Here is a 55,597-nt window from a genome sequence, read left to right on the forward strand (position 1 = left end):
CTTGGCGACGATAGAGACGTGGAACCACCTGACCCCATCCCGAACTCAGAAGTGAAACGCGTCATCGCCGATGGTAGTGTGGGGTTTCCCCATGTGAGAGTAGGACATCGCCAAGCTTTAATTTAAAACCCGAGATTCGACTGAGTCTCGGGTTTTTTTATGCAAAAAATTCTTCAAAGTGGCCGCGACCGCAGGCCTGAAGCAAAACCCAATGCTCGGGCTGTCTTCAGTCGGGGGCTATTGCCACAAAAGATAGTTAGAGTGCCTCTCGCTAATATGCTTACAGGGATGCAATGGCCTCAGCAGCGCGATCAACTTCATCCGGGTCTATCGATGTGGGAATGAGTAAAAGCTCGTCTGTCCCGGCGTCGACAAAGGCTTGTAATCGATCTTTTAACTGTTTGGTCGAGCCGCGAAAACCGCCAGCTTGTGCCATTGCCCGGCGTGAGTCGTCATCGAGCCAGTTAAAATAACGTGTTAAATGCGTTTCTAGTTGGGTGTTGGCGTTGTCGCCAAGAGCAAACCAGAATGCGGTGTTTAACACGGGTTGCGTGGTGCGGCCGGCGGTTTTCCAGGCTTCTCGAATTTGCATGAACGCTTGCTTCGCTTCGTCGACTGAACCTGTCATGCTCATTCCGCAAACGCCGTCGGCCCATTTGGCGGCGCTGGCGATGCCTTTCGGGCCCATGACGCCGGCTAGTATTTGCGGCCCGCCGGGCTGATACGGCACGGGTTCGACCGGTAGTAGCGCGCCGTCGACGACCTTTTCGCCGGACCACACGGAGCGCATCGTAGTCACGAATTCTTCCATCACGGCGATGCGCTTTTGTGACAAGTTGGTGCCTGAAGCCTGATAATCTTCTTCCCGTCCGCCGGTTCCTACACCTACTGTCAGGCGGCCCTCGCTGAAAACATCAATGGTGGCAAGTTGCTTAGCCAGAATCACCGGGTTGTGGGTGGGTAGGACAATAACGGTGGTTTGTAACTGCACCCGTTCGGTTAGTACCGCGCAGGCGCCCAGCGTTGCAATGATTTCCGGGCTAGGGAAGCAGGTCCGTTCGCCCAGGGCTAGGCTGTGGAAGGGGCCTTCATCGATTCTACGGCACCATTGGACGAGTATATCGCGGCTCCAGCCGGGCTCGGTTACCGGCAAGGTCATGCCAATTTTCATCTGCTTACTCCAATAGCGTTTTATTGTGGCCTACTATTGGAATTATTATTGCTTATTGCCTTTCATACAAACGCGGTGGTTTAACGGGTTTGGATAAGCCGGAAAAAGTTTTTATGCGGCTGGTCTCCGGAAAGGAAGTTAAGCCTGTGAGGGTTTCTGCAGTCGTTTGATGGCCAAGTTCCGTACATCACCTGCTTTTACCTTTTCATTGCCGGTAAGCGGAAACTCCTGTTCGGAAAAGAATAGAATCTCGCGAGGTACTTTGAAGCTGGCGAGCCGCTCTTTTAGAAAGGACGTGAGCGCAGCCTCAGACAGGCTTTCCCCTTCAATAGGGACAATGCAGGCTACTATCATTTCGCTTAGTGTGTCATGGGGGACGCCTACGGTTTGCGTGCGTTTCACGCCGGGGAAGGCCGCAATGGCGTTATCGACTTCTTCCGGTGACACATTCGCGCCGCCAGTTTTGATAATGTCGTTGAGGCGCCCTTCCCAGAATAGGTGGCCATCAGCGTCGGTATAGCCACCATCGCCGGTACGATAGAAACCTTCGCTGTCAAAACATTCCTCGGGCGCTTTACCCAAATAGCCTTTCATCAAGGTTGGGCCCTTTATGCAGACTTCACCACGCTCACCTAGCGGAACAATGTCGCCGGTGTGTGGGTCTACGATTTTCATCACGTTGCCCGGCAGCAGTGTGCCAAAGTTTCGGGCGTCGGCATTTGCCGGATCGCCGGCGACAAAGGACGACAAAATACTCATTGTTTCGGTGGTGCCAAATGCGTTTGGCATTTCCCACTCGGTATTGGCCGTAGGGTGCTCGAGTATCAGCTCACCCTTGGTGATTTGCTTTAAGGTACTGAAGTCTGCGTTTAGCCAGTCGGGCAAAGACTGTAGCCGCGCCCATTGATGTGGGCGGCCATTCATCAGGGTCACTCGCTCATTCTTAATTAGGGAGAGAACAGCTTTTTCATCGAACAGGGGTTGGAGAATCAACGCGCCGCCAGTGGACAATGCTGTGCCGATAATTATGGTCATCGGGCCGGACCAGAAGAACCCGTTGCCAGTCCAGCTGCGGCAGGGTTCATCCAGCCCCCACAGCCGAGGCCAACGCCAGAACTGAAGAGTAAAGGCGCGTTGGGAATGCAGTATGGCCTTGGGTAGGTTGGTGGTTCCCGAGGAAAAAAACAAACCACCCGCATCGCAGGGGTGGACTTGGTCAGCCCTCGCGTACACGGTGCTTTCAGCTATGTTTTGGCCTTCGACAATAAATGCGTTCCAGTTGAGACTGCTGGCTATTGTCGCTGGAGAGCTGCCTTCGAGCGCGGTGACACCCTTCAGGCTAACCAGGTGCTTCAGGTAGGGTAACCGCGGGGAGTCGATAGCGCCCGGCGCAGCCGCGTGCAGCGCAGGCTCCAGTTCAGACAGGATGGCACCAAAATCCTTTTTCAGTACTCGATCCTCGTAGAGCAGCACCGAGATCTCTGACATCTTCAGCAAATGCTCTAGCTCTAAGGGTGTTGAAAAGGTGCTGATGACGACGGCGACCCCGCCGGCCATGGCAGTGCCGAATAAGGCGCTGAGATATTCCGGACGATTGGTCATCAGAATACCGACACGGGTGTCTTTGCTGACGCCGCAAGCAATCAGGGATCTCGCTACCGCGACGGATTCCTCCCACAAATCCTGATAGCTCCAGCGTATAACGTGGCCGTTGTGGTGCATGACCACCGCTTCGTTGTCACGATAGCGCTCTGTGACTTCTTTGATATAGCCGGGCAGGGAGAGGGCGCCGAGTCCGGGCTCTTCGCTAAGGGGCGGGGCATGGATGAGGGAGGGGGCTTGGTTCATTATTATTCCACAATAGCACTAGTGGGAGCTTTCCGAAGCGACCGTTGGCCGAAAGCGAGCGGCCCTGCTGGTAGCAGATTTGCCAGCAGGGCTGGCTCCCACAATAAAAACCTCGTTTAGTAAGGCAGCTCTACTTCCGCAGTGGCACTCAAAATCACATCTCCATCCTGTGTTGTCTGTTTCACTTTCACCACAACCACCGGCATGCCATAGGGGGACATTTCAATTTTGTCGATTACTTCGCCGTCGATGTAAGTCACATCCCCTTCGAAGGCCGGCTGGCGGAACTGGGACTTCGAGTGCCAGATATAGCCGTTGTGCCCGGCCCAGTAAGCCACGTAATCGTGGAACCAGGAACTCATCGACGCGCCGTAGCCGTAGGCGCCGCCCATGCCCACATCCTCGGCCTTGTCAGCGTTGATATGACCGCTTGAGGGCCCGTGGAACAGACCATCGCCCTGGCGCGGATCAAATTTGCGTGCTTCGTGATCGTAAGTCATATTTTCGGCAAAGCCGGCGTCTTCCTTGGCCGGGTCATACACGCCTTCGGGCACATTCCAGCGCCAGGTGCCCCAGATATTCTGGCGGTGAGCGCGGCATTCCAATGCGAAAGTGACTACGCTGTGCGGGCCTACGACGCGGCGTGGCAACTTGTCGCCAATGTTTACCTCTTCAAAGTGAGGTGAAACACCTTCGCGGTTGGACATGATCCAATCCAGTCGAAGTTTGTTTACTTCGTCCAGCTCGGACTGTGTCCATTTTTTAGGAACGCGCTGCTCCTTGTCGTACATGCCGCGTTTTTTGGCTTCTTCACGCAGATAGCGAATTGCGGTGGAGCGCTCCTTGGCGATCAAGGCTCCATTCTGATTGCGGTGAACGGTGTCGCCTCGGGCGAATACGGTGGGGCCGGCAAACTTGGTTTCGGCAATGCTGTAACCGTCAAAGCGACGATTTTGAAAGAGCTTGTCGCCGGGACGAACAGGCGAACCGTAGAACCACCATTCCTCGCCGCCAAAAATAAGATGCGAGCCGGGAATTTTTCCGACACAGGCCGGGTGGCAGCCGTGACCGTAGTCCATGGCAACCGTAAAAGATTGCGGTGCGACAATACCACCCCATTTCGACGTGCGGGCGAACTCTTCATCCCAGTGAACCGGATTGGGGTAGTCCATAGCCTGCACCCAGCGACGGATATCGGTGGCGTTGCAGGGGTCCCACAGCTCAGCAAAAATGATGGGCTTCCCAACCCACTTGTCGACATCGCTCATATCCAATTGAACGGTGCTATCTTTTGCTTGTGCAGACATGGTTACATTCCTTCACGTTTAAGGCGTCGCTCATCACCACAATGGCAGTGACGGCCAAGTATGGAAATGATGCTACTCCAGCCCACAAGTGGACTCTCAGCACATTGTGCGATTGCTTGGACATTCTGTGCAAATCGGATGGGTAGGGTGTAGCGACTGGCTCGCCGCCAGTGCAGCCTCTCTCCCGTGGGAGAGAGGCTTTTGACGCATAGTCATAGGGTCGACAGAAACTGCTCGGCAATGCGGTGTTCGTAGCTTTCACTGTCACCGAGTTGCTGGTTGAGCAGGGCCCGTTTCAGGAACAAATGGCAGGGGTGCTCATCGGCCATGCCGATGCCACCGTGCAGTTGCAGACAGTCTTCGGCGGTATTCATGAAGGTTTGGCAGGCCAGTTGTTTGGCTGCCGCCGCTTTTGTCATAGGCTCAGTGTTGTTCAGTGCGTCGAGTAACATGGCCTCGCTCGCTGCGATAGCAGTTTTCATATCGGCGCAGCGGTGTTTCAACGCCTGGAACATGGCCAGTGGTCGACGAAACTGAACCCGCGTATTTAAGTGTTCAACGGTCATGGCGAGCAGGGCAGTGGCGGCGCCGATGGCGTCGGCAGCCAGTGCGTAGTCGCGCAGAGCCAGCAAACGATTTATCTGTTTAACCGCCGCTTCCCCGGTGGCGAGAACGGTCTGTTCTGCCAGAGTGATGCCGCGAATATCTACATCAAACAGCGAGCGGGTTTCATCCCAAGTTTTTCGCGGTTGACGATCTATGCCGGTTTGGCTGAGATCAAGTAGCACGAGGGTTTTCCGGTCCTGAGTCCATACAAGCGCATGGCTAGCGATATCGGCGCAGAGTGCTGCCTGAAGTGTTCCGCTCAGCTTGCCGTCGGTTATCGAAACACCGGATTCTGCCAGTGTTGCGGTAGCCGCGTTACCGCTAATCAGGGTGGAAATCCAGCCAGCCTTGTCATCCAGAGAGCTGTTGCAGACGGCATCAATGGCCAGCATAGTGGTCATTGCCGGCGCGCCGGAGAGGCCTCGTCCCAATTCCAAGTGCACGGCGGTTGCAGCAGCATCGCCCATACCCAGTCCATCGAGCTCTTCCGGGATGCCGACCATAAGCCAGCCGAGTTCAACGCATTGGCTCCAGAACGGGGCAGCGGCACCATAGCCCTCGTGGCCGTCAACAACCTGCCGGACGGAATCGCGCAATTCATTTAATTCAACGCTCATGATTTGCCGCCTTCGTCCAATTGCCAGGTTTTGGGTTCGCGCGGCATACCCAACATACGTTCAGAGAGGATATTGCGCTGCACTTCATTGCTGCCGCCAGCAATAGACCAGTTGTAAGAGTTCATGAAATCCAGCGTCCAGTTGCCGGTTTCCTGGGTGGCACCGCGCATAAATCCGCCGTGGTACTGACCTTCCAGCCCGTTCACTTTGGTACCCAACGCAACCAGCTTGCGCAGCACTTGCGCGTAGTAGAGTTTGACAATGGAGGCATCGCCCACCTGCTCAGTGCCGGTTATGCGTTTCTGTAGATATTGATCGGCAACCGCACAGGCGGCATCTACCTGAGGGATGAGGGCGCCGAGCTCGTGGCGAATAACCGGGTCGCTATCTTTGCCACGCGCCTTCATGGTGTCGGCGAGCAGTCGCAGACCAAACTGCATGCGCTGGGTAAGCTCGACGAGTGTTAGCCCCCGCTCAGAAGCCAGCGTAGCCTGCGCCACAGCCCAGCCGTTACCTTCTTCGCCGACAAGGTCTTCGATCGGCACTTCTACGTCGTCAAAAAAGATTTCGGCGAATTCGTCGTCGCCGGTGATCTGCGAAATCGGCACCACCGAAACCCCGGGAGATTTCATATCCAGCAGCAGATAGGTTAGCCCTGCCTGTGGTGGGCCAGACTTGTCGGTGCGCGCCAGCAGCAAGCAGCGGTCTGCGTATTGGGCCATGGTGGACCAGGTTTTCTGGCCGTTAACAATGTATTTGTCACCACGGCGTTCGGCGCGGGTTTTGAGTGAAGCAAGATCTGACCCTGCATTGGGTTCGGAGAAGCCCTGACACCAGATTTCGCCTTTGAGAATGCCTGGCAGGTATTTTTCTTTCTGGGCTTCACTGCCACATTCGAACAATGTGCAGGCGGCGTGGTAAAGGGCCACAAAGTAGAGAATCAGGCGCGGTGCGTCAGCGCGGGCAATTTCTTCAAAAATGACTTTTTGTTCGGACAGTGAGCGTCCGCCGCCGGACCAGCCTTCGGGCCAGTGGGTGGTGGCGTAACCGGCGTCGACCATTTTGCCAAACCAGTCTTTTTGCAGGGCGACAAAATCTTCTTGCGCGACATTGGTCATGGCCGGGCGCCAGGCGGCAGGTTTGTTGGCTTCAAGCCAGGCGCGAACTTCGGCGCGCAGGGTGTTCAATTCTGCTGTCATAACGTGCTTGCTCGTTTAAAGCCCTCTTCCATCGGGAGAGAGTTTGTGTGAGGGGCGTTTTGGGTGGGAATGAGCTGGTTGGGCTCCCTCACCCCGTCCCTCGCGAATCGTCGCACCGCCCCGCGAGAGAGAGGCCATTCTGCTGTGAATGGCTTAAACGGCGACCTCTATCCAGTCTTCTACCACGCGCACTTCATACCTTGGAACCGGCTGGGTTGCTGGCAGGTTCAGTGCCTCGCCAGTTTCCAGGTCGAATTTCGCGCCGTGCACCGGGCAGGTGATAGCGCAACCGCGCATTTTACCGCCGCTCAGCGGTTTCTTCTGGTGAGAGCACCAATTCGAAACGGCTAGCAGCTTTTTGTCTTTGGTGTGGCATACCAGCACCCAAGTATCATTGATCTTAGCGGCTTTTTTGCTGCCTGGCGGAATTTCATCAGCCTTGCAGAATTGCGTGAAAGTAGTCGACACTGTTGTATACCTCGCAGGAAGTTTACTGCTTTTCTGCAGGAAAGTGAATTCGGGGTGTGAAAACGGGGGAGCCGAGTGGCTCCCCCGAGGGGGCGGGTTAATTTCCGTAGACGTACTTTTCAACTGTCTGTTCAAAGTGGCGCACACGGATTTCCTGATAGTTACCCAGAGTGATGCCGGGTTTGGCACTGGCTTCTACCCCCTGTTGTTGCAGCAATAGGTTTTCGGTGTCCTGATCCAGAATCACACCAAAGCCTTCGTCCATGCCTTCGGCTTCGGTGAACGACTGATGCTCTTCCAGATGCACGCATTCTGCGGGGTCGGGTCGCTCGCCGTCTTTTGGTAGCGGGCGCAGGAAAAAGACCTCGTACAAGCACTTGCGAAGATCGCCGGGCACCGGGCGGAAGCGGTAGATCATCGGTAGGGAAACGCCAGCAAACAGGAACAAGTTGGGGAATACGGTATAGGAAAAGCAGTCCAGCAGTTCCGAGTCTGATATATGGCTCAGGTCTGCGTTGGCGGCTTCCTCAAACATTTTGCGGAACATATTGGCCATGGCTTGGCGGGCGCTTTCGCCTTCGCCGAGCTTGCGCTCGGTGTCGCCCAGGGCGCCACTGTCACCGAGCGTGAACTGGTCGAGAATATCCTGTTCGGTGATTTCCCCCGCAAGGTGAGGGCTGACCACACCCAGTGGTGAAATAAAGCGATCCACATGTTCGCCAAACACATCGTACTGGGAATTGGCGTCAGCGTTAGAGGGCGCAACCTGTGGGTGGGTTTCAATGACGTGGTAGGCCTCCATGAAGGCCTCCATGGTGAGCTTCCAGTTGGCGGGAATCACCTTACTGACATGGCAGTGAATATAGCGGTCTTCGAGCTTCCACGCGTTCAAGTGGCTCATAAACTCGTTGCCAAGGTATTGCTCCATCGGCGGTGCGTTGTGATCCATGTTGATAAACACAAAGCCAGCAAGTACCTGAACTTTGGCTTGAGGTAATTCAAATTCTTCCGCTTTAACATGGGGGAAATCCCAGCCGTTTTGCGCAAACTGAAGGCTGCCGTCCAGATTCCAGGTCCAGCCGTGGAAGGGGCATTTGAACTCGTGGGCACAGCCATCGGTGCCGGAAGCGCGCAACTTGGTGCCCCGGTGCAGGCACGCGTTATAGTAGGCGCGTATTTCGTTTTCTGCGACACGGGTAATCAGGAAGGATTTGCGACCGATGTCGTAAACGTAGTAATCGCCCACATCGGGAATATGCTCTTCGCGGCAGGCAAACTGCCAGGTACGCGTCCAAAGGTTTTCGTATTCTTTTTTCTCGAATTCTGGATCGTAGTAACGGTCGGTCGGAATATCCTCATCGCCAAGGAATTCATAGGATTCGCAACGAACCCACGAAGGTGCAGCGACGGAATCTTTGGCTATGATTTCCTGAGTGCTCGGCGCGTCGGGGCAGCGGGCTTCACCTTTGTCGAGTTTGGCTTGGGCAGTCATTTTCTCTCTCCCATTAGTAAATGCGTTCTTGTAATACGTTGAGTCAAATGGCGTTTTTATGAACCGCGCCGCCTTTGATTATCAGTTTCAGGTTGTCGGCTGGCACCAGCACGGCGGGGTCGTTCAGGGGGTCTCCGTCTACCAGCACCATATCGGCCAGATAGCCCTCCTTGAGTAGCCCCAGCTTTTCCTCACTGCCCATGGTCATCATGGCGCCACCGTTTGCGGTGGCGCAGATCAGGGCTTCCTCGGCGGTATAGCCAAAGTACTGAACGAAGAAGCCGACATCGCGGGCGTTCGTGCCGTTGGGACTCCAGGCAAAGCCGTAATCACCGCCAATGACGTGTTTGATGCCGCGCTGGCGCAGGGCGTTGTGGGTAATTGCCGAGGCCTCAAGCAAGCGGTCGATTCCCATAGCCTTAGCAATATTGGCGCTCATATAGGGTTCGGCTTCATAGAGGAGGGTGTGGAACAGGCTGACGGTCGGCGCTACGTAGACCCGTTCTTTATGCTCTTCGAACAGATCCAGCGTTTCCTCGTCGGAAAATTCGCAGTGGAACAGCACATCCACGCCTGCTTTCAGGCAAATTTGGGCGCCGCCGATGGAGCGTACGTGGGCATTGACCTTGCGGCCATAGGCGTGGGCGGTATCCACCGCCATTTTGACCTCGTCATACGTCATGGGCGTGGAATGCGCCGGAGTATTTGGATAGAACGGATCGCCGGAAACATCCAGTTTGATGTTGTCGCAGCCTGCGCGGCAGGCCAGCCGCACGGCCTTACGCATTTCTTCGGGCCCATCGATTATATGGGAAGGGCCACCCGGTCGTGGATCGTGAGCTTTGCTTTCGTCGCCCATACCACCGGTTACGGAGATTTCCAGAGATCCGGCGCGAATGCGCGGGCCTTTGAGATTGCCGGCGTCAATCTCGTTGCGTACGGCAACACCTAGCCGGAGTTTGGCTTCCGAGGCACCCCAGACGCTGGTAAACCCCTGATCGAGAAGGCGCTCGGCGACGCGAGCAGTAAGCAGGGTATGTTCTTCCGGCGGTGGCGTGATCAGGCTTTCAGTGGCGGTGACATTGTCAAATGACAGGTGGCCGTGACCTTCGGTCATGCCGGGCATTAGAAACATGCCCTTTGCATCGATCAGGTCGCAGCCGTCGGTCGGCAGACTGCCTTCTTTGGCAATTTTCTGTATGCGATCACCGTCAATCAGCATATCCCCAGCGAAAGCCTTGGCGCCCGTGGCATCCCAGATCTTTGCGCCGCGGATCAGTGTCTTGCTCATGGTTCTGTCTCCTGAGGTAGGCCCGAATCCGTGGTTCGGGCATCTTATTCAGCATGGCAATCATTATGCCTATAGGGGGTAAGCCCCTAAATGACCGAGGCAGCATAGGCACTTGCCTGCTTGTGTGGGGTGGCTTACGAGGTGGCGGGGGAGGGATTAGACTGTTTGGGTACTCAGGGAATGGCCAGGTGCTCGGCGTCGAGCGTCGGACCGCGACCGACAACGCAGCAAGGAGAAATCCCACCATGATAAGAGGCATACACCACATCGCGGTTCACGTACACGATATGGACAAAATGATCAGGTTCTACAAAGAGGCCTTTGGTTTCGAAGTGGTTGGCGAGCCCTTCAGCTGGGAAAACAACGAATTTATCGATCGTATCGTTTCCGTCAAAAATTCTGCGGCTCGTGGCGCCATGCTCAAAGCGGGCACCTGTTATATGGAGATGTTCGAGTATCAGAAGCCTGCAGCCAATAATACCAAGGGGCTCGACCCTTACGACAAGGGCTACACCCACTTCTGTGTAGATGCCATCGGTATTGAAGAAGAACTGGTGCGCCTGAAGGGCCTGGGAATGACCTTCCCGGAAGACGGGCCAATTGTTATGGATCACGTGAAAACCCTGTATGGCCGCGACCCCGAGGGCAATCTGATCGAAATTCAAGAAACCATCGACGCCAACTGTGATTTTCCGCTGGATAACCTGCCGCCGGTTGGAAAGAAGTAAGTGATTTCAGAATAGTCAGTGTGGGCGCGAGCCTTGCTCGCGAATGGGCAGTGCAGCCAGAAAAGATTCGCGGGCAGGGCCAGCTCCCACTTCCACAGAAAGCCTCAAGCAAGCTCCTGAGTAACTGAATGTAATGTCAAAGCCTGTTGTCACCCTCAACGACAAATACCTGCAAACCAGCGGGCAAGTGTTCCTCAACGCCAATCAGGCGCTGGTGCGCCTGCCGCTGGATCAGGCCCGCCGCGATGCCGCGCAGGGCCTGAAAACCGCGGGCTATATTTCCGGCTACCGGGGTTCGCCGCTCGGTGTTTACGACTCGGCCTTGTGGAGTGCCCAGAAACTGCTCGATGAACACAATATTGTGTTTAAACCGGGCCTGAACGAAGAACTAGCCATCAGTGCTATTCGTGGAACCCAAGAACTGCATTGGTTCGGAAAATCCGAGTACGAGGGTATTTTCGGACTCTGGTACGGTAAGGGCATCGGTGTGGATCGCGCCTGCGAATCCATGAAGTTGGGGAATTTGGAGGGCGCGGCCGAGAAGGGTGGGTTCCTAATTGTGGCTGGCGATGACCACGGCGGTAAATCCTCCGACAGCGCCCACCAGTCTGAAAATACCTTGATGGCGGCGCTGGTGCCCATTCTCTATCCCGCGACCATTGCTGAAATCATCGAGTTCGGCCTGTTCGGCTGGGCCATGTCGCGTTACAGCGGTTGCTACGTGGGCCTGAAAACCATTACCGATACGCTGGATCTCTCAGCTTGTATTGAGCTGCCGGATGCGCACAAACCCTATATCACGCCGAACGATGTGATTGTGCCGCCGGAAGGACTGAATCTGCGCCCGAATTTGCCTGCGCTGGTGGAAGAGGAATGGCTGGTCAATTACCGCCTGCCCGCCGCCACCGCCTTTGCCCGCGCCAACGGCATTGACCGCGTAGTGATCGACGCTGAACAGCGCAATCTCTCTATCGTGACCGCAGGTAAAGCCTTTCTGGATGTCAGGCAGGCACTGGAAGATCTAGGGCTAACGCAAGAGAAATACCGCGCTATCGGTCTGCGCTTATACAAGCCGGGACTGGTCTGGCCGATGGATGCCCGGGGTTTGAATGACTTTGCCAAGGGCAGTCGCGCAGTGCTGGTGTTTGAGGAAAAACGCCCGGTAATGGAAGAACAGATTGCGCGTGCGCTCTATGATTTGCGTGACAGCGAACGGCCAAAACTGGCCGGCAAACTGGATCTGGAGCGCAAACCCCTGCTGCCGTCGGTTGGTGAACTGAGCGTCTGCCATGCCCGTCATGCGCTAGTGACGCTGCTGCGCCAGTTAAACTTGTCCGACGATGAACTCGAAGCGCGTTACAGTCAGTTTGAAGCGTTGGAAGAAAAGAGCAAAACCGTCGGCGGCCCGATGGTGCGTCCGGCCTATTTCTGCTCCGGTTGCCCCCACAATACCAGCACCAAATTGCCGGAAGGCTCCAAAGCCATGGGAGGTATTGGCTGCCACGGGCTGGCGGCGGTGGTGATGGATCGCGACACCATGCAGTTTATGCCAATGGGGCATGAGGGTTCACCTTGGCTCTCAGTGCATCAGTTCGTTGATACCAAGCACATGTTCCAGAACATGGGCGATGGCACCTATTCCCACTCGGGCATTCTGGGCGTGCGCGCGGCCGTTGCAGCCGGCGCCAATATCACCTTTAAAGTGCTCTACAACGACGCGGTGGCCATGACTGGCGGCCAGCCGGTCGAGCAGCAGATTTCGCCGCTGGACATGGTGAATCAGCTGCTGTCGGAAGGGGTAAACCCCGTTTATCTGGTTAGCGATAACCCCGATCGTTATGCCGGTGATACCTTGCCGGAAAAAGCGCGGCTTGCCCACCGCGATGAACTGGACAGCATCCAGAAAATTCTGCGCGATACCGAGGGTGTAAGCGGCATTGTTTACGAGCAAACCTGCGCTACTGAAAAGCGCCGTCGCCGCAAACGTGGCCTGATGGACGATCCGGACAAACGTTTGTTTATCAACCCGGAAGTCTGTGAAGGCTGCGGTGATTGCTCTGTGCAATCCAACTGTATTTCCATTTTGCCACTGGAAACCGAACTGGGGCGCAAGCGCAAGATTGATCAGTCCACCTGCAACAAGGACTACAGTTGCGTTAAAGGCTTTTGCCCCTCGTTTGTCACTGTGGAAGGGGCCCAAATTGCGGTGCGCTCCAGTGGTGATCCTCAGCGTCTGGAGCAATTAATCAGTTCACTGCCGGCTCCGGCGATGGCGCCGCTAAGTGATGATGGGTATAACCTGCTGGTAGCCGGTATTGGTGGCACCGGCGTGCTTACCATCGGTGCCTTGCTGGGAATGGCGGCCCATCTCGACAACAAGGGCGCAACTATTCTGGATATGACCGGTATGGCGCAAAAGGGCGGGGCGGTCACCAGTCATATCCGCATTGGGCCAGACCCGAAAGGCATCTACACCTCGCGCCTCAGCGAAGGGATGACGGATGTGATTCTGGCCTGCGATATGATTGTCGGCTCCAATGCGCCGGTGCTGAAAACGGTCAAGCCCGGCCAAACCACTGCTGTACTCAATAACGACGTAGCACCTACCGGTGATTTTCAAAGCAACAAAACCCTCGATCTGGGTGAAGCGCGGCTGCGTAACGCGATTATCGAGGCGCTCGACGGCGGTGCAATCTTTGATATCCACGCCAGCAAGCTGGCCACTGACCTGACTGGCGACAGTATCGGCACCAATATGCTGATGCTCGGCTTCGCCATTCAGAAAGGTTTGCTGCCGCTCAGTCTGGAGTCGGTGCAGCAGGCGATACGCCTGAATGGCACATTTGTGGAAGGCAATCTGCGAACTCTCAATCTGGGGCGGCTGGCAGCACATGACCCGCAAGCCTTGGCCGCAGAAATTAATGACAAACCTGAGTTAGTGTCGCTGGATTCGGTCGATGAGGTATTGGCGAACCGTACTGCGTTGCTAAATCGCTATCAGAACGAAACTTACGCCGAGGACTACCGCCGCTTTGTGGAGCGGATAAGAGCGCAAGTAAATGGGATTGCAGGTGGTGAGGAGTTTGCCCGGCAGGTCGCACTCACATTGGCCAAACTGATGACCTACAAAGACGAATACGAAGTGGCGCGCCTGTATAGCGATCCAAAATTTATGGCGCGCATTCGCGAGCAATTCAGCGGTGATTTCAAACTGACGCTGAATCTGGCGCCACCGATACTACCAGGCAGGGACAAGGCTACCGGTCGCCCTAGAAAGCGGGAATTTGGTCCGTGGATCCTGAGCGCACTTCGGTTGTTGGCCAAGATGAAGCGCCTGCGCGGCACGGCGTTCGATATTTTTGGCTATTTCCCGGAGCGCAGAATGGAGCGGCGTTTGATCAGCGATTACCGGGCATTGATTACAGAGACGGTAGGCCAGATTACGGTCGAAACGCTGCCAATAGCCATTGAGCTGGCTGCCGCTGCTCGGGATATTGGCGGCTACGGGCCGGTAAAGGATGCATCGGTCACGCGTTATCTCGAAGTTGTGGGCAATTTGAGAGCGGCTTTGCACAACCCGCCTCAAGCCCAGGCCATTGAGCTGAAAGTCACGCAGCTCTAACGACTGGCAACTTGGAAACGTTACGGCTTCGGGCTAAGATACACTCTTATTAATACCCAACACTGTCGATCAGTGTTATACGTGAAAACATTGCTATTCAATGGGTTAGCCAGTCTTTGAGCTTGCTTGGCGCTGAATAGGGCTGGCAATTACCGCTACGTAAAGTCTTACAATACGCCGCAATTCCGAGCTTGATTCAGTCTAATTAGGAGTTTGTTATGTCATCAGATCCGGTCGTTATTGCGTCTTATGCTCGCACACCCATGGGAGGCTTGCTGGGGGATTTCGCGTCGGTTAAATCCACTGATCTGGGTGCAGCGGCCATCAAAGCAGCGGTTGAGCGCGCTGGAGTTTCCGGTGACGCGGTAGACCGCGTCTACATGGGCTGTGTACTGCCCGCCGGTCTCGGTCAGGCGCCTGCCCGTCAGGCAGCGCTTGCCGCCGGGCTGCCGCGTTCAGCCCAGTCCACCACCGTGAACAAAATGTGTGGTTCAGGTATGCAGGCACTGATTATGGCCTGCGAAAGTCTGATGGCTGGTACGGCGGATGTGATCGTCGGTGGTGGTATGGAGTCGATGACCAATGCACCCTATCTGTTGCCAAAGCACCGTAGCGGAGCGCGAGCCGGTCACGATGTGGTGAAAGACTCCATGTTTCTTGACGGTCTGGAAGATGCTTACGAGCAGGGCACTGCGATGGGGGTCTTTGCCGAAAACAATGTGAAGAAGTTTGGTTTTACCCGCGAAGAGCAAGACGCATACGCCATTGAAAGCTTGAAGCGTGCCAACGACGCCATCGCCAGCGGTGCCTTCGAAGATGAAATTACACCGGTTGAAGTTGCCACGCGCGGCGGCAACATCACCGTGTCGGTAGATGAGCAACCGGGCAAAGCGAAGGTGGAAAAGATTCCCCACCTGAAACCCGCATTCGCTAAAGACGGCACCGTTACGCCCGCCAATTCTTCGTCTATTTCCGATGGTGCTGCTGCGCTGGTATTAACCCGTGAAAGCGTAGCTAAAAAACTGGGGATGAATATCTGCGCCAAAGTATTGGCCACCGGCTGCCATGCTCACGAGCCGGATGACTTCCCCAGCGCACCGGTACCGGCGATGAAGAAAGTGATGGCTAGCGTAGGCTGGTCAGTGGCAGACGTAGACCTGTTTGAGGTGAATGAAGCCTTTGCGGTGGTGGCGATGATCGCTATGAAAGAGCTTGAACTGCCGCACGAAAAAGTGAATGTCAACGGTGGTGCCTGCGCTTTGGGCCACCCGATTGGCGCATCGGGCGCGAGGATTATGGCCACTCTGTTGGCGGCCTTGAAAAACCGTGGCTTGAAGCGCGGTGTGGCCGGGATTTGTCTGGGCGGTGGCGAAGCCACTGCGATGGCTGTGGAACTGGTTTAAGCGTTTTTTGTGCGAGCTTGCCTTGCAAGCGACATCTAACATGGCTGGGAGTTCGCGTGAAAAGCAAACTCCTGCAGGGAATAACAATCGAGGGTATTTATGGAAATCAAAGGAATTGCAGCGATCGTCACTGGTGGTGCCTCCGGTCTGGGTGCGGCCACCGCAGAAATGCTGGCTGCTAACGGCGCAAAAGTTGCGCTGTTCGATATGAACGAAGATGCGGGCAAAGCGCATGCAGAAAAGATTGGCGCCACGTTCATCAAGGTTGATGTGACCAACGACGATAGCGTCAACGCGGCGATCGAACAGGCAGAGCAAGCGCACGGTGTTGCCCGTGTACTGGTGAACTGTGCGGGTATTGCCACCGGCGCCAAAACGGTAGGCAAGGAAAATGCGCCGCACCCTATGGATCAGTTTCGCAAAACCGTTGAAATCAATTTGATTGGCAGCTTTAACGTTTTGAGCAAGTTTTCAGCCCGCTTGGCTGCGGCTGCACCGATTGGCGAAGAGCGGGGTGTCATAATCAATACTGCCAGTGTGGCGGCGTTTGAAGGGCAGGTTGGGCAGGCGGCCTATTCTGCGTCCAAGGGTGGCATTGTCGGTATGACGCTGCCGGTCGCGCGGGATCTGGCGCCGCTCGGTATTCGCGTTATGGGTATTGCGCCCGGAATTTTCTACACCCCGATGATGGCCGGTCTGCCACAAAATGTGCAGGACTCGCTGGGTAAGCAGGTGCCATTCCCCAGTCGTCTCGGGCAGCCGAGCGAGTACGCCCAGCTGGCGCAGAGTATCATCACCAACCCCATGCTTAACGGCGATGTCATTCGTCTGGATGGCGCCATACGTATGCCCCCGCGTTAATCGCGTCAGCTTTTTTATCGGAGAAACACTATGAAGTTGCAAACGCGTATTACGCAAATGTTGGGCATTGAATACCCTATTGTACAGGGTGGCATGATGTGGGTCGGGCGCGCCGAGCTGGCGGCGGCGGTATCCAATGCCGGTGGTCTGGGTATTATTACGGCCTTGACCCAGCCCAGTCCGGATGACCTGCGTAAGGAGATTGCGCGCTGTCGTGAGCTCACGGATAAACCTTTTGGTGTAAACCTCACCATATTGCCGTCGGTAAATCCGCCGCCGTATGCTGAATATCGCAAGGCCATCATAGATAGCGGTATCAAGATTGTTGAAACTGCGGGCCACAATCCGCGGGAACATGTTGAAGACTTCAAGGCTAACGGTATAACCGTGCTGCACAAATGCACCGCTGTGCGTCACGCCCTATCGGCTGAACGCATGGGTGTGGATATCATATCCATAGACGGTTTTGAATGCGCGGGGCATCCCGGTGAAGATGATATTCCCGGACTGATCCTGATTCCGGCTGCGGCCGACAAGGTGAAAATTCCGATGCTGGCCTCGGGCGGTTTTGGTGATGGTCGGGGACTGGTGGCGGCACTGGCGTTGGGTGCCGAAGGAATCAACATGGGCACCCGCTTCTGTGCAACAAAAGAAGCACCGATTCACGACACCATCAAACAGTTGTTGGTGGATCAGGATGAGCGTGATACTAATCTGATCTTTCGCTCGCTGCGCAACACCGGTCGCGTGGCCAAGAACAGCGTGTCGGACAAAGTGGTGGAAATCCTGAAGAACCCGGAGTCCACTTTTCAGGATGTGTCGCATCTGGTTAAAGGTGCCGACGGCCGCGTGGCACTGGAAACTGGAAACCCGGATGCCGGTCTGGTCTGGGCTGGTCAGGTGCAGGGCTTGATCAACGATGTGCCGAGCTGTGAGGAACTGCTGCAGCGCATCGTGAAAGATGCCAGAGACATCATCAACAGTCGCCTGCCAGGCTTCGCCGCTTAAGTACTTAATGCAAGTGCCTAACGTTAGTGATTAGCTCGCCGCACGTAATGAGTGCCTCGCTCTCCTGACAGGCGCGGGAGGTACTCATTGTATTAGTTCAGTACTTCAAGCGTGCGCAATAGAATCACTGGAATCGTTCTTCCGTACTCGGCTTGCGCCGCATGCCAGTATTGCACGATGCGAGGGTTCACATCCGCCATGGCATCCCAATACTGCAGCCGTTCGGCTTCCGTAATTTGCTGTGCTCGAACACGCCGTTTTTCCCGTCTGAATTGAATATCGAACTCGGGATGGGCCCGCATATTGTAGTACCAGGCGGGCATTTTGGGGCCGCCGTTATTGGATGCCAGTATCAGCAGACCTTCGGGGTGGTCATAGCAAGCTACGGGAATGCTTCGTATCTGCCCGGATTTAGCGCCAATCGTATGCATCATGACCATGGGGATGCCCATCAAGTTGCTGCCGATGCGGCCGCCGGTAGCTTGATATATCGATCGGTGTATGCGGGTAACCCATTGCCAGTCTGCCATGCGGTACTCCGTCTAATTGTTGTTGAACAGTTCCAGAAGCCGTTTGTCGACCCAGCTGTCGAGCCGGTAATTGCTCACATAACCGCAGTGGCCGCCATGAGCGGTGGATTCGACCGTGAGATTAGGCGCTTTTGCCAGGTTCGGCAAATCCTCTGCGCCACAGATGGGGTCGTCCTGGGCGGCGATAATGTGGCAGGGGGCCTCCAGATGCGACAGGGCATCACCAATAATGGCGTAGGCCAGCAAATAGGTATTGGCGTCCTTGAAGCTGGTGAAACGCGGTACAAAAAACTGATTCATCTCGCGCAGAGATTTCAGTGTAAGCAGATCTTTCTCGTAACCCAGTTCGGGGAAGTGTTTGAGCTTTGTGCGCAGTGAGCGTTTCCATTTTCGGACAAAATATTTTTCGTATAGCCACCAGCCGCTATCAAGCGCCTCCATAGTATTGACCGGGTTGAGTACCGGGCAGATCGCCGCCACCTGATCTAGCCGAATGGCGTGATCCCGGCAGTTGGCAGCCACCCGCAGCGAAAAATTGCCGCCCAGCGAAAACCCCGCCAGATAATTGCGCTCATGTGGGAAGGTGGTTTGAATCCATTCCACCGCACCGAGTGCATCTGTCAGGCGTGTTGACGTGAACAGCTCTTTGTTCAGATGATGGCTGGGGCCGTGGTCGCGCTGGTTCAGACGAAATACGTTGTAACCGGCTTCAAACAATGCGCCGCCAGAAGACAGCATATAGGTGGATTTAGAGCTACCTTCCCAACCGTGAATCAGTATCACGAGCCCCCGATTCTCGCCGCTTTGCTCGGCATATTCTCCGATCAGTCGGGTGCCATCGCGGCATTCAACCAATACCTCGCGGCTGGCCGCTTCCAATTTTCGGGCGCGATTACCAATGCGCAATCTACGCAGGCGAGTAGAGGCGAGAAGGGATTGAACATGGGCGTTGCGTAACAGGGGTGGGGGCTGAAAATGTGTCATGGGCTCCGGAAACCGATGCAGGGTGCGCTTACCTTAGCCTAATCCAAGCGGAGGATAAACGTGTTCTGTGGGTTGATTTGCAAATAGGCATTACCCAGAATGGGGCGATTTTTTTACTACGATAATTAGCAAGTTGAGGTCGTTATGGGGAAGAGTAAGGCGGGATTGGCAGTATTGTCCGCACTGGTGGCGCTGCCAGGCGCTGCCGGGGCGCAGACACGCAGCACACAGCTGGAAGAGGTGGTGGTTACCGCCCAGAAGCGGGCTGAATCTCTGCAGGACACACCTATATCACTGGCGGCCTTTTCCGGCGACCAGTTGGAGCAGTTCGGCATAGACGATTTGGGCGATATTACAGCCCGCACTCCCAACGTGGATATTACTCCGTTTCCCAATAGCCGCAGCTCGCTGGTGATCTTTATGCGAGGGGTTGGCAATAACGATAGCCAAACCACGCAGGACCCGGCGGTCGGGATCTATTTCGACGGCGTATACGTGGGGCGCAGCATTGGTCTGACCAAGGATGTGGCGGACCTTGAGCGTATTGAGATTTTGCGTGGCCCCCAGGGAACCCTGTACGGTCGCAATACCACTGGTGGGGCGATTAATATGATCAGCGCCAAGCCTGCTGGGGAGTTTGCCTTAAAGGGTGTATTGGCGGCCGGTAACCGAGACTACCAGAAGGCCTTGGTTCAGCTGGACACGCCGACCATTGCCAATCTCAGCGCCAAAATCAGTTACTCCAAGGCAGAAAAGGGGCCCTGGGTTGAAAATGCCAAGGGCGGTAAAGGCTTTGTAGAAGAAGATCGCGAAGCCGGTCGCTTTGTTCTGCGCTGGGATATCAGCGATACGTTTTCTCTGGATTACGCCTACGACATATCGGAAATTGTTGGTCCGCAACCCTATTATCAGGTGTTGCGTATTAATGAAGACCGGGCAGTGACGCCGCAAAATCTGGCTGATGCCATCGCCGGTGGTGCATCGCAAGACACCATTAACAACCTGCAGAATGATCTGCTGGTGGGAACGCTCTTCACGCCGCAGTTTCGAGAGCGCGCCAGCGAAGATCGCCTGAGTAAAGGTGAGTGGGATGTGCCGGTCGAAGATTCAGTGACCGAGGTCAGTGGCCACACATTGACCCTCACTTGGGATTTGCCTTTTGGTACGCTGAAATCGATCAGTGCCTATCGCAAAGTATCCGAAGACGTGATCATGGACTATGGCGCCGGGGTTGAGTGGTTTGATGTCATGGTGGCCATTGATCAGGATCAGACCTCTCAGGAACTGCAGCTGGTCGGCGATATCGGAGAGTCGGTCAACTATGTGGCAGGGCTATACTATTTTGAGGAAAATGGCTTCGAGCATGAGGTAGACACCATCGGTGGCTCGGTCGGTGAAGACAGAACCATCACCTCGGAAAACAAGGCATCGGCGATTTATGGTCAGCTGAGCTGGACGCCAGAATCACAGCGCGACCTGACCTTGACAGTGGGTGCGCGCTACACCGAAGACGATCGCTGCGCAGAAAAGTACAGCATCAATTTCACCAATTCGCCTAATAATACCCAGCAGGCCTGTGACACCTGGAGCAACTTTAACCCGAGCATCACAGCCTCCTACGACATCAATGATCAGGTAAACACCTATGCCAAAGTGGTTACCGGATACAAATCGGGAGGCTACAACGTTCGTTCCACGGAGGCCGGGTTTCAGCCGGCCTTTGATGAAGAGGAAATGATCGCCTATGAAATTGGGGTGAAATCCACCCTGGCAGATAATCGGGTGCGTTTGAACGCAGCGGTGTTCCGCAGTGACTACACAGATATGCAGATCCAGCAGATTCTGGATAATACGGCGGTTTTCCTGACAGACGTTTTTAACGCCGGGGAAGCCGAGATTCAGGGGTTTGAATTTGACCTGACGGCGATCCTGTCGGAAGGCCTCACCTTGAACCTGGGCTACGGTTACACCGATGCAGAATTTGTTGAGGTTATCGACAATAACCCGAATTCGGCGACTTTCCGGCAGGATGTCAGCGACCGCTACATCATGCCCTATGCCCCGGAAAACACTTACAGCTTGGTGCTGGAGTATCAGTTCCCGTATTTCGGTATCGGCAATCTGCGTGCAATCGTGGACTATAACTGGCGCGACGAGCGCTACGGCACTGCCAGTAACGACGATATGGAAGGCTTCTTTCTGGATGATTACGGCCTGTTAGGCGCGCGCCTTAACTGGTCCGAAATTGATCTGGGGGGCTCTGAATTGAGCCTCGCGTTGTGGGGTAAAAACATCACTGACGAAGAGTACCTAGTCCACGATATCAGTCAGGCCTATTTCCACAGCGGCTACTTTGGCGAGTTGGCCAGCTATGGCCTTGATGTCACTCTGCAGTTTTAACGGGGGCGCTAAGCCGCCTGTTCCGTGGTTCCCTTGCATCGAAGATACCGGCGCAAGGGAGCTGCAGGGACATAATGGGATGGGCGCTGCCGTTGAGCAGTGGTTTAGCTTCAGGGGCCGTCGCGAGGTTCGATATTCTCATAGCTCAGATAATCGTTTTTCATTCTCTTAATCTTCCACTCGCCATCAATCTTCTCGTAGTTTTCAAAATACTGAACATTGATGCGGCTGCCCACTTGCTCGCTGTGCCTGAGCAGAATTACCTGTACTAACCAGCGGCCACTGGCGGTAGTGTCAGAGGTAATATCAAGGAGGCCATTGGCGCCGCGGGGCATCTGTTTGACCAAGTCTTCACTGTGCAACACCATGTCGAAAAATGATCTGATAGCTTCGGTGCCACTCAGTTCAATGCCCATGCCGTATTCGAGAAAGGCGTCAGGGGTAAAACAGTTCACCAGCGCATTGACGTCCTTGTCCAGAATGGCGAACCAGTAGCGGTAGCGCAGTTTTTGTATGTCGCTTTCTGCTTCCAGGCGGGCTAGCCGGCGTTCCAGGTCAGTCATAATTCATCCTCTATCGCCAGCTGTTGTGGGCCAGCGTTTGTTATTGTCAGGAGGGATTAGGGCAGATCGAGCCCCGGATCGTCAATTGCAGCGTTGGGGGGCAATCAGATTACTGAGGCTTGGGTTCTGCACAAAGTGCAAAAGCCAAGCCTCGCAAGCAAGTTCCGGGGTTAGCGCTTCACAATGACCGACGAGCCATGCCCAAACAGCCCCTGGTTGGCGGTAATGCCGACCTTCGCGTTGTCCACCTGCCGATCACCGGCCTGCCCACGCAACTGCCAGGTCAGCTCACACACCTGGGCCAGTGCCTGCGCCGGAACGGCTTCGCCAAAGCAGGCCAAGCCGCCAGAGGTATTTACCGGCAGGCGCCCGCCAAGTTTAGTAGCGCCTTCGCGTACCAGTTTAGCGGCCTCACCGCGGGCACAGAACTGGAGGTCTTCGTACCAGTCGAGCTCAAGCGCGGATGACAGGTCATACACTTCGGCAACGCTTACGTCTTCCGGTCCAATGCCAGCCTGTTCATAGGCCTTTATCGGTAGCAGCGCGCGAAAGCGCTGTGCGTCGACACCGGCAGCGGCCGCTGAATCGGTAGCGATATCCGGCATTTCGACGACTTCACTGGCAAAGGTTGGGGTAACGGTCGAAATCGCCGCAACCTTTACCGCATCGCCTTTGCCCATTTTTTTTGCGTAATCCATGCTGCAGACTATCAGAGCAGCGCCGCCGTCCGAGGTGGCACACACATTCAGCAGGCGCAGCGGGTCGGCAACCATGGCTGATTGGGCGACATCGTCCAGCGTGAACTTTTTCTTGTAGCGAGCGTTGGGATTGGTAAAGCCGTGTTCGCTGTTTTTTACTTTCACCAGACCGAAGTCTTCTTCAGTGTCGCCGTACACGTCCATTCGGCGGCGGGCGTACAGCGCAAAGTAAGTGGGGTTTGTGATGCCCAGGTAAAAGCGTACCCAGTCCGGGTCTTCTGGGCGGTAGCCTTTGGCCGGAGCCAAAAAGCCCTTGGGTGTGGTATCGGCACCCACCACCAGCGCCACTTCGCATTCGCCGCTGAGGATTTTAGTGCGCGCAGCTGCCAGTGCCTGTGAGCCGGAAGCACAGGCGGCATAAGAGGTGTTTACTTCTGCACCCTGCCAGCCCAGTGCCTGTGCAAAGGTAGCGCCGGCCACATAGCCGGGGTAGCCGCAACGCATGGTGGCGGCACCGGACACAAAGCCCACGTCTTTCCAGTCAATGCCGGCATCGGCTATGGCTGCGCGAGCCGCGTGTACGCCGTATTCGACAAAATTGTTGCCCCATTTGCCCCAGGGGTGCATACCAACGCCGAGAATGGCGATATCGTTACTCATAATCTTCTTCAGCTCCCTTACGCGACCGGTGTCCACTTCCACGTGACCTTGGTGTCTTCCTCGGTCTCGTGGAGGGTTTCAAGCACCAGTTCAACGTCCATGCCGACTTTCAACTGATCTACATCGACGCCCTTGATCACCTGCCCAAGTACTATCATCTGCTCTTCGGCCAGCTCAACAGCCGCGATGGCGTAGGGCACAAAGGGATCGTCGGCCACAAACGGCTCCGGTGGTTTGTAGCAGGCATTGGTGTAAGACCAGATTTTTCCGGTTCGGCTCAACGGTACTTCGCTGAACTCGCTGCTATCGCAGGACGGATTGCGACAGTACTTCAGCATTTTCGGGAAGTAGTAGGTGCCGCAGCTGTCGCAGCGGCTGCCGAGCAGCTGCGGCTTTTCGGTGTCGAGGGTGTGCCAGCCTTCAATGGCGGCATTGACGGGTTTTGCACTCATTCAGAGGGTCTCCGGCGAGTTTATACCAATAGGCGACAATACTAGCTTTCAGGCCGTGGGAACAACAGCGAATCCGGCCAGATTACTGGCCCAATACGCCGTTTGGGTGACGGCAATTGTCAGCGGAGGTTGACTGGATATGTCAGTGCTTTGAGAGGATTCGCTATTGTTCTGTTCGGGCCAGTGCCTATGATGGTGTTTTGTTTGGCGGCTACCGCCGCCAGCCCCTTGCTGGCAAACGAGGACGAGTAATGAAAGTCGAATTTACGCCGGAACAGGAAGCGCTGCGCACGGAGCTGCGTGCCTACTTCAATGATTTGATGACCCCTGAACTCAAAGTGGAGTGCGACCGAGATATGGGGGAGGGCGGTGGCCCGCTGTGGCGCGAGGCCCTGCTGAAGATGGGGCGCGATGGCTGGATCGGTGTGGGTTGGCCGAAAGAGCTTGGCGGCAAGGGCATGAGCCCTATTGAGCAGTTTATTTTTGTGGAAGAGGTGATGCGTGCGGGTTACCCCTTCCCCTTTCTCACCACGGAATCAGTAGGGCCGCAGTTAGCCGAACACGGCAACGAATGGCAGAAGAAAAACATTGTTCCTAAAATTTTGACAGGCGAGTGCCTCATTGCCATCGGTTATTCGGAGCCGGGCGCTGGTACCGATCTGGCTCGATTGAAAACCACCGCGGTGAAAGACGGCGATGAGTGGTTGATAAACGGCCAGAAAATGTGGACCTCCCTGGCCCATTTCTGCGACTACGTGTGGTTGGCCTGTCGAACGGATCAGGATGCGGAAAAGCCACACAAGGGAATTTCCATGTTCCTGGTGCCGACCTCAGATCCAGGTTGGAGCAGCACCCCGGTGGTGACGCTGGGTGGTGTGCGCACCAACGCAACTTACTACGACAACATCCGCGTAACTGACGACGCGCTGGTGGGTGAACTGAACAAAGGCTGGAAGCTCATTACTGGTCAGCTCAATCGCGAGCGTTTGAGTCTGGTGAATTGTGGCCCAACTCAACAGCTGTTTAACGGTGTCGTGAAATGGGCGCAGGAAACCGAACTGCCCGAAGGCGGTCGACTGATCGACCAGCCCTGGGTCCAAACCAATCTGGCAAAAGTGCGCGCCGGTGTCGAAGCGCTGAAGTTGGTCTGTTACAAACAGGCCTGGGCCATGACCGAGGGAACCTTGGATATGGCTGATGCTTCTGCGGCGAAAGTCTATGGCTCCGAATTTTTTATCGAAGTTTACCGAGCGCTGGGTGAAGTTATGGGGCAGATGTCACTGGTCAGTGAGCACTCGCCTAACGCTCAGCAACACGCATCCCGGGTTGAACGTCTGTATCGCACGGCGTCGATTATCACTTTTGGTGGTGGTACCAACGAAATTCAACGCGACATCATTTCGGCGGCGGGCCTGTGGATGCCGCGCGCAGCACGCTAAGCGAGGACTGACTTATGAATTTTGGATTCAGCGAAGAGCAACGCGACGTACAGAACCTGGCCCGGGAAATCCTGTCTGATCAGGTGTCGCCGGAATCATTGAAAGCCAGCGACGAATATGGAGCTGAGCGATACGATGGCGCGCTGTGGGCGAAATTGGCAGAGGCCGGTCTGCTCGGTGTAGCCCTGCACGAAAGCTATGGCGGCATGGGCTTCGGTTTTACCGAGCTGGCGCTGTTTGTGGAGGAAGTTGGTCGCACTATCGCACCGGCGCCGGTGATTCCGGTGTTGGTCTCGGCCGCTTTGCCGGTGCAGCAGTTTGGCACGGATGAACAGAAGGAGAGACTGCTGCCGGGGGTGGCCAGTGGCAAGACCCTGCTCAGCGCGGCGTTGATGGAGCTCAACAACGAAAATCCGGCGACGCCCTTGCTTACCCATGCACAGGCTGACGGCTCTGGTTTCACGGTGTCGGGCAAAAAGTTGTGTGTACCGTTTGCGCAGCGGGCCGAACGCATTGTGGTTTCGGCGAAAACAGATAGCGGTGTGGTAGCGCTGCTAGTGGATCCGAACGCTGCGGGTGTGACCCTCAATGCCATGAAAGTTACCACCTATGAACCACAGTACGAAGTGGTGCTGGAGAATGTGAGTGTAGCCGCCGAGGATGTATTGGCGGGGGCCGACACCGGTGCGGAGGTCATGCAGTGGCTGACCGAGCGCACTACCGCGGCCCTGTGCGCACATCAGGTGGGTGTGACTGACTGCGCGATGCGTATGACAGCTTCATACACCGCCGAGCGTAAACAGTTTGGTGTGCCTATCGCGACTTTTCAGGCAGTAGGACATCGCGCTGCAAACTGCTTTATTGACGTGGAGTGCCTGCGCTTGAATACCTATCAGGCGGTGAGTCGCTTGTCGGGTGGCTTGCCTGCCACAAATGAGGTGCAGATTGCCAAGATCTGGGCTGGTGACGTTGGGCACCGGGTTAGTTACGCGGCTCAGCACTTGCACGGCGGCATGGGGATAGATCGCGATTATCCACTTTGGCGCTACTGCACCTGGATGCGCCATAACGAGATGATGTTGGGCAGTTCTGCGAAAAATCTGGCGGCGTTAGGCAAGCGAATCGCCGCTGGTGAGGCGTTTTGTCAGTAAGGCTATTGGGCTCTCGCTTGCCGTTGGGAAGCGAGAGCCCACCTTAGGTACGGTATACAAGTAATAGAACTCCGTCGCATTCCCAAATCCCTTCCTTGCCCCCTCGCGCGGGCTATGCTTCCATCGTGGTTTTAGTCTGAGCTCCTATTCCCATGATGCGAAATTTCAGCGCCGCCTTTTTCCGTGGATTGATCGTTCTGTTACCCGTTGTGATCTCGATACAGGTCACCATCTGGGTCTTCAAGACAATGGAATCCTGGCTGGCGCCAGGGCTGAAAGCTATTTTGGGCGGAGTTTACTTTCCCGGCATGGCCATTATTTTGGTTGTGTTACTTACCGCGATTATCGGTTTCAGCTCGCGCTGGCCGGCCGCTGATTTCTTCTGGGGCCTGCCAGGCCGGCTACTCGAGCGCTTGCCAGTACTCAAGCAGATCTACGGTGCGCTGAAGGAAGTCATGGATATCATGGGTGGCAAGAAGTTTGAGGAAGAGTCCGTGGTCATGGTGGAGCTGCCCGGTACTGAGTCGAGCCTCATCGGTATTGTGACCGTGAACAAGAAGGGGAACGGGAATACCATCGCCAGCGAACTCAAGGAAGATCAGATCGCGGTCTATTTGCCGATGAGTTACCAGGTAGGGGGGTATACCGTGATCGTTCCTAAAAAATATACTCGCCCCTTGAAGCTCACCCCGGCTGAAGCTCTGCAACTGGTGTTAAGCGGCGGTGTTATTTCTGAGAAAACGCGGGGCGTTCTAAAAGCCGGCGAGCAAAAATAACATTACTGCTCAGCCAGCTTCTGTTCAATGATGTTCTGGTAATTACGAATACGTTGCACGTAAAGCACGGGCTCGATGCCCCGAGCATAGCCGTACTTCAGGTTTTTGTAGTATTTCTTTTCGGCCATTAGCGGTAGTACCGCTTCGATATCTGCCCAGCGGTACGGATTTTTGTCGAGCCTTCGGGCTAGCGTTTGCGCATCATGCATATGGGCGCGGCCTAGATTGTAGGCGGCCAGTGCCAGATAGGTACGATCCGGTTCAGGGATATCCTTGCGAAAGCGAGAACGCATTTTAGCCAGGTACTTGGCGCCGGCAGGTATCGCCTGTTCTGGCTTAAGCCGGTTTTTTACGCCCAGTGATTTCGCAGTACTGCGGGTTAGCATCATGATTCCCTTGACCCCGGTGGGGCTGGTGGCTTTGGGGTTCCAGTGGGATTCCTGGTAAGCCTGGGCCATCAGCAGGGTGGGGGGAATTTCATGTTTCCTGCCGGCGTCTTCGAACAATTGGCGATACTTGGGTAGACGAGTTTTTATGCGTCTCACCAGCGCTCGGGTGTCCACAAAGTCAAAATTGTCTATGTAGCTGTAGTAGCGGTGTTCCACCAGCTGCAGTGCTCTGTCGCCGGCCTCGCTGTTAAAAAAACGATCAGCCGCGCGTTTCAGTCCGGTGGCCTCTCTCGGCATGGCCCAGACCAGTGTATCTTCGGTTTGCAGGTCAAACATCACCAACAATTCAGGCATGTAGCGCCGATTCACCGCAACGATATGAGAATCGGCCACCGTGCAATCGATCTTTTTCTCCCAGACCTCGCGCAGCAGCTGTTCGCTGTCGGCGTCGCGACTCTGCCACTGTAGCTTTGGGTGCGTTTTCTTCAGAGTTTTGAGTGTGTACTCGTAAGCGCTTTCGGTGCTAACTGCCAAGGTAATCTGCGTTAACCCGGCCACATCGCGCGCCTTCTTTTCGCCGCGCCGACAGACTACTTGCTGCTGGATACTGCGGTAGTGTTGCGAGAATAGAAAACGTGATTTGCGTTCGTCAGTGATACTCAACCCTGCAGCTGCCAGGTCGGCTTTTCCCTCTTCCAGTACCTGAAGTACGTCGGCGACGGTGTCCACCACCACAAAGGAAACGGTTCGCCCCTGGTCTTTTGCAAAGGCCATGACCAGATCGTGTTCCGGACCTACCGCTCGCTGATCCTGGTTGAAGTAATAAGTGGTCGGGGCATTGCGTGTTACCACTTTCAATGTGGTGTCTTCAGTCGTGGCACCCTCGTCTTGCGCACAGCCATACAGCAGGCCACATGCCAGCAACAGCAAGGGTATCTTCATGGCTTAGCTGCCTTCGCCATGGCGCCCTGCGCCTTTAACAAATTGTGATACACCATCGGCGAAGCCCCGTGATTGCAAATATTGCCAGCCCAGCTCTCCTTCGGTACGCATGGCCTCGGCAAATGGTTTTCCAGCGGCCTGCTGAACACAGGTACGGTCGGAAAGCATACAGGCCTGCGGGTGTCGGGCTATCTGCCGCGCAAGTTCCAGCGCAGTTGCCAGTGCCTGGCCATCGGCGCAGCGACGATTGGCCAAACCGATTGCATAAGCTTCGTCAGCGTCCACAGCTCGCCCGGTCAGGATTAAGTCCATGGCGCGGCTTTCGCCGATGAGTCGCGGCAAGCGCACAGTGCCGCCGTCTATCAGAGGTACACCCCAGCGGCGGCAGAATACGCCAAACACGGCACTGTCTGCGGCAACGCGCAAATCGCACCACAGAGCGAGTTCCAGCCCACCCGCCACGGCGTAACCCTCTACCGCAGCAATAACGGGCTTGGAGGGGGTATGCCAGGTTGGGCCTAGCGGCCCATGACCAAAGTTCGGGTTCCAAGGAATGCCTTTGTCCAAGGCTTTCAAGTCTGCGCCGGCGCAGAAATGACCGCCGGCGCCGGTTACGACCGCCACCGCTGCAGCGTCGTTTTCTTCAAATTCTTGCACCGCTTGCCACAGGGCAATGCCGGTGTCGGTATCGATTGCATTTCGAAAATCCGGGCGGTTCAGGGTGATGATGGCGACGTTGTCGCTCTGTTCTACAGTAACCATTGATCTATTCCAGGTGTGCGTTCAGAAAATCGGCAATGCGCTGGCAACCTGCCGCGCACTCCGGTGCCAGCGCGCTCAGGCCGTGGTAACCGTGAATCATGCCGGGGGCAATATCGAGGACCACGCTTGTTCCGGCCTCACTGGCCAGGGCCGCTGCGCGCCGGGAATCATCGCGGGTGATGTCTTGGCTACCAGACGCGAAATACAGCGGTGGCAAGTCTCGTAGGTCAGCAAACAGAGGGGATACGCGGGGGTGGTTGGTCGGTGTGTCAGCGGCGTAATCGAGTCCGCGCGCGCGAATCCATTCAGTACAGACAAAAGGGTCATCGCCGGTGTCTTGCACGGCGGCCTTGCCGCTCATGGTGAGATCCAGCCACGGTGTAAGGCCGGCGTAGGCTGCAGGCAAAGGGAGCTTACGATCTTTGAGTTCACACAGCATGCTTAAGCCGATACCCCCGCCACAGGAGTCACCAATAACAGCCAGTTTATGGGGTGCAAAGCGTTCCAGTAAGAATTGATATACCGCGAGGCTGTCGTCCAGAGCAGCCGGAAAGGGATGTTCCGGGGCCAGACGATAGGCATACACAACCACCGGGCGCTGAAAAAAACGGCTCAAGGCGGCGGCGTAGGGCACATAATGCTCTACTGACGTCGATACAAAGGCGCCGCCGTGCACCATCATTACCGCGCTGTCATCATCGCGAAGCTGAGGGGTTTGTACGCTGACAGCATAAACGGGGCTGTTCACGAGCTCGTTGACCTGCGCATCATCGGGAATGGCGGTGGGGTGTATCGCGTGCATCTTGTCCCGAACCAGGTATACGGGGTCCGCCGGGTTTGCAAGGCCTGGCTGGAGGGCTGCGCGTAATTGCCGATACTGATTTGAGAGCATGATGATTGTGTCAGGCTTTGTTATGGGTTTACCTTGTCACAGTAGACTATGTGATAACAACCTGCTGAATAAAAACGTATCAAAATAATAAGCGAGAGAAAAACGCATGGGCCGGAAAATAGCTGAACAGTATGGACCGTGGGCATTGATAGCCGGCGGCGCGCAAGGTATCGGGCGGGCATGGGCTGAGCGGCTGGCGGAGGAGGGATTAAACCTCCTGGTACTCGACCGCGAAGTACAGTTGTTGCATAACGCCTGTCGCGATATTGCCGCTGCGCATGACGTTTCGTGTGAACCTTTAGTTGCGGATCTCGCTAACCCTGATGTGCTGGCTAGTGTTACTGCTGCAGTGGGTGAACGAGAGGTGGGGCTTCTGGTCTACAACGCGGCAATGGCGGATGTTGGGCCGTTCTATAAACAGCAGGGTAGTCTCGAAAACGAATTGATCAAGGCGCAGGTGAATATGTTGTCGCCCCTGAGCATGGTGTATCACTTCGCCAAGCCCATGCTGGCTCGTAAACGCGGTGGTATTGTGCTGATGTCGTCAGGATCGGGGTTCCAGGGAGCGCCTTACTACGCCCACTACGCGGCAACCAAGGCCTACAGCATTGTCTTGGCTGAATCACTATGGTTCGAATTTAAACCCTACCATGTGGATGTACTGGCCTGTGTGGCTGGTATGACGCTGTCGCCAGCGGTAGCGGCTGCGGTTGAACGGGGTGAGGGCCAGCACAGTGTCTACCAGACGCCGGAGGAGGTGGTCGAAGAAGGGCTGGCTGCGCTGGGCCGCGAACCCAGTCATGTGTGTGGGGTGCACAATCGCGACAATCAATCCCAGCTAAACAGTTTGCCGCGGGAACAGGCGATCACCGCGATTTCCCAGCATGCCGTACGAAATTTTCTTGATGACAAGACACCAACTCAGTTGCTGGATTAAGCCGGAGGGAATTGACATGCCATCAGTGAAGCGAGAAATCCGATACGGTGGAGCCATGCTCGACCAGCGAGAAATCGATGCAGTGGTCGGCGTAATGAAGACCGGCATGGCTGTCGGTGAAAAAGTGATGACCTTTGAAAAGCGCGTAGCGCAGCTGATGGGTCACAAACACGGCGTGATGGTTAATTCGGGTAGTTCGGCACTGTTGCTGACCATGCGTATGCTGGACCTGCCCAAAGGCAGCGAAGTTATTACCCCGACACTGACCTTTGGTACCGATATTTCCAGTATTGTTTGTGCTGGCTACGTGCCGGTATTTGTGGATGTTGAAGCGGATACCTATCAAGTGGATGTCGAAAAGATTGAAGCGATGATCAGCGACAAGACCCGAGCGCTGTTGGTGCCCAACCTCGTCGGTGGAATGCCGGACTGGGATGACTTGCGTGCGCTGGCCGACAAACACCAGCTAATCTTGATTGAGGACAGTTGCGATACGCTCGGTGGCAGTTTTCGCGGCCGGCCTTCGGGGGAGCGTGCCGATATATCGGTTACCAGTTTTTCTATCTTTCACATCATTACGTGCCTGGGTAATGGCGGGATGGTCTGCTTTAACGATGATGCACTTTTGGATAGGGGGCTATCGCTACGCGCCTGGGGGCGTTCGTCAGAGAAGTACCTCTACGGCACCAAAATGCAGGAAAGCGATGGCCGTTTTCTTGAAGAGATGGACGGGGTGGAGTACGACGGCATGTTTATCTTTGAAGATATAGCCTACGGTTTTATTCCTAGTGAGGCAGGCGCGGCTTTCGGTATTGAGCAACTGAACAAGCTGGATACATTCAGCACGCTGCGCAGCAATTTGTTTGAGAAACACACCGCCTTCCTCAGCAAACACAGCGATATTTTTATCACACCCCGGTTGCTTGAAGGTGTGGTCACCACCTGGATTTGCTACCCGGTGCAATTACGTCGGGAGTTGGGCTGGAGTAGGCGTTCGTTGCAGGTTTATCTTGAAGACAACGGTATATTTACGCGGGTGGTATTCTCGGGCAATGCAGTACGCCAGCCGATGATGCGGGGTGTGGAATATCGTGCCCCCGCTGAGGGCATGCCCGCGGCAGACCAGGTAATGGAATATGGCTTGATGCTTCCCTGTCATCCGACAATGACGGATGACGATTGTGACTATCTTTACGAGGTTATAGAAGAGTGGATAGCACTTCAGCGCGGATAGCTAAGGGCTGTTCAATAACGCGTTGAAATAACGCTCTAGCGATAGGCTAGGCGTTCCGGGCAGTGCTTGCCGCGTGGTGCGCGCTTGTACCAGTCCGGTCCACGCCCTTTGGCGTACTCTTCAAAGCGGTTGCCACGTTCTTCTTCCACCACAAAACCCCAGGGCTGAATGCGTGGAATGGTGTGCCAGAACAGGGTCCAGGTTTCCGGTTTTGCTTCCACTATGCGGTGTAGGCATTCACTGTCGATGCGGTTGAAGCTGCCTGCCTTGAGCTGCCGTGATGTAACGGCCATGTTGTTATAGTTATCCGGGGTGTTGCGCTCAGCTGTGTACTCCAGATAGCCACCGGTCAACAACAGAGCGTTGGATTGCTTCCACGGGTGGTTGTGCAGACTTTCATCCACATCACCGCCGAGAAAACGGTGTAGGTAAAAGCGCCGGCCGAGCAAGGAGCACAGGTAGTAACGCTCCAGATACGGGTGTTCCTTGTCGCCGCGAATAATTTTGCAGGGCAGATGACTACTCACAAAATACAGAATTCTCGTGAACTTCAGCATGCCGGTTCCAATCCGCAGGTGTCCTCGATAAGTTGCTTCGCCCAGGGCCGAGCCTTGGGGTAATAAGTGGTATCCAGTACAAACTCCTGTCCGCGGGCAGCTGCCTGCAATGTGGTCCAGCGCGAACATCGCTGCCAGCGGTCAAGGCGCTGATGATAGCTCAATGAGGGCTTGCCTTGCGAGGGATAAAACCAGCGGGGAAGTTGCCAGTGTGATACAGCGTTGGCATTGGGTGCGGTGAGCTGTAAGACCGGTGAATAGCGGGGAAAGATGCCAGCTCCCGGTATCCCGGTGGGCGCTGGGCCGAGTTGTAGTTCCGCTCTAGGCACGTAGAGAGTGTTGTGTTGAAAATCCTCGCGCCCGCAGTGCGGGTGGTAGTGGGCCCAGCGCGGTAATCTGGTGTTGTCTGTGAGGTTTATGATTTCGGCGACCTGAAACCAGCCCCACAGTATGTGTCGTGGCTGTGCGGTTTGATCCCAGTGCCAGCGCCCAGCCTCATGGATGACGCGGCGGAACAACCCGAAAAATAAAAACAGATCACCGACGTCCACTCCCTGGTTGCGTAAATGACTTTGTGCGGCACCGTGCTGGCCAAACAGTGGTCGCCAGCCGCGCTTGCGTTTAAGGCTCTGCCTAACCACATCAGGGTCCAGGTGGGCCCCGCTGGATAAGGATAATTTGCCGCGACTCAGATCGCGGATAAGGCCGTCGGGCAGTGGTAGATCGCCGTAGTGGATATTCGACCCCTCATCGGGAATGGGTAGCGATAAAAGTCGGCCGTCCGGCAAGATTGGGCTGGGGCAGCCGCCAGCCGAACTGTCAAAGCCCTTGCGGCTGAGAATGATCTTCACGGGAATAATTTGGCCAGCAGGGTGGGCACCGCACTTTCAACCCGCAGAATGCGCTGGCCCAAGGTCATACATTGCATACCCGCCCCGCGCAGTTTTTCGACTTCGTAGGGAATAAAGCCGCCCTCCGGACCGACCGCCAGTATGGTTGGCTCTGGGGCCGGCGGTGGCGAGCAGCTGTCACTGTAGGGGTGGGCGATCAGGGCCCGCTTGTTCTGGCACAGCGCCGGCAGCTGGTCTTCCACAAAGGGTTTGAAGCGCTTTTCAAACTGCACAATAGGCAGCACGGTGTCTCCGGCCTGTTCCAGTCCTTCGCGAAAGTAGCCGGTGATTTTTTCTTGGGTAAGCAGGGGGCTCTGCCAGTAAGATTTTTCTACCCGGTAGCTGTTCAGCAGAATCAGCTGCTCTATTCCCAGCTCTGCTGCAGTTCGGCAAATGCGGCGTGCAGCTTTGGGGCGGGGTAGCGCCAGTATCAGCGTGATGGGCAGTTTGGCAGGCGGTGAGCTGGTGCAGTGAATATCAATCAGACGTGTTTCGCGCTCATTGCTGTGGCCAACGACCGCGCTTCCGGTATCTCCATTGAGTATCCCGACTTTGAGCGTATCGCGCGCAGCACTTTTCAGTACCGTACGAATATGGTGATGGCGGCTGTCCCTAAGGATTACACTGCCATCCTTTTGCAGCTCGTGCTTGTGGAGCAGAAGCAGATTCATGGTCAGGCGGCGCTGGGAACGCCCCAGAGATCGTATTCGTCAGCGTCTACAATATCCACGAGCAAGGCATCGCCTGGCCGCAAGTCGGTTACGCCGTCGAGATAGACCTTGCCGTCAATTTCCGGCGCATCGGCGTAGCTGCGGCCAATGGCGCCTTCTTCGTCTACCTCATCGATCAGTACTTCCAGTTGCTGACCGATCCGTTGTTGCAGGCGGGCACTCGAAATGCGCTGCTGGGTCTCCATAAACCGCTCCCAGCGTTCCTGCTTGATGTCGTCGGGTACCGGGTCGGGCAGATCGTTGGCGCTGGCCCCGTCCACCGGCGAGTATTGGAAACAACCCACCCGGTCGAGTTGTGCCTCTTCAAGCCAGTCGAGCAGCATCTGGAAATCTTCTTCGGTTTCGCCTGGAAATCCTACGATAAAGGTGGAGCGAATCACCAGATCGGGGCAGATCTCGCGCCAGGCTTTGATGCGCTCGAGGGTTTTTTCCTGATTCCCGGGGCGCTTCATCAGTTTGAGAATACGCGGGCTGGCATGCTGAAAGGGAATGTCCAGGTAGGGCAGTATTTTGCCTTCAGCCATCAGCGGGATAACCTTGTCTACATGCGGATAGGGGTACACGTAATGTAATCGCACCCAGACACCAAGTTCACCCAGCGCAACAGCAAGATCCTGCATGCGGGTTTCCAGCGCGTTGCCGTCCACAAAGTCGAGTTTGTACTTCAGGTCCACGCCGTAAGCGCTGGTGTCCTGAGAAATGACCAGCAGCTCCCGGGTGCCGCCGTCAACCAGCTGTTTTGCCTCGGCTACCACGTTCGCAATTGGACGGGAAACGAGGTCGCCACGCATGGATGGAATAATGCAGAAACTGCAGCGATGGTTGCAGCCTTCGGAAATTTTCAGGTAGGAATAATGGCGCGGTGTCAGTTTGATATTGGGTACGAGATCCAGATGCGGGTTGTACGCCGACGTATTCTGGTTCTGGCTGGGAACAAATTGATGTACCGCGCCAACCACCTGTTCGTAGTCGGCGGGACCGCTGACGCTCAATACACCGGGGTGCGCCTGCTGGATGGTCTGTGCATCCTTGCCCTTGCCCATGCAGCCGGTCACAATCACCTTGCCATTTTCATTCATGGCTTCACCGATGGCATCCAGCGATTCCTGTTTGGCGCTGTCGATGAAGCCACAGGTGTTGACCACGACCACGTCGGCGTCTTCGTAACTGGGTACTATGTCATAGCCGTCGAGACGCAGCTGGGTGAGAATGCGCTCGGAGTCGACCAGGGCTTTGGGGCAGCCCAGACTGACAAAGCCGACTTTGGAATTGGACATAAAAACCTCGGGTGTTGAGCAAGCGTGATCAGGGGGCAGTATTCTACCTGAGCCGGTCTGTGACAGCCATGCCAGCTGGGCGAGGTGCGAAATAAGGAGAGCAGTGTGAAAAATGGGTTCAGGGGAGTTGGCAGGCGCCGGTTGCTGCTGATAGGGGCGCTCACAACAGTGCTGCTGACGGGCTGCAGCACGGCGCCAATACTGTTGCCGCCAGCGCAGCAGGCGCCGGCCAAGGCTTCCGGCCCATTTGAACCGCCCCAGTTATCTGTCGCCGCCAATGAGGCTAACAATCTTGCTGCGGCTTACGGCGCGCAGAAAAGAAAGGTTGATAGCGCACTGATGGGGCGCGCGCCCTCTGGCTTCAAGGCCGGCCTGACCACGTTGGCCGGTCAACAGCGTTTTGGCCTGCGAGGGCCTGTTGCCGGGGTACTCTGGCCAGATACGGGGCTGATCTTCAATGGCGATATTACCGAGGTCAACCGGAGTTCATTCCGCAAACCCATGCTGGAAATGGAATTGGCGTTCAAGATCAATACGCTGATCCCGGAACAACTGGCAGATGTTTCGGAAGTACAATATGTGGTGTCCGAGATCATGCCCGCGGTGGAGTTGCCGGATCTGGGTTTCGACAGTGAAGTGGGAATCACAGGTGAGGCGATTGTTGCCGCCAATGTCGGCGCGCGCTATTACGTGCTGGGCGCACCGCTGTCGGTAGACGGGGTCGATGTCAACGCGGTGCGCGCGCGTCTGCACCACGACGGGAAATTTATCGAGCGCGGAGAGGCTACCCAGGTAATGGGCAATCAGTGGCGCGCGCTGTTCTGGATGATTAACACGCTTGTGGAGCAGGGCTGGGTACTTCAGCCCGGCCAAGTGCTGCTGACGGGCGCGATGGGTGAGATGACTCCCCTAGAGGCCGGTATCTATGAGGCGCGGTTCAGTGGTTTGGGGGAAATCCGCCTGCAGGTGAACTGACGACCTCAGGCATTGAGCTGACAGTCGCTGCTGTGACCTCTAACCCTCAGGCCGAGTGTTTTCAAGGTGGACAGCACCTGTCGCAAATCCTCCTCAGTCAGAAATTCGCCGATGGAGATGCTGTTGCTGCCATTGCTTAGCTTCAGTATCAGCCGATTATCTTCACAGACGTGAATAGCGGTATCGATCCGAGTCCAGCGCCAGCGCTGTCTGGGGCGATAGACGCCTTTTTCAATTATCAATGATTCCCCTGAAAACCAGAGTATCTGGCGGTAGTGCAGGTTCAGGTTTACCCGATACAGGGCCGCACCCAGCGCGATAACTTCCAGCCCGGCGAAGGGCAGTATCAGCCAGGCGCCGATGGCGGCAAAGGCACTGGCAATGACGATACTTATCAGTGCTACTGCAACAATCAGCCGTTGATTGGTCTGCCAGTCGGCAGACCGGTTGGGTTTCAGAATCAGGCAGTGGCCGCTGTCACACGCTTGCAGTTCGATCATGGGCGCGATCCGTCAAAGGCGTCAGGGAGGCGTTACTAAACGGGGCAGGGGAGTCCAGTGTCAGCCACTCTCCCGATGCCGGATGTGTGAAACCCAGTTGGGTGGCATGGAGCAGCAGGCGGTTAGCACGTCTGCGCACGGTGTCCGGTGCATAGAATTCACAACCGAGGATCGGGTTCCCGATATGCGCCATATGCAAACGCAATTGGTGGGAGCGTCCGGTGACCGGTTCCAGCACAACAGTGCTTTGGGCTGACTCACTATGCAGTCGCCGAAAGCGGGTCAGGGCTTTTTTGCCATTCTGCCAATCGACTTTCTGCCGTGGTCGTCGAGGCCAGTCACAGATTAACGGCACACCAATACTGCCCTGCAAGGCGGTTGTGCCCGCGACAACTGCCAGGTAGCGCTTTTGGATCTGGCGTCGCTCAAACAGCTTTGACAGCTGCCGGTGAGTGTCTGCATCGCGCGCCATCAGCATCAGGCCAGAAGTGGCCATATCCAGGCGATGAACGATGCGGGCCTCCGGGTAGTGCCGCTGAACGCGACCGATCAGTGAATCTTGGTTGTCCGGGTGGCGCCCCGGAACACTGAGCAGCCCTGCGGGTTTATCCACGACCAGCAGTTGCTTATCGCTGAATACAAGGCGGTAATTTTCTTGGCAGTAGGGTACCCGAAAGTCAGACACAGCCGTCTCGCAAATGGCAGATTTTACGCCGTTGGAAATCAACCGGAAATGGCCAGGCGACTGATAATAAGCCCGAAAAAACTGTCGTGATCCGGGTTCTCGTAGTACCACCCCATATGCTCGTGGCACTCGCTGCAGGTGGCGTATTGCCAGTAAAACGTGCGAAACCAGCTGAAGGCAGGGGTGGGTTCGCCACTAATTGAGCAGCCGGGGGCGGTATCAAAGCAGGCAAGCTGGAAGGTGATGTTGTGGGGGTTGACCACCCGGTGTTCGTGCGCGCCCTGCACACTGAGTCGCGCCTCTTTATGGGTAATAGGGGACAGGCAGAGACTGCACAGAATGAAGTCTTCAGGTTGGCGTTCTTCCATGCTCAGACAGTCGTCCAGCCAACTCGGGAGTATCGTGTCTTCAGTGGCCATTGGCTACAATGCTCCGCTGTCTACCCATAATGCTCAGTATAGGATGGCGATTCTTGTCTCGCAAAGGTCTTAATGCCGAATTGACGGCGCTGGTGGAGCGCTCTGTGCGCGGTGCACGCATCGAGCAAACCAGGCTGCCACTGGTGCCCGAAATTGAACTGTTCCTGCTTAACGAAGATTACCCCCAGCATGCGCTCAGCGATGAGGAAATTCGGTGGTTGATGGATAACCCCGCGTACTGGTGTTTTTGCTGGGCGAGCGGCCAGGTGTTGGCGCGGTTTGTGTTGGATAACCCGCACTGGGTGGCGGGTAAAACGGTGATGGATTTTGGTTGTGGGTCCGCCGTTGTTGGCGTAGCGGCGGCATTGGCAGGCGCTGAGCGGGTTATTGCCTGTGATCTCGACGCGGATGCTTTGCGGGCCAGTGCGCTTAACGCGGCGTTAAATGATGTGACGCTGGATTACGTTGCCGATGCGAATGATTACGAGGGGCCCTGCGATCTCCTGATTGTTGCCGACGTGCTCTATGACCGCGCCAACCTGCCACTACTGAAAAGTTTTTTACAGCGTGCTGATGAGGTTCTGCTGGCGGACTCGCGGATCCGCGATTTCTCAGAACCCGGTTATGTCCGTATGGGAGGGCAGCGCGCGTTTACCGTGCCGGATCTGGCCGAATCCGAGGAATTTTCACATGTCAGCCTGTATTATGGCGGGCATCGACAGATAACGGGGACAACGCAATGAAAATTGGCATAAAAATCGGGCTCAGCAGCGGTCCTGAAGTTACCTTGAATAATCTCATTAATATCGCGCAAGACGTCGAAGCGCGCGGCTTTGCCAGTTGCTGGATGCCGAATATTTTTGGGCTGGATGCAATCTCCACTCTGGGTATTGTTGGCTATGCTACCCAGTCGCTGGAATTGGGCACGGCGGTTACCCCGACCTATCCACGTCATCCGGTGGCGATGGCGCAGCAGGCGCTGACGAGTCAGGCGGCTGCGGGGGGGCGCTTTGTGCTGGGCATTGGCCTGTCGCATAAGTTCGTGGTCGAAGACATGTTTGGTCTGGACTACAGCAAGCCTGCCAGCCATATGGAAGAGTACCTGGAAGTGTTGCAGCCTTTGTTGGCCGGCGAATCAACCAGCCACGCCGGCGCCCAATATCGCGTGAATGCGACCTTCAAAGTGCACGATGCCCCGAGTAAGCCCCCAGTCATCGTCGCCGCACTGGGACCGCGCATGCTTAATATTGCAGGCCGGCTGGCGGAAGGCACGATTACGTGGATGACCGGAGCCAAAACCCTGGCCAATCATATTGTTCCAACCATCACGCAGGCCGCTGCGGCGGCAGGGCGGCCGACGCCACGTGTGGTGGCGGGCTTGCCTGTTGTCCTCACCGACAAGCCAGACGCTGCGCGAGCAACGATTGCCGAGCAGCTGGCCCTGTACGGTCAGCTGCCCTCCTACAAGGCTATGCTGGAACGCGAAGGTGCTTCGGGGCCTGGTGACATTGCCCTGGTGGGCGATGAAACCACCTTGCTCAAGGAGTTGCAGTCATTGCGTGATGCCGGTGTGACAGACCTGAATGCGGCGGTGATGGAGCTGGAGCCGGGGCAGTTCGATCGCACTCTGGAGTTTCTCGCCAGTGAGATGCAGGCATAACTAGGTGACTGTGCTAATGCCCGAGGGCACCCGCGAGCGCCTGATTCTGACGGCAGAACAATTGTTTGCCAGTAAGGGAATTGAATCTGTCTCGTTGCGGGAAATTGCCCGTACCGCAGGGCAAAAGAATGTCGCCGCCCTGCAGTATCACTTTGGTGATCGCGAGGGTTTGTTCAGCGCCATTTTAGAGTATCGCATGAGCGGCATTGAGCAGGTGCGCGAAGGGATGCTCCGCGAAGCGGACAATAGCGGCGCGGGCGATAATATGCGTGAGCTGGTGCGCTGTCTGGTTGTGCCCATGATGGAGCATATTCGTTCAGCTGGGCCGGACAGCCACTACATCGAATTTCTGGCGCGGCTGCAGGTAAGTTTTCCCGCCTTTCTGGAAAACGAAAATCGGAATAAGCCCTGGCAGCAGCGTGTATTGGAAATCAGTAATCGGCTGGAGCCTTTCGTGCCGGCGAGCGACCCGCTGCTACGTCAACAGCGTCAGCTGATGATGGGGGCTTGCATGATTCACAGCGTAGCGGCCTTCGAGCGAGGACTGCGTGAAGGGCGTTATCAGATCGCCGGCCTGGACAGCTTTGCCGGCAATCTTGTTGACGCCCTGTGCGGCATTCTCAGTGCCGCACACGTGAGCTGATTGCGCTCAGGTTTCTTCAAAGCCCTGTTCATAGAGGGTGGCATAGTAGCCACCCAGGGCCAGCAACTCAGCGTGGCTGCCACGCTCCACAATTTCGCCGCCGTCCATGACCAGAATTTGATCGGCGTTCACGATGGTTGACAGGCGGTGGGCAATGACGAGGGTTGTGCGGCTTTTCATAAAATCGGTTAACGCGTTTTGTATGGCGCGCTCAGATTCGTTGTCCAAGGCCGAGGTGGCTTCGTCGAGTACCAGCAATGGCGTGTTCTTAAGTAGCGTGCGAGCAATAGCCAGACGCTGACGTTGTCCACCAGACAGCTTCAGGCCGCCTTCACCGACCAGAGTGTCGAAACCCTCTGGAAGGCGCTCGATAAACTCCGTGGCGTATGCCGCATCGGCGGCGCGACGAACAGCCTGTTCGTCGCCGAGAGCCGCGTTACAGCCATAGGCAATGTTGTTGGCAATGGTGTCGTTGAACAGAACAACATTCTGGGTAACGATACCCAGCTGGGCGCGGTAGTCGTAGAGGTCGTATTCGCGAATATCGACACCGTCGACCAGAATCTGGCCTTGCTCATAATCGTAAAAACGGGCGAACAACGAGGCCAGCGTTGACTTGCCACTGCCAGAGCGCCCGACCAGAGCGGTTACCGTGCCCGGTTGCGCAGTGAAGCTGATATTTTTCAGGGCGGGTACATCACTGCCTTCATAGCCAAAACGCAGATCGCGAACGTCTATCTCACCGTTGAGCTTTTCAATGCGTCGGGTGCCGGTGTTTTTCTCCGGTGCAAGATCCAGCACGTTGAAAATGTTGATGGCTGCGGCGATGCCTTTTTGAATGATTGCGTTTACACCTGACAGCTGTCGTACCGGTTTTGGTATCAGGCCGATGGTGGTGATATAGGCAACGTATTGACCGGTAGTCATCTGCGAAAGAAACTCAGGCGCCAGAATCAGAAAAACGATGATGCCCATCGCCAGTACAATAATGAGCTGCATCACTGGCGTGTTGATGGCCTGCACTTTCACCATTTTCATTTGCTGGCGGTAGTTGCGTTCGTTCACGCTGACAAATCGATCGGTTTCGCGCTGCTCACCGAGGAAGGTTTTCACCATACGGCTGCCGGTAATGGCTTCGGAGCAGACTTGGGTGATATCCGCCACCGAATCTTGCACTTTGCTGCTGAGCTTGCGAAGACGGCGGCCGACTGACGCCACAATAATGGCCAGTAGCGGCGCAATGGCGAGAAATATCAGGGACAGTTTCCAGTTGAGATAGAACGCGTAGGCCAGCAAACCGATAACCGTAAAACCCTCGCGGATCAATGTGCGCAGTGCGTCTGTGGCGGCATCGGTGACCAAGCCGGTGTTGAACACCGTACGGGCAACAATCTGGCCGCTGTTTTCGCTGTCGTAGTAGCTTACGGGCAAATGCATCAGGTGGCCAAACACCTCCGTGCGCAGCTGAGTCACGATGCGGGTGCCCACCAGCGCCATGAAATAGGTGCCCAGGAATGTGCCTATGCCGCGCACCAGATACACCCCGGCTATGGCCAGTGGAATGTAATAGCGAGCGTCGTGATCTTTATTTTCAATCGCGTCTACGAGCAGCTCCAGCATTTTTGCCTGGGCTGGTGTGGTGGCCGCGAATACGAGATACCCAAGGATGCTGAGTGAAAAAGGCAGTATGAGAGGTTTTAGGTATTTAAGCAGGCGCATGTACACCTGCCAGCCGTCTTGCCCCGTTTGCGTGCTGGCCAAATCTGGAATCCCCGATTAGCGTGCGTCAATTATCAGAACAGGCAATGCCGTTCCGCGACTGTGTAAGTGGTGCCCCGGTCAGGATTCGAACCTGAGACCTGTCCCTTAGGAGGGGACCGCGCTATCCAGCTGTGCCACCGGGGCCGATAAAGGCGGCTATTCTAGCCTGAGCGAGGCAACAGTCCAACCGTGAACACCTGAGAGTGTGTGTAAGCTTGGCACGTGTAAGGCCAATCTGCATACTGAGAGCCTTTTGGGCGTATCGTTTTGCATATTAGTGTGAGCATTATTCTCCCGGTGCTCAATGAGGCGGATAACCTCGCGTGCCTGGGACGCAGCCCCAACCGCAACCTACCTGGCGTTGAGTGGATTGTTGTTGATGGCGGTAGCCAGGACAACAGCGTTGGTATTGCTGAAACATGGGCTGATCAGGTCGTTACAGGGTTTCGCGGACGTGCCGCACAGATGAATGCCGGCGCCAGTAGCGCTCGGGGGCGTGCTCTGCTGTTTCTGCATGCGGACACCCGCCTGCCAGGAAACTTTGCCGATTTCGTGGAGACTTTGGGTCGTGAGTCGCCGCTGTGGGGCTTTTTCCCGGTGGAACTGCAGCCGGGTTCGCCAATGTTGAGGGTGATCGCGCGCATGATGAATTGGCGCAGCCGACTGACTTCTGTGGCGACCGGGGATCAAACCATTTTTATTCGGCGCGATGTGTTTCAGCGCGTCGATGGTTATCCGCCGTTACCGCTGATGGAGGATGTAGCGATCAGCAAACAACTGCGGAAGTTGGCAAAACCCTACATTTGGCCTTCGCCTGTCGTTTCCTCGAGCCGGCGCTGGCAGCAGGCAGGGGTGATCCGCACGATGGTGCTAATGTGGTATCTGCGCCTGCTCTTTGTGCTGGGCGTGTCGCCAACCACTTTGCATAAGCGTTATTACGGGAGTTGATGCAGTGGAAGTGACGATTTGCCTGTTCGCCAAGGCGCCTATCCTTGGGCAGGTGAAAACTCGAATGCAGCGTGTGTTGACCCCCGCCGAGTGTCTGGCGCTGCACTGCAAACTGCTCGAGACCTGCTGTGCAAATCTGGCGCAGGCGCCGTCTGCATGCTCCGTCGAACTTCATGTGACGGCGCTGCACAGCCACTTTGCCGATCTGTCGCAGCGCCATGGCTTTGCCATTAAGCAGCAGCGAGGCCGCCATCTCGGCGCTCGGATGAGTCACGCGGTTCGGCAATCACTGCGGTGCGCTGAGGCTGTCGTGTTAGTAGGCGCCGACTGCCCGAGCGTGAAAGGACGACTGTTGTCTGACATGTTGTCGCACTTGCAGACGACGGATGCGGTAATGATACCTGCTCACGACGGCGGCTATGTGGCACTGGGGTTAAAACGGTACGCCCCGGAGTTGTTTTGCAACATAGCCTGGGGTAGCTCCCTGGTCGCGGAGGAAACCCGACGAAGGTTAGAGGCGTTACAGTGGTCTTGGGTGGAAATGCCGGCGCAGGCTGATATTGATCGTCCCGAAGACCTTGTTTTACTTGAGGGCGATTAGTGCAAGCGTTGTCGGTCAGGCGGCCACTAGGCTGCGACGGTATTCCTGCAGCCAGCCATTGAAATGTTTCTCGGATTTGCGTGCATTGGTGCGATGACCAAAACATTTGCGCCATAGTGCGCCCAGTTGATCTGCTTCTGCCGGGGTGGGTAGCACGATTTCTTCGCGTTGGTAGATCAACCATGCGATTGCAGTTGCGTAGCTGAGGTTCCAGCTAAGTTCTGTGTCCGGGTCTTGCAGGAAGCGGTGCTGGCTGGCCAGACCTCTGACACGACTGGCAAGATCGGGTTTGAATGCGAGATAATCGTCCCAAATCTGCCGATGTTGTTTAGGTGTGATGCGGTAGATACCGACGCCATCGGCGTCTTTGTGTAGCGGGTTGAGCTGGGATTCCAGGGCGGCCGTTCCCAGCAGCAGCTCTTCCGCAACGTTAGAGTGGATGCCCAGATACTTCAGGGTTGGTCCAATGATCTGTTCTCGCAGCTCAGACACATTCATCATGGCTTTGGTTTCCCCGCGCCGAAAATCGAACGTTTTTTGCCTGTCCTGTTAGTTATGACCAGCGTAAAAGCCGTTTGTCTCCAGCGAAAGAGTGTGAATACTTTGCGCCCTTGTAACTGTTTTAGTACAGTTGCGACCATAAGTCAAAAATCTTTTAGTTATTAGTGGATTAGATTCACTTTTTAAAAATAAATATGGAAATGTGCGGTAAGTGCTAGTACCTATTGACTCTGTTCAATGCCCTGGTTGCCTGCTAAGTGATTGTTTTGCAAGGACGGCTAGCGATAGGTGAGTTATACCGATAAGCTTCAGGTAAGCCAATCTTCGGGTCAGTTGATGCAGGCTGAACGATGGGAGTATTCATGACAGAAGCCGGAATAGTGTTGCCCTGGTGGCTACTGAGCCTATTTGCCGGGGTTGTTCTTACGCTGCTTGCCTGGAAGCGTGCGGTGATCCGGCGCGGCTGCGAGTCGTTGTTAGTGGTTTATCAGGCGCGTCTGACAAGAGCGCATACAGCGCTGGCAGAACGGTTGAAAATTCGTCATAAGGCTACGGTTCAGGCCTTTGCCACGCTTGCGCAGTACTATGGGAAGATGCGCTATCGGCTGTCCATTGTCGATTTCATGCAGCTTTTGTCGATTCGCTGGCAGCGGGTGGAATCGCTGTGCACTGACGCCGATGGTCTGATTGCAAAAGCCAGTCAGGAGTTGGACAGCGCCCGAATGGAGCGCCCGGAAGCGCCGGAGTGGGTGGTGGCTGCCGATGCCATTGCCAAATTACCCGGGGACAGGGCGCAGCCTGCTACGGCTAAAATATTGCGCGCGATGCTCGACGCCGCCGAAAGTCATCATGAGGAAACCCTGCGGGAATTTCGCTGGGCGGCCGCTGTGCGGGGGCGTGCCCTGATGGAAAGCGAGCGTTACTGGCGCCGCATTACCAACCGGATGGGTAATATTGAAGCCTACTGGTGCGATGTGAAGCGCGCTTCAGAGCGGCTGGTGGCAGCGTCCGGTTTTGTCGAATCGCTGTTGATTGAGGGGCCTCACCGCCGCCGTGCGCTGCGGGGCGTGGCCAGTGGCATTGTCACCACGATCGCGCTGGTGTTTTCGGTGGCGTTGAGCGTATACCTGCTGGATATGTTGGGGTCGCTGGTTCCTGTCTCCCCAGAGCTGCACACTGGATGGGAGCGGGCATGGCCTGGTCTGGTGCTGTTGGCTTTGTTGTTGGCCGGCACTGTGCTTGCCAGTGCTTGTCGCTGGACCGATACCTTAGCGCGCATAGCTGAATTGGGGCGGCGTTGGCGCTTCTGGCTGGGTGGCCTGTCGGCCGCGGCGCTGGCTGGTGTGAGTTACTCCGCTATGCAGCTGCCGGTTGCAAAGTTTGCCAGCTCCCTGGCAATTGCAGGATGGAGCGAGGCGACAGCGCACACTGCAGCGGCGTTGCTTTATATCGTGCCACTGCTGTTGGCCTTTCAGTTATGCATGTTGGATCACTGGCTGCGCACTGCGCGCCCGGTAACCAGCTTTGCGCTGGAGCGGGTGTTGATGATGGCGCTATGGCTGGTTGGCGCCCAACAATTGTTGTGTCAGGGATTGCTTTCACTGTTTGCTAAGCCCAGCGAGCCACCGCCGGAGCCCTTGCAAGAGGGGATAAAACTAGTGTCGGATAACTCGGGCAAGAAAGCGGGGTGATGCCGTATAGCTGGACTGTTAGCCGCCGGCCAGTTTGACCTTATAGCCTTCTTTTTCCAGCAGCGCCTTCAGTGCCTGGCGCTGATCACCTTGAAATTCCATGATCCCGTCTTTCACGCTGCCACCCGTGCTCAGCTTCTGACGCAGATTTTTCGCCAGCGATTTCAGGGCGTCGTCTGTGAGCGGTACACCACTTGCCAGAGTAACCCCCTTGCCTTTGCGACCTTTTGTTTCCCGGCTGATACGGACAATGCCGTCGCCTGAGGGGACTGCTTGTTGCGCTTTGCAGCGGCAGGATGTTACCGGCTGATCGCACCCGGGGCAGATGCGGCCCTGCTCAGTCGAATATACGCGGCTCATAGCTATCTCTTGGTATTGTGGGTGTAATTGATTTTACGCTTTTCTTAATACGACTGCCCCTTGGGAACAAGTCCTTGTCTGGGGGCGGCACCTGCCTATAATGCGCAGCAGATTATGTGAAAACTCAATGGGAGCGGTGCGGTGACAGATTCACCAAAAGACAGTCAGCTGGCGGATCTGCAGATGCGGTACGCATTTCAGGAAGATTTATTGAACAGTCTGAACAGTACCATTGTGGAGCAGGGGCGTAGGCTTGACGATCTGGAGCAACGCTATAAGCGTTTGCAGCAGGCGTTCACAGCGTTGGCCGACGACGTAGAGCAGTCGCGGCCTGTCACTAATGAGCGCCCCCCGCACTATTGAGCGCTAGCCGTTCAGTTCTCTCACATCTTCGGCCTGTGCACCTTTATCGCCTTGAGACAGGACGAATTCTACGCGTTGTCCTTCCTGCAGACTGCGGCGACCTTTGCCACGAATGGAGCGGAAGTGGACAAACACGTCGTCGCCGTTTTCGCGAGTGATAAAACCGTAGCCTTTATTGGCGTTAAACCATTTGACGCTACCGGTTTCACGTTGAGGTGTCATTTTTTCCATCATGACGGGCAGCCATGGGCTGACCAGAAATGAGGCGAGGCTTACCAGGAAGAAGCCTAAGAATGCAGTCAGGGCCGAGCTACTGAAAAGCGGCGCTGCGCTGGTGAGTTGCGCGATGACAGTCGCAATGGCGGCCAGAGCAGCGGCGGCGGCCAATTTAACGGTAAATACCATAGTTCTCTCTATAAAGTGTCAAAATTCAAGGTGTTAGCGCATTTCTCGATGGGCTGAAAAATGCGCGGCGCAAAGTTTACCACGTCAACGGAAGGGGCTCTAATCTGACGCATCAATTTCACAGTTTGGTGAGGCCGAAGCGGCGCTGCAGCAAGCGGTCTTGCAGGCGGTGTGGGAGCAGGCTGAGCAGATAGAGCTGATGAACCCCGGCGGCCACTTTGATATAGGGCTTGTCGGGCTGGTGCAAAGCGGCGTGGACAATACGCTGAGCTACCGATTCGGCTGGGCTCCCGTTTTTCTGCGAGAGCTCGGCGCGCTCACGGATATGATCCACGATTTTCTGGTAGCGGGAGCGCAGCGGGAAGGTCTTGTCGAGCTCTTCCCGCGCCGTCTGCCCAAAATTGCTGAGAATGCCGCCAGCCATGACGCATTGCACTTTGATACCCAGCGGTTCCAGTTCTCGGCGCATGGCGTCGTTCAGGCTGTGCAGGGCGCTCTTTGAGGCGCAGTAGCTACCTGCAAAGGGCGTGGTCAGATGGGCGGATACGCTGCCGATATTAACTACTGTGCCTGCTGTATCTTCCAGCTGGGGCAGCACTGCCTGGGCCAATGCCAGAGGCGCTACTACATTGATATGCAGTTGTTGCTGTAGCGTTTGCCAGGGGACCTCGATGACTGGTCCCATCTGGCCGTAGCCGGCGTTGTTAATCAGCAGGGATATTGGCCCAATGTCTTCGCGCCATTGGTTGGCGAGTGCGGGAAAAGTATCCGGCGCCGACAAATCCAGTGCGACAGGAAAGAGGTCGGGGTGGGAAAAGGGCAGAGTGTCGGGATTGCGGGAGGTCGCAATCACCCGCCAGCTTTGTGCAATCAGCTGTTTTGCCAGGGCCAGACCCAGTCCGGCGCCGCAGCCTGTCACCAGGGCGGTGGGTTTCATCGCGGTACCTTTCGAATGTTTGGGGTGACTACATTACCGCGATGGCACGCTTAGTGCGAGTCAGACCTTCGCCACATCTTCTGCCTGAAAGCCCTTGGGACCTTCCACCAGATTGAATTCTACTGTCTGACCTTCGTCGAGTGTTTTGTAGCCATCGCCGCGGATGGAGCGAAAATGCACAAAGACATCATCACCGGTTTCCTGGGAAATAAAACCAAAACCCTTGGCGTTGTTGAACCATTTAACGGTGCCGGTCATGCGATTACTCATGGAACTTCTCCAGATAGCAAACCCGATGCAACGGAAGGCCGCATCCCGCCGGGGCGGAATTATCAGTAGCAACAGGAGGTGGGGGCAGGAATGACTGCCAACTTCTTGGGCCGAGTATTCGGCGCTTTTTATTTTTATTGAGGTACACAGTACAGCGGACTAATTACCTACATTGCTGTTAATACTATAACTGTGTGTTTTGGCTGTCCAGACTTCAAAAAATCTTGTTGTGACAATTGCTTACAGGTCTGTAACCCATAGCGGCGACTACAGCGCCGCTATGGTGTCGTGTTGCTCGCGCATTTTCTGCAAGGATTGCTCCTGCGCGGCCAGCTTTTCTTTCTCTTTTTCGACAACCTCGGCCGGTGCCTTGCTAACAAACTTCTCGTTGCCGAGCTTACCGGCCAGACGTTGCACTTCTTTTTCGAGGCGACCGATTTCCTTGGTCAGGCGGGCGAGTTCGGCGTCCTTGTCGATCAGATCCGCCATGGGTACCAGTAACTCCATGGCACCAACCAGCTGGGTGGCAGACATGGGTTTCTGGTCATGTTCTGTCAGCACCGTGATGCTGTCGAGCTTGGCCAGCGTAGTCAAAAACTGGCGGTTTTCGTTGATGCGACGTTCGTCTTCGGCGCTGCAGTTGCTGAGCAGAACGGGAATCTGCTTGCCCGGAGGAATGTTCATTTCGCCGCGAATGGTGCGGATGGCGACGATGACCTCTTTCAGCCATTGCACATCGGCGGTCGCTTGCGGGTTGAGTTTCTCCGGTTCGGCTTCCGGGTAAGGCTGAAGCATGATGCTGTCGCCTTCTACGCCGGCAATAGGGGCGACCTTTTGCCAGATTTCTTCCGTGATAAAAGGCATAAACGGGTGTGCCAGGCGCAGCACGGCTTCCAGTACATTGATCAGAGTGCGGCGGGTGCCGCGCTTGGCTTCTGCGCTGGCGTTATCGTCCCACAGCACTGGCTTGGACAATTCCAGATACCAATCGCAGTATTCGTTCCAGACAAATTCGTAAATAGCCTGTGACGCCAGATCAAAGCGGTATTGGGCCAGTGCCTTTTCAACAGCCGCTTCTGTTTCCTGCAGCTGCGAGATAATCCAGCGGTCAGCCAGACTCAATGCGACATCGCTGTCGATGCCGCAATCTTCGCCCTCGGTGTTCATCAGCACATAGCGAGCGGCATTCCACAGTTTGTTGCAAAAGTTGCGGTAGCCTTCCAGGCGCTTCATATCCCAATTGATGTCGCGACCGGTGGACGCCAGCGAGTAGAGCGTGAAGCGCAGGGCATCTGTACCGTGGGCGCTGATGCCCTCGGGAAAGGCCTTGCGGGTACGCTTACCGATTTTTTCGGCGAGCTGGGGCTGCATCATGTTGCCAGTGCGTTTCTCCACCAGATCGTCGAGTTCGATGCCATCGATCATATCCAGCGGGTCGAGTACGTTACCCTTGGACTTCGACATTTTCTGGCCGCTCTCGTCGCGGATCAGACCGGTGACATAGACAGTCTTGAAGGGCACGTGGGGCGTGCCATCTTCGTCTTTCATAAAGTGCATGGTCATCATCGCCATGCGCGCCACCCAGAAGAAGATGATGTCAAAGCCGGTCACCAGCACATCGGTTGGGTGAAAGGTTTTCAGGCGTTCAGTGACTTCCGGCCAGCCCAGTGTGCCAAAGGTCCACAGGGCAGAGCTGAACCATGTGTCCAGTACATCTTCGTCCTGATTCAGCACAACATTGTCTGCCAGGTTGTACTTGCTGCGGGCTTCTTCTTCAGTGCGCGCAACGTAGACATTGCCTTGTGTATCGTACCAAGCGGGAATACGGTGGCCCCACCAGAGCTGACGGGAGATGCACCAGTCCTGAATGTCGCGCATCCAGGAGAAGTACATGTTTTCATACTGTTTCGGGACAAACTGGATGCGCCCGTCTTCCACGGCTTCAATAGCTGGCTTGGCGAGGGTTTTGGCATCGACAAACCACTGGTCGGTGAGCAGCGGCTCTATAACCAGGCCCGAGCGATCACCGCGCGGCACCTTGAGTGTGTGTGGGTCTATTTTTTCCAGCAGACCTGCATTTTCGAAAGCGGCGACAATCTGTTTGCGTGCATCGTAGCGATCTAGGCCGGCGTAATCCGCGGGCAGGCTCGCGTCGAGCTCGGTATTTTCCGAACCATCGCTGTTAAACACTTCGGCTGTGGCGCGAATGGCTGCATCGACTGTCATGATGTTTATCATGGGTAGGCGGTGACGCTGGCCAACCGCATAGTCGTTGAAATCGTGGGCGGGCGTAATTTTGACGCACCCGCTACCAAACTCGCGATCGACATAGTCATCGGCAATTATCGGGATGCGGCGATTAACCAGCGGCAGGGTGACGAATTTGCCGATCAGATCTGCATAGCGCTCATCCTTGGGGTTAACCGCAACGGCGGTGTCGCCCAACATGGTTTCCGGCCGTGTGGTCGCCACCACCAGGTAGTCTTTGCCGTCTGCGGTTTTAGCGTCGTCCGCCAGGGGATAACGGAAGTGCCACAGGTGACCCTGTTCTTCCTGATTCTCAACTTCGAGATCGGAAATGGCTGTGTGAAGTTTTGGATCCCAGTTAACCAGGCGCTTGCCGCGGTAGATCAATTGGTCTTCGTAGAGCCGGACAAAGACTTCCTGAACGGCCTTGTAAAAGCCATCGTCCATCGTGAAGCGTTCGTTGTCCCAATCGACTGAGGCGCCGAGGCGACGCAGTTGACGGGTAATGGTACCGCCTGACTCCGCTTTCCACTCCCAGACCTTTTCCAGAAACTTGTCGCGTCCGAGGTCGTGGCGGGTTTTGTTTTCTTCGTGGGCGAGTTTTCGCTCAACCACCATCTGGGTGGCGATACCGGCGTGGTCGGTACCTACTTGCCACAGGGTGTTGCGCCCTTTCATACGCTGGTAGCGGGTGAGTGCGTCCATAATGGAATCCTGGAACGCGTGGCCCATATGCAGGCTACCGGTCACGTTCGGCGGCGGAATCATAATGCAGTAGGATTCACCACTACCAGACGGGCGGAAATAACCGCTGTCTTCCCATTGCTTGCCCCAGTGGGCTTCGATTTTGCCTGGCTGAAATGTCTTGTCCATAAATCCGATGTGTGACAGCTGAGGGGCGATTGGGATTGCCCGGAATGAAAGGCGAACAATTATACTGGAATTGACTCGCGTCGCTAGGGCGCAACGCCAGTGATTAGGCGGCTATTTTGTGGGTATTGAGCGGATAACCGCGGTCTTTGTAGAACCGGTAGCGCTCGCGGCTGGGTGAAAGCCAGTCTGGTGCCTGGCAGACAATCTCGCCAAGTCGTGCAAATCGGCTGAAAAAATCAGGAATTTTCGGGGCAAAATTTATAAAAAGGTCGCCGCCTGCGGGCGGCTCCTGATCCCAGGCGACCACGATGCTTGCATGGCTATCAGCAGTTTTCAGGTTGTGAGGAACAAAGCTCTCTGGCGAAAAGCTCCACAACAAGTCATCTACGGCCTTGCCCTGCGCCGCATCGGCACAGTGCAGGTAAATACTCATGCCGCGTTTGTGTGCCTTTTCGGCAAGCCGGCAGCCATACAGGAGGGCGTCCTGCGGCTGCGCCGACTGCAGAATGTAAAAATCGACTTTGGTCATCGCGGGCTTTAGTTCGCGCAATCGAGCAGGTATTGCATCAGCAGTCCGACCGGACGACCGGTGGCTCCTTTCGGGGCGGACAGCCAGGCAGTGCCAGCAATATCAAGATGGGCCCAAGTCATATTCTTGGTGAATCGCGCCAGGAAACACGCGGCGGTCACGCTACCGGCTTCCGGGCCGCCGATGTTAGCGATATCGGCAAAGTTGGAGTCCAATTGATTCTGATACTCATCCCACAGTGGCATTTGCCAGGCGCGGTCGCCGCTGCGCTCTCCAGCATCGATCAGCTGTCGGGCAAAATCATCACTGTTGCTGTAAAGGCCTGTGGCATGCTTACCGAGGGCCACCACGCAGGCGCCGGTGAGGGTGGCAATATCAATGACGGTTGCAGGTTTAAAGCGCTCGGCGTAGGTGAGCGCGTCACACAGTACCAGGCGTCCTTCGGCATCGGTATTGAGTACTTCAATGGTCTGGCCAGACATGCTGGTCACCACATCGCCGGGTTTAGTCGCGCGGCCACTGGGCAGGTTCTCCGCTGCAGCTATAATCCCCACCACATTAATGGGCAGTTCGAGTTCAGTCACGGCGGTCATGGTGCCCATAACGCTGGCGGCGCCACACATGTCGAATTTCATCTCGTCCATTTTTGCGCCGGGTTTGATGCTAATGCCGCCACTGTCGAAGGTGATGCCTTTGCCGACCAGCACCCGGGGTTTGTCCGATTTCTTGCCACCGTGGTATTCCATCACAATCATTTTGGCGGGCTCGTCGGTGCCAGCCGTGACGGAGAGGAAGGAACCCATGCCCAGTTCACGCATTTTCTTTTCGTCGAGCACAGAAACCTTCAGTTTGTCGCTTTTGCGACCCAGTGCCTTGGCTTCTTTCGCGAGAAACGTGGGGGTACAGTAGTTGCCGGGCAGGTTGCCGAGCTCGCGAGCGACGTTGATGCCGCGACCGATGCTTTGGCCTTGGGCCATTGCTTTGCGATTGGCGCTGTTCGCGCTAGCCAGCAATAACAGTTTTTTCAGCTTGGGATCCGGTTTCTTGCTCAGCGAGGCGGTGTACTGGTAATTGCTGGTTTCTGCGCCGCAGGCCAGACGGCGGATCTGGCTTTCTTCGCTCAATGTGCTCTGGTTCAGTAAAATCGCGGCATCGCCCAGCTTGTATTGTCGGATGGCTTTGAACATCGCCGTCGTAGCCTTGTCGAACACCTTTTCGTCCAGTAATTTTGCTTCACCAAGCCCAACCAGCAGCAGGCGCTCTGCGCTCAGGGTGTCGCACAGGGGCAGCAGGAAAGTCTGAGACGCTTTGCCCTCGAAGTCACCGCGTTTATGGATGCGATTGATCAGTTCGTTCAGCGCATCGTCGCCGCTGGGCTTTTTGAGATCGTCGCTGGTTAGCAAAACGACAAGGGCGGCAGATTTCTGACGGCTGGGAGAAGTCGGGGCTTTCAGGCTGATTTGCATGTTTGATCTCGCGAAGTCGGTCGAAAGTAAGGATAATGACACGTTTTAGTGGGCAGACAGTGTACTGCCTGCGATTCTTTCAGGAAAGTTGGGTCTAACGTTGATTCTTTATCGCTACATCACCAGCGAGTTGTTGAAATCGATGCTTGCGGTCACATTCACCTTGCTGGTGATCATCATGAGTGGCCGGCTGATCAAATATCTGGCAGATGTTGCCGCAGGTGAACTCGCACCTGACTTTCTGTTCCTCATCATGCTTTACCGCCTGCCCAACTTTCTGGAAGTGATTCTGCCGCTCGGTCTGTTTATTGGCATTCTGCTCAGTTATGGCCGTCTGTATGTGGATTCAGAGATCGCGGTGATGAATGCCTGCGGTATCAGTCGTCTGCAGCTGCTGCAACTGGCCACCGTGCCCATTCTACTGGTCACGGTAACAGTGGGTTTGCTCAGCACCGTGGTGACGCCGGCAGGGATTCGCGCCTATGAGCGTCTGCTGGTGGAGAGTAAGGGTTCGGATGGTCTGAAAGCTGCGGTTGAGGGGCGGTTTCGGCTGGATCACAACAGCGGTCGGGTAACGTATATAGAAAAGCTGAACCGTGAAAATGACGGTATGTCAGGGGTGTTTATCGCGCAGCCGATGGAAACCGACGATGGCCGAATACTGGTGTCTGTCATTGGCGCGGATTCGGGGCTGTTTGATCGGGATGAGAAGACCGGCCAGCGCTATCTGCTGCTCGACAAGGGCGTTCGCTATGTTGGTCAACCCGGAGCCCTCGACTATCAGGTTGCCCGCTTTGAGCGGTATGGCCAGTGGCTGCAGGACGAGACCCAGTCGCGCGGGCGCAAAGCAGCTGACGGCAAAAGCACCCGCGAATTGTGGGAGTCTGAGCGCATTGATGACCGCGCAGCGCTGCAGTGGCGTATTTCGCTGGCACTGCTGGTGCCGGTGGTGGCGCTGTTGGCCGTGGCATTGAGCAAAACAGACCACCGCAGTGGCCGCTATGCGAAAATGTTTCCCGCCTTTCTTCTTTATATGGTGTACCTGATTGGTCTTAATGCCGGGCGCGAGGCCTTGGCGAGCGGTGAATTGGCCACTGTGCCGGGGCTCTGGGTGATTCACGCGGTGTTTCTGTTGCTGGGACTTCTCTTTTTGCTGGGGCCTGACTGGGTGCGGCGTATCAGTGGGGTGAAACACTGATGTATAAGCTTGATGCCTATATTGGTCGAACCGTGGCAGCAGCAGTGATTATGGTGTTGCTGGTCATCGTCGGCATTGATCTGCTGACCACCCTGATCGACGAGCTGGAAGATCTTGAGGGTGACTATACCTTCGGCAGAGTTGTGCAGTACGTACTGCTGACCACGCCGAGCAGTTTGTTCGAATACCTGCCCTTTGCGGCTCTGGTTGGGTGTCTGGCAGGGCTGGGCTCACTGGCGGGCACCAGTGAGCTGGTGGTGATGCGCGCTGCCGGGATCAGTACTCGCCGTCTGGTGTGGGCGGTGCTCAAACCAACCATCCTGCTGACGCTGGCGGGTCTGGTGGTGGCGGAGTTTATAGCGCCGCGTTTCCAGCAGATCGCGGAAAGTGAGCGTGCCATCGCTTTGCAGGAAGAGGGTAAGGTGCATTCGCAGTACGGCATGTGGCACCGCGAGGGCAACCGCTATATGCATTTCAACGCGGTAGAAGCCGGTGGTGTATTGCACGGGGTGCTGGTTTACCAGTTTGGTGAGCAGCGCGAACTCGAAAGTGTCACCTTTGCTCGCCGTGCGAGCTTTACCGATGGTCAGTGGTGGTTGGAGGACGGTTCGCTATCGACCTTTAGCGCGGGCGGGGCCGAGCGAGAGGATTTTTCCCAGCGCGATTGGGATACGGAGTTA

General features: G+C 55.8%; 53 protein-coding genes, 1 tRNA gene and 1 rRNA gene (1 of these 55 cut by a window edge). 22 read left to right on the forward strand and 33 right to left on the reverse strand.

From position 1 onward, the window contains the following. Nucleotides 1-116: ribosomal RNA gene (gene rrf / locus AC222A_RS07710) — 5S ribosomal RNA — on the forward strand. A 164-nt stretch (nt 117-280) separates the two neighbouring features. Here the strand turns inward: rrf and AC222A_RS07715 are convergent. The 8 genes from AC222A_RS07715 to AC222A_RS07750 form a co-directional block, all read right to left on the reverse strand. Further along, nucleotides 281-1,171, reverse strand: coding sequence for an LLM class flavin-dependent oxidoreductase (locus tag AC222A_RS07715; RefSeq protein WP_486774824.1), 891 nt, complete (start codon nt 1,169-1,171; stop codon nt 281-283). 138 nt (nt 1,172-1,309) lie between these two features. After that, the gene (locus tag AC222A_RS07720) at nt 1,310-3,019 is read right to left on the reverse strand and encodes a class I adenylate-forming enzyme family protein (RefSeq protein WP_486774825.1); all 1,710 of its coding nucleotides are present in this window, start codon (nt 3,017-3,019) and stop codon (nt 1,310-1,312) included. A gap of 116 nt (nt 3,020-3,135) precedes the next feature. Then, complete coding sequence (locus tag AC222A_RS07725; protein WP_372760279.1) at nt 3,136-4,326, reverse strand: FAS1-like dehydratase domain-containing protein; 1,191 nt, start codon at nt 4,324-4,326, stop codon at nt 3,136-3,138. 212 nt (nt 4,327-4,538) lie between these two features. After that, nucleotides 4,539-5,549 (reverse strand): acyl-CoA dehydrogenase family protein, encoded by a 1,011-nt coding sequence (locus AC222A_RS07730; RefSeq protein ID WP_372759428.1) that lies wholly within the window; start codon nt 5,547-5,549, stop codon nt 4,539-4,541. Then, on the reverse strand, nt 5,546-6,748 hold the full coding sequence (locus AC222A_RS07735; protein WP_372759429.1) for an acyl-CoA dehydrogenase family protein: 1,203 nt from the start codon (nt 6,746-6,748) through the stop codon (nt 5,546-5,548). The genes AC222A_RS07730 and AC222A_RS07735 overlap by 4 nt, the downstream gene beginning before the upstream one ends. A 153-nt stretch (nt 6,749-6,901) precedes the next feature. Then, nucleotides 6,902-7,216: a Rieske (2Fe-2S) protein gene (locus AC222A_RS07740; RefSeq protein ID WP_372750201.1), complete on the reverse strand. Its 315-nt coding sequence runs from the start codon at nt 7,214-7,216 to the stop codon at nt 6,902-6,904. Between the two features lie 97 nt (nt 7,217-7,313). After that, entirely contained in the window at nt 7,314-8,708 is a 1,395-nt protein-coding gene (locus tag AC222A_RS07745; RefSeq protein WP_372809647.1) for an aromatic ring-hydroxylating oxygenase subunit alpha, read from the reverse strand. 43 nt (nt 8,709-8,751) lie between these two features. After that, a complete protein-coding gene (locus AC222A_RS07750) occupies nt 8,752-9,999 on the reverse strand; it encodes a metal-dependent hydrolase family protein (protein WP_486774826.1) in 1,248 nt (415 codons plus the stop codon). A 245-nt stretch (nt 10,000-10,244) separates the two neighbouring features. Here AC222A_RS07750 and AC222A_RS07755 point away from each other — a divergent pair, with 245 nt between their 5' ends. From AC222A_RS07755 to AC222A_RS07775, 5 genes are all read left to right on the forward strand, one after another. Beyond that, a complete protein-coding gene (locus tag AC222A_RS07755) occupies nt 10,245-10,727 on the forward strand; it encodes a VOC family protein (protein ID WP_372748188.1) in 483 nt (160 codons plus the stop codon). Between the two features lie 133 nt (nt 10,728-10,860). Then, a complete protein-coding gene (locus tag AC222A_RS07760; protein ID WP_486774827.1) occupies nt 10,861-14,349 on the forward strand; it encodes an indolepyruvate ferredoxin oxidoreductase family protein in 3,489 nt (1,162 codons plus the stop codon). Between the two features lie 218 nt (nt 14,350-14,567). Beyond that, entirely contained in the window at nt 14,568-15,752 is a 1,185-nt protein-coding gene (locus AC222A_RS07765) for an acetyl-CoA C-acyltransferase (RefSeq protein WP_372764449.1), read from the forward strand. Nucleotides 15,753-15,851: 99 nt separating this feature from the next. Further along, complete coding sequence (locus AC222A_RS07770) at nt 15,852-16,613, forward strand: 3-hydroxyacyl-CoA dehydrogenase (protein ID WP_372748191.1); 762 nt, start codon at nt 15,852-15,854, stop codon at nt 16,611-16,613. A 30-nt stretch (nt 16,614-16,643) separates the two neighbouring features. Beyond that, nucleotides 16,644-17,621, forward strand: a complete 978-nt coding sequence (locus tag AC222A_RS07775; RefSeq protein WP_372748192.1) for an NAD(P)H-dependent flavin oxidoreductase — start codon at nt 16,644-16,646, stop codon at nt 17,619-17,621. 92 nt (nt 17,622-17,713) lie between these two features. On the opposite strand, the gene AC222A_RS07780 is transcribed toward AC222A_RS07775, so the two are convergent. Further along, nucleotides 17,714-18,151: a nitroreductase family deazaflavin-dependent oxidoreductase gene (locus AC222A_RS07780; protein WP_372748193.1), complete on the reverse strand. Its 438-nt coding sequence runs from the start codon at nt 18,149-18,151 to the stop codon at nt 17,714-17,716. Between the two features lie 12 nt (nt 18,152-18,163). Beyond that, nucleotides 18,164-19,135: a YheT family hydrolase gene (locus AC222A_RS07785; RefSeq protein WP_372764447.1), complete on the reverse strand. Its 972-nt coding sequence runs from the start codon at nt 19,133-19,135 to the stop codon at nt 18,164-18,166. 144 nt (nt 19,136-19,279) lie between these two features. Between AC222A_RS07785 and AC222A_RS07790 the strand changes: the two genes are divergently transcribed. After that, nucleotides 19,280-21,535, forward strand: a complete 2,256-nt coding sequence (locus AC222A_RS07790; protein WP_486774828.1) for a TonB-dependent receptor — start codon at nt 19,280-19,282, stop codon at nt 21,533-21,535. 110 nt (nt 21,536-21,645) lie between these two features. Here the strand turns inward: AC222A_RS07790 and AC222A_RS07795 are convergent, their stop codons facing one another. The 3 genes from AC222A_RS07795 to AC222A_RS07805 form a co-directional block, all read right to left on the reverse strand. Then, nucleotides 21,646-22,098: a nuclear transport factor 2 family protein gene (locus tag AC222A_RS07795; protein WP_372758195.1), complete on the reverse strand. Its 453-nt coding sequence runs from the start codon at nt 22,096-22,098 to the stop codon at nt 21,646-21,648. A gap of 170 nt (nt 22,099-22,268) precedes the next feature. After that, on the reverse strand, nt 22,269-23,456 hold the full coding sequence (locus tag AC222A_RS07800; RefSeq protein ID WP_372758194.1) for a lipid-transfer protein: 1,188 nt from the start codon (nt 23,454-23,456) through the stop codon (nt 22,269-22,271). A 17-nt stretch (nt 23,457-23,473) separates the two neighbouring features. Next, nucleotides 23,474-23,908 (reverse strand): Zn-ribbon domain-containing OB-fold protein, encoded by a 435-nt coding sequence (locus tag AC222A_RS07805; RefSeq protein WP_486774829.1) that lies wholly within the window; start codon nt 23,906-23,908, stop codon nt 23,474-23,476. A 251-nt stretch (nt 23,909-24,159) separates the two neighbouring features. Here AC222A_RS07805 and AC222A_RS07810 point away from each other — a divergent pair, with 251 nt between their 5' ends. The 3 genes from AC222A_RS07810 to AC222A_RS07820 all read left to right on the forward strand — a co-directional run bounded on the left by AC222A_RS07810 (nt 24,160) and on the right by AC222A_RS07820 (nt 27,274). After that, entirely contained in the window at nt 24,160-25,347 is a 1,188-nt protein-coding gene (locus AC222A_RS07810) for an acyl-CoA dehydrogenase family protein (protein ID WP_372748857.1), read from the forward strand. A 14-nt stretch (nt 25,348-25,361) separates the two neighbouring features. After that, nucleotides 25,362-26,498, forward strand: a complete 1,137-nt coding sequence (locus AC222A_RS07815; RefSeq protein WP_486774830.1) for an acyl-CoA dehydrogenase family protein — start codon at nt 25,362-25,364, stop codon at nt 26,496-26,498. A gap of 152 nt (nt 26,499-26,650) precedes the next feature. Beyond that, a complete protein-coding gene (locus AC222A_RS07820; RefSeq protein WP_372748859.1) occupies nt 26,651-27,274 on the forward strand; it encodes a DUF502 domain-containing protein in 624 nt (207 codons plus the stop codon). Nucleotides 27,275-27,276: 2 nt separating this feature from the next. Here the strand turns inward: AC222A_RS07820 and mltF are convergent, their stop codons facing one another. The 3 genes from mltF to AC222A_RS07835 are packed head-to-tail and all read right to left on the reverse strand — an operon-like array spanning nt 27,277 to nt 30,259. Beyond that, entirely contained in the window at nt 27,277-28,605 is a 1,329-nt protein-coding gene (gene mltF / locus AC222A_RS07825; protein ID WP_372748860.1) for a membrane-bound lytic murein transglycosylase MltF, read from the reverse strand. A 3-nt stretch (nt 28,606-28,608) separates the two neighbouring features. Continuing rightward, nucleotides 28,609-29,367: a crotonase/enoyl-CoA hydratase family protein gene (locus tag AC222A_RS07830; RefSeq protein ID WP_372748861.1), complete on the reverse strand. Its 759-nt coding sequence runs from the start codon at nt 29,365-29,367 to the stop codon at nt 28,609-28,611. A 4-nt stretch (nt 29,368-29,371) separates the two neighbouring features. Next, nucleotides 29,372-30,259: an alpha/beta hydrolase gene (locus AC222A_RS07835; RefSeq protein ID WP_486774831.1), complete on the reverse strand. Its 888-nt coding sequence runs from the start codon at nt 30,257-30,259 to the stop codon at nt 29,372-29,374. 106 nt (nt 30,260-30,365) lie between these two features. Here AC222A_RS07835 and AC222A_RS07840 point away from each other — a divergent pair, with 106 nt between their 5' ends. Next, nucleotides 30,366-31,196 carry an SDR family NAD(P)-dependent oxidoreductase gene (locus AC222A_RS07840; protein WP_372749845.1) on the forward strand — a complete coding sequence of 277 codons (831 nt, stop codon included), beginning with the start codon at nt 30,366-30,368 and terminating at the stop codon, nt 31,194-31,196. A 16-nt stretch (nt 31,197-31,212) separates the two neighbouring features. Then, nucleotides 31,213-32,430, forward strand: coding sequence for a DegT/DnrJ/EryC1/StrS family aminotransferase (locus AC222A_RS07845; protein WP_372749846.1), 1,218 nt, complete (start codon nt 31,213-31,215; stop codon nt 32,428-32,430). Between the two features lie 35 nt (nt 32,431-32,465). Here the strand turns inward: AC222A_RS07845 and AC222A_RS07850 are convergent, their stop codons facing one another. Genes AC222A_RS07850 through rimO form a run of 4 tightly spaced genes read right to left on the reverse strand, consistent with a single transcriptional unit; the run spans nt 32,466 to nt 35,885 of the window. Continuing rightward, on the reverse strand, nt 32,466-32,987 hold the full coding sequence (locus AC222A_RS07850) for a hypothetical protein (RefSeq protein WP_372749847.1): 522 nt from the start codon (nt 32,985-32,987) through the stop codon (nt 32,466-32,468). Further along, nucleotides 32,981-33,838 carry an Nmad3 family putative nucleotide modification protein gene (locus tag AC222A_RS07855; protein WP_372749848.1) on the reverse strand — a complete coding sequence of 286 codons (858 nt, stop codon included), beginning with the start codon at nt 33,836-33,838 and terminating at the stop codon, nt 32,981-32,983. The genes AC222A_RS07850 and AC222A_RS07855 overlap by 7 nt, the downstream gene beginning before the upstream one ends. Continuing rightward, a complete protein-coding gene (locus AC222A_RS07860) occupies nt 33,835-34,548 on the reverse strand; it encodes a 16S rRNA (uracil(1498)-N(3))-methyltransferase (protein ID WP_372758888.1) in 714 nt (237 codons plus the stop codon). The genes AC222A_RS07855 and AC222A_RS07860 overlap by 4 nt, the downstream gene beginning before the upstream one ends. A gap of 2 nt (nt 34,549-34,550) precedes the next feature. Continuing rightward, complete coding sequence (gene rimO, locus AC222A_RS07865) at nt 34,551-35,885, reverse strand: 30S ribosomal protein S12 methylthiotransferase RimO (protein WP_372749554.1); 1,335 nt, start codon at nt 35,883-35,885, stop codon at nt 34,551-34,553. A gap of 105 nt (nt 35,886-35,990) precedes the next feature. On the opposite strand from rimO, the gene AC222A_RS07870 reads away from it, so the two are divergent. Further along, entirely contained in the window at nt 35,991-36,860 is an 870-nt protein-coding gene (locus AC222A_RS07870) for a 2-keto-4-pentenoate hydratase (RefSeq protein WP_372749553.1), read from the forward strand. 5 nt (nt 36,861-36,865) lie between these two features. Here AC222A_RS07870 and AC222A_RS07875 read toward each other — a convergent pair whose 3' ends face one another. From AC222A_RS07875 to AC222A_RS07885, 3 genes are read right to left on the reverse strand one after another with little or no spacing between them, the layout of a single operon-like run. Next, the gene (locus AC222A_RS07875) at nt 36,866-37,360 is read right to left on the reverse strand and encodes a DUF2244 domain-containing protein (RefSeq protein WP_372749552.1); all 495 of its coding nucleotides are present in this window, start codon (nt 37,358-37,360) and stop codon (nt 36,866-36,868) included. Continuing rightward, nucleotides 37,338-38,045, reverse strand: coding sequence for an RluA family pseudouridine synthase (locus AC222A_RS07880; protein ID WP_372764307.1), 708 nt, complete (start codon nt 38,043-38,045; stop codon nt 37,338-37,340). The genes AC222A_RS07875 and AC222A_RS07880 overlap by 23 nt, the downstream gene beginning before the upstream one ends. A gap of 38 nt (nt 38,046-38,083) precedes the next feature. Then, entirely contained in the window at nt 38,084-38,464 is a 381-nt protein-coding gene (locus AC222A_RS07885; protein WP_372749550.1) for a cereblon family protein, read from the reverse strand. A gap of 53 nt (nt 38,465-38,517) precedes the next feature. Between AC222A_RS07885 and AC222A_RS07890 the strand changes: the two genes are divergently transcribed. The 3 genes from AC222A_RS07890 to AC222A_RS07900 are packed head-to-tail and all read left to right on the forward strand — an operon-like array spanning nt 38,518 to nt 40,767. Next, the gene (locus AC222A_RS07890) at nt 38,518-39,207 is read left to right on the forward strand and encodes a class I SAM-dependent methyltransferase (RefSeq protein WP_372797875.1); all 690 of its coding nucleotides are present in this window, start codon (nt 38,518-38,520) and stop codon (nt 39,205-39,207) included. After that, the gene (locus AC222A_RS07895) at nt 39,204-40,124 is read left to right on the forward strand and encodes an LLM class F420-dependent oxidoreductase (protein WP_486774832.1); all 921 of its coding nucleotides are present in this window, start codon (nt 39,204-39,206) and stop codon (nt 40,122-40,124) included. The genes AC222A_RS07890 and AC222A_RS07895 overlap by 4 nt, the downstream gene beginning before the upstream one ends. Nucleotides 40,125-40,140: 16 nt before the next feature. After that, nucleotides 40,141-40,767, forward strand: coding sequence for a TetR/AcrR family transcriptional regulator (locus tag AC222A_RS07900; RefSeq protein ID WP_372750481.1), 627 nt, complete (start codon nt 40,141-40,143; stop codon nt 40,765-40,767). Nucleotides 40,768-40,773: 6 nt separating this feature from the next. On the opposite strand, the gene msbA is transcribed toward AC222A_RS07900, so the two are convergent. After that, on the reverse strand, nt 40,774-42,528 hold the full coding sequence (msbA, locus tag AC222A_RS07905; RefSeq protein WP_372759045.1) for a lipid A export permease/ATP-binding protein MsbA: 1,755 nt from the start codon (nt 42,526-42,528) through the stop codon (nt 40,774-40,776). Nucleotides 42,529-42,595: 67 nt separating this feature from the next. Continuing rightward, a tRNA-Arg gene (locus AC222A_RS07910) sits at nt 42,596-42,672 on the reverse strand. A 135-nt stretch (nt 42,673-42,807) separates the two neighbouring features. Here AC222A_RS07910 and AC222A_RS07915 point away from each other — a divergent pair. Then, nucleotides 42,808-43,476, forward strand: a complete 669-nt coding sequence (locus AC222A_RS07915) for a TIGR04283 family arsenosugar biosynthesis glycosyltransferase (RefSeq protein ID WP_372749245.1) — start codon at nt 42,808-42,810, stop codon at nt 43,474-43,476. Nucleotides 43,477-43,480: 4 nt separating this feature from the next. Further along, nucleotides 43,481-44,077: a TIGR04282 family arsenosugar biosynthesis glycosyltransferase gene (locus tag AC222A_RS07920; protein ID WP_372764839.1), complete on the forward strand. Its 597-nt coding sequence runs from the start codon at nt 43,481-43,483 to the stop codon at nt 44,075-44,077. A 15-nt stretch (nt 44,078-44,092) separates the two neighbouring features. Here AC222A_RS07920 and AC222A_RS07925 read toward each other — a convergent pair whose 3' ends face one another. Beyond that, nucleotides 44,093-44,578, reverse strand: a complete 486-nt coding sequence (locus tag AC222A_RS07925; protein ID WP_372749247.1) for a hypothetical protein — start codon at nt 44,576-44,578, stop codon at nt 44,093-44,095. 362 nt (nt 44,579-44,940) lie between these two features. Here AC222A_RS07925 and AC222A_RS07930 point away from each other — a divergent pair, with 362 nt between their 5' ends. Beyond that, entirely contained in the window at nt 44,941-46,269 is a 1,329-nt protein-coding gene (locus AC222A_RS07930; RefSeq protein ID WP_372749248.1) for a hypothetical protein, read from the forward strand. A gap of 18 nt (nt 46,270-46,287) precedes the next feature. On the opposite strand, the gene AC222A_RS07935 is transcribed toward AC222A_RS07930, so the two are convergent. After that, nucleotides 46,288-46,629: a translation initiation factor Sui1 gene (locus AC222A_RS07935; RefSeq protein ID WP_486774833.1), complete on the reverse strand. Its 342-nt coding sequence runs from the start codon at nt 46,627-46,629 to the stop codon at nt 46,288-46,290. A 141-nt stretch (nt 46,630-46,770) separates the two neighbouring features. Here AC222A_RS07935 and AC222A_RS07940 point away from each other — a divergent pair, with 141 nt between their 5' ends. Then, nucleotides 46,771-46,992, forward strand: coding sequence for a SlyX family protein (locus tag AC222A_RS07940; protein ID WP_372749250.1), 222 nt, complete (start codon nt 46,771-46,773; stop codon nt 46,990-46,992). A gap of 3 nt (nt 46,993-46,995) precedes the next feature. Here AC222A_RS07940 and AC222A_RS07945 read toward each other — a convergent pair whose 3' ends face one another. The 6 genes from AC222A_RS07945 to AC222A_RS07970 all read right to left on the reverse strand — a co-directional run bounded on the left by AC222A_RS07945 (nt 46,996) and on the right by AC222A_RS07970 (nt 53,719). Continuing rightward, nucleotides 46,996-47,397: a cold-shock protein gene (locus AC222A_RS07945; RefSeq protein ID WP_372749251.1), complete on the reverse strand. Its 402-nt coding sequence runs from the start codon at nt 47,395-47,397 to the stop codon at nt 46,996-46,998. Nucleotides 47,398-47,515: 118 nt separating this feature from the next. Then, complete coding sequence (locus tag AC222A_RS07950; RefSeq protein ID WP_372759384.1) at nt 47,516-48,334, reverse strand: SDR family NAD(P)-dependent oxidoreductase; 819 nt, start codon at nt 48,332-48,334, stop codon at nt 47,516-47,518. Nucleotides 48,335-48,394: 60 nt separating this feature from the next. Then, nucleotides 48,395-48,604, reverse strand: a complete 210-nt coding sequence (locus AC222A_RS07955) for a cold-shock protein (RefSeq protein ID WP_372750503.1) — start codon at nt 48,602-48,604, stop codon at nt 48,395-48,397. 267 nt (nt 48,605-48,871) lie between these two features. Beyond that, complete coding sequence (locus AC222A_RS07960) at nt 48,872-51,724, reverse strand: valine--tRNA ligase (RefSeq protein WP_486774834.1); 2,853 nt, start codon at nt 51,722-51,724, stop codon at nt 48,872-48,874. A gap of 103 nt (nt 51,725-51,827) precedes the next feature. Next, complete coding sequence (locus AC222A_RS07965; protein WP_372750329.1) at nt 51,828-52,253, reverse strand: DNA polymerase III subunit chi; 426 nt, start codon at nt 52,251-52,253, stop codon at nt 51,828-51,830. Between the two features lie 8 nt (nt 52,254-52,261). Beyond that, on the reverse strand, nt 52,262-53,719 hold the full coding sequence (locus tag AC222A_RS07970) for a leucyl aminopeptidase (RefSeq protein WP_486774835.1): 1,458 nt from the start codon (nt 53,717-53,719) through the stop codon (nt 52,262-52,264). Between the two features lie 88 nt (nt 53,720-53,807). On the opposite strand from AC222A_RS07970, the gene lptF reads away from it, so the two are divergent. Together lptF and lptG are read left to right on the forward strand one after the other, a co-directional pair. Further along, a complete protein-coding gene (gene lptF / locus AC222A_RS07975; RefSeq protein WP_372749629.1) occupies nt 53,808-54,917 on the forward strand; it encodes an LPS export ABC transporter permease LptF in 1,110 nt (369 codons plus the stop codon). Next, nucleotides 54,917-55,597 carry the 5' portion of an LPS export ABC transporter permease LptG gene (lptG, locus tag AC222A_RS07980; protein ID WP_372749630.1) on the forward strand. Its footprint extends 381 nt past the window's final position, so 681 of the gene's 1,062 nt are visible here — the first part of the coding sequence; it begins with the start codon at nt 54,917-54,919; the stop codon falls past the right edge of the window. Before lptF ends, lptG begins: the two co-directional genes overlap by 1 nt.

This window comes from Litorivivens sp., assembly GCF_057445395.1.

What these genes read in the sequence shown, in the direction of transcription:
- AC222A_RS07715 (WP_486774824.1), bottom strand. Translation starts at nt 1,171, where the DNA reads ATGAAAATTGGCATGACCTTGCCGGTAACCGAGCCCGGCTGGAGCCGC.
- AC222A_RS07720 (WP_486774825.1), bottom strand. Translation starts at nt 3,019, where the DNA reads ATGAACCAAGCCCCCTCCCTCATCCATGCCCCGCCCCTTAGCGAAGAG.
- AC222A_RS07725 (WP_372760279.1), bottom strand. Translation starts at nt 4,326, where the DNA reads ATGTCTGCACAAGCAAAAGATAGCACCGTTCAATTGGATATGAGCGAT.
- AC222A_RS07730 (WP_372759428.1), bottom strand. Translation starts at nt 5,549, where the DNA reads ATGAGCGTTGAATTAAATGAATTGCGCGATTCCGTCCGGCAGGTTGTT.
- AC222A_RS07735 (WP_372759429.1), bottom strand. Translation starts at nt 6,748, where the DNA reads ATGACAGCAGAATTGAACACCCTGCGCGCCGAAGTTCGCGCCTGGCTT.
- AC222A_RS07745 (WP_372809647.1), bottom strand. Translation starts at nt 8,708, where the DNA reads ATGACTGCCCAAGCCAAACTCGACAAAGGTGAAGCCCGCTGCCCCGAC.
- AC222A_RS07750 (WP_486774826.1), bottom strand. Translation starts at nt 9,999, where the DNA reads ATGAGCAAGACACTGATCCGCGGCGCAAAGATCTGGGATGCCACGGGC.
- AC222A_RS07755 (WP_372748188.1), top strand. Translation starts at nt 10,245, where the DNA reads ATGATAAGAGGCATACACCACATCGCGGTTCACGTACACGATATGGAC.
- AC222A_RS07760 (WP_486774827.1), top strand. Translation starts at nt 10,861, where the DNA reads ATGTCAAAGCCTGTTGTCACCCTCAACGACAAATACCTGCAAACCAGC.
- AC222A_RS07765 (WP_372764449.1), top strand. Translation starts at nt 14,568, where the DNA reads ATGTCATCAGATCCGGTCGTTATTGCGTCTTATGCTCGCACACCCATG.
- AC222A_RS07770 (WP_372748191.1), top strand. Translation starts at nt 15,852, where the DNA reads ATGGAAATCAAAGGAATTGCAGCGATCGTCACTGGTGGTGCCTCCGGT.
- AC222A_RS07775 (WP_372748192.1), top strand. Translation starts at nt 16,644, where the DNA reads ATGAAGTTGCAAACGCGTATTACGCAAATGTTGGGCATTGAATACCCT.
- AC222A_RS07780 (WP_372748193.1), bottom strand. Translation starts at nt 18,151, where the DNA reads ATGGCAGACTGGCAATGGGTTACCCGCATACACCGATCGATATATCAA.
- AC222A_RS07785 (WP_372764447.1), bottom strand. Translation starts at nt 19,135, where the DNA reads ATGACACATTTTCAGCCCCCACCCCTGTTACGCAACGCCCATGTTCAA.
- AC222A_RS07790 (WP_486774828.1), top strand. Translation starts at nt 19,280, where the DNA reads ATGGGGAAGAGTAAGGCGGGATTGGCAGTATTGTCCGCACTGGTGGCG.
- AC222A_RS07795 (WP_372758195.1), bottom strand. Translation starts at nt 22,098, where the DNA reads ATGACTGACCTGGAACGCCGGCTAGCCCGCCTGGAAGCAGAAAGCGAC.
- AC222A_RS07800 (WP_372758194.1), bottom strand. Translation starts at nt 23,456, where the DNA reads ATGAGTAACGATATCGCCATTCTCGGCGTTGGTATGCACCCCTGGGGC.
- AC222A_RS07805 (WP_486774829.1), bottom strand. Translation starts at nt 23,908, where the DNA reads ATGAGTGCAAAACCCGTCAATGCCGCCATTGAAGGCTGGCACACCCTC.
- AC222A_RS07810 (WP_372748857.1), top strand. Translation starts at nt 24,160, where the DNA reads ATGAAAGTCGAATTTACGCCGGAACAGGAAGCGCTGCGCACGGAGCTG.
- AC222A_RS07815 (WP_486774830.1), top strand. Translation starts at nt 25,362, where the DNA reads ATGAATTTTGGATTCAGCGAAGAGCAACGCGACGTACAGAACCTGGCC.
- AC222A_RS07820 (WP_372748859.1), top strand. Translation starts at nt 26,651, where the DNA reads ATGATGCGAAATTTCAGCGCCGCCTTTTTCCGTGGATTGATCGTTCTG.
- mltF (WP_372748860.1), bottom strand. Translation starts at nt 28,605, where the DNA reads ATGAAGATACCCTTGCTGTTGCTGGCATGTGGCCTGCTGTATGGCTGT.
- AC222A_RS07830 (WP_372748861.1), bottom strand. Translation starts at nt 29,367, where the DNA reads ATGGTTACTGTAGAACAGAGCGACAACGTCGCCATCATCACCCTGAAC.
- AC222A_RS07835 (WP_486774831.1), bottom strand. Translation starts at nt 30,259, where the DNA reads ATGCTCTCAAATCAGTATCGGCAATTACGCGCAGCCCTCCAGCCAGGC.
- AC222A_RS07840 (WP_372749845.1), top strand. Translation starts at nt 30,366, where the DNA reads ATGGGCCGGAAAATAGCTGAACAGTATGGACCGTGGGCATTGATAGCC.
- AC222A_RS07845 (WP_372749846.1), top strand. Translation starts at nt 31,213, where the DNA reads ATGCCATCAGTGAAGCGAGAAATCCGATACGGTGGAGCCATGCTCGAC.
- AC222A_RS07850 (WP_372749847.1), bottom strand. Translation starts at nt 32,987, where the DNA reads ATGCTGAAGTTCACGAGAATTCTGTATTTTGTGAGTAGTCATCTGCCC.
- AC222A_RS07860 (WP_372758888.1), bottom strand. Translation starts at nt 34,548, where the DNA reads ATGAATCTGCTTCTGCTCCACAAGCACGAGCTGCAAAAGGATGGCAGT.
- rimO (WP_372749554.1), bottom strand. Translation starts at nt 35,885, where the DNA reads ATGTCCAATTCCAAAGTCGGCTTTGTCAGTCTGGGCTGCCCCAAAGCC.
- AC222A_RS07875 (WP_372749552.1), bottom strand. Translation starts at nt 37,360, where the DNA reads ATGATCGAACTGCAAGCGTGTGACAGCGGCCACTGCCTGATTCTGAAA.
- AC222A_RS07885 (WP_372749550.1), bottom strand. Translation starts at nt 38,464, where the DNA reads ATGGCCACTGAAGACACGATACTCCCGAGTTGGCTGGACGACTGTCTG.
- AC222A_RS07895 (WP_486774832.1), top strand. Translation starts at nt 39,204, where the DNA reads ATGAAAATTGGCATAAAAATCGGGCTCAGCAGCGGTCCTGAAGTTACC.
- AC222A_RS07900 (WP_372750481.1), top strand. Translation starts at nt 40,141, where the DNA reads ATGCCCGAGGGCACCCGCGAGCGCCTGATTCTGACGGCAGAACAATTG.
- AC222A_RS07925 (WP_372749247.1), bottom strand. Translation starts at nt 44,578, where the DNA reads ATGATGAATGTGTCTGAGCTGCGAGAACAGATCATTGGACCAACCCTG.
- AC222A_RS07930 (WP_372749248.1), top strand. Translation starts at nt 44,941, where the DNA reads ATGACAGAAGCCGGAATAGTGTTGCCCTGGTGGCTACTGAGCCTATTT.
- AC222A_RS07935 (WP_486774833.1), bottom strand. Translation starts at nt 46,629, where the DNA reads ATGAGCCGCGTATATTCGACTGAGCAGGGCCGCATCTGCCCCGGGTGC.
- AC222A_RS07945 (WP_372749251.1), bottom strand. Translation starts at nt 47,397, where the DNA reads ATGGTATTTACCGTTAAATTGGCCGCCGCCGCTGCTCTGGCCGCCATT.
- AC222A_RS07950 (WP_372759384.1), bottom strand. Translation starts at nt 48,334, where the DNA reads ATGAAACCCACCGCCCTGGTGACAGGCTGCGGCGCCGGACTGGGTCTG.
- AC222A_RS07955 (WP_372750503.1), bottom strand. Translation starts at nt 48,604, where the DNA reads ATGAGTAATCGCATGACCGGCACCGTTAAATGGTTCAACAACGCCAAG.
- AC222A_RS07960 (WP_486774834.1), bottom strand. Translation starts at nt 51,724, where the DNA reads ATGGACAAGACATTTCAGCCAGGCAAAATCGAAGCCCACTGGGGCAAG.
- AC222A_RS07965 (WP_372750329.1), bottom strand. Translation starts at nt 52,253, where the DNA reads ATGACCAAAGTCGATTTTTACATTCTGCAGTCGGCGCAGCCGCAGGAC.
- AC222A_RS07970 (WP_486774835.1), bottom strand. Translation starts at nt 53,719, where the DNA reads ATGCAAATCAGCCTGAAAGCCCCGACTTCTCCCAGCCGTCAGAAATCT.